Source organism: Gilliamella sp. B2923 (assembly GCF_026536565.1).
Lineage (GTDB): Bacteria > Pseudomonadota > Gammaproteobacteria > Enterobacterales > Orbaceae > Gilliamella.
This window is the reverse complement of record NZ_JAFNNZ010000001.1, coordinates 230687-288357: the sequence shown is the minus strand read 5'-3', so window position 1 is coordinate 288357 and position 57671 is coordinate 230687. Positions and strand designations below refer to the sequence as shown.

The following is a 57671-nucleotide window of genomic DNA, read 5'->3' as shown; positions in this document are numbered from 1 at the left end:
GATTGATGTTGCGCCGGATGCGGCAGATATTGCCACATCGGTCTATTCAGGGATCTATAATATTGGAATAGGAGGTGGCGCCTTTGTGGGTAGTCAAGTTTTAGTGGTATTATCAACTCACTATATTGGCTTTATTGGCGCAATCTTTGTTGTCATCGCCCTACTGCTGTTTTTCGTTTTGACCAGAAAATCCTGGATAAAGCCATTATAAGCGCTGCTTAGCAAGCGCTTATTTGCTTAACGATTCAAGTTGTTCCCAACGTTCGAATACCGCTTCTAATTCGGCTTCCTTGTCAGTTAACGCTTGTAAAATTGGTCCGGTTACTTCATGCGGTTGATTAAAAAAGTCACTTTGGCCAATTTGCGTTTGCAACTGATCAATCGCCGTTTCAAGCGCTTCGATCTTTTCCGGTAATTGCGCCAGCTCTCGTTGCTCATTATAACTAAGCTTCACTTTCTTTTTCGCAACCGATTCGCTGGCCGATGCCCCGCCGTTGGATGCCGTTTTTTTAGCAGCATCACTATTATTTGCCGGTGTTGGTGCTGGAGCATTAACCGGTTTTGCCTGTTGCTGTTGTTGCAAAGCATCGCTATAACCGCCAGCATAAATACCAATTTTGCCGTTATCTTCAAAAAACCAACATTGGGTAACGACGTTATCGACAAATTGCCGATCGTGACTAACCAGCAATACCGTACCTTGATAATCATTAACCAACTCTTCTAACAGTTCTAGCGTTTCAATATCAAGATCATTAGTTGGCTCATCGAGCACTAATAAATTACTTGGCTTTAAAAATAGTTTAGCTAATAAAAGACGATTTCGTTCACCACCGGAGAGCGCTCTTACCGGCGTTCTTGCCCGTTTAGGCGGAAATAGAAAGTCTTGCAAATAACCCAGTACATGCCGAGACCTGCCATTGACCATGACTTCTTGCTTACCTTCCGCTAAATTATCCATGACTGTTTTTTCCGGATCGAGCTCTAAACGGTACTGATCAAAATAGGCGACTTCCAATTTGGTACCACAGTGAACAGTGCCCGAAGTTGGCGTTAAATTGCCTAGCATCAATTTTAATAACGTGGTTTTACCAATTCCGTTCGGCCCAATTAAAGCGATTTTATCGCCACGTAACACTTGCACGGAAAATTGATTAACCAGTAATTTATCTTCAATTTGATAAGTCACATTATCGAGTTCAAAGACAATTTTTCCTGAACGTAGCGCCTCTTCAATTTGCATTTTAGCGCTTCCCATGACTTGACGACGCTGTGAATACTCTTGCCTCATCGCTTTTAGTGCTCGAACTCGCCCTTCATTTCGTGTTCGGCGGGCTTTAATGCCTTGACGGATCCAAACTTCTTCTTGTGCTAATTTTTTATCAAATTCAGCGTTTTGTAGCTCTTCGACCCGTAATGCTTCTTCTTTACCAAGCAAATAACTATCATAATCACCACCCCACGAAGCGACTTTGCCTCGATCGAGATCGATAATCCGTGTCGCCATTTGACGAATGAACGAACGGTCATGCGAAATAAATACAATACTGCCGTTAAAGCTTTTTAAAAACTCTTCTAACCATTTAATCGTCTGGATATCCAAATGGTTGGTCGGTTCATCAAGTAATAGCACTGTAGGTTGGCAAACGAGAGCTTTCGCTAAAGCCGCTTTACGTAACCAGCCGCCTGACAGCGATGATAATAAATCATCGCCGTTTAAAGAAAGGGATGAAATGACATTTCGCACTCGATTATCGAGTTGCCAACCATTTTGCTGATCAAGCTGTTCTTGCATTTTAGCCAATTTGGCTAAGTTACTCTCACTCGGATCACGCTCAACTTGATGTGATAGCTCATAATAATCTTTTAATAACTGAGCTTGCTGTTGTAAACCTTCTGCAACAAAATCAAACACAGTGCCTTTAATATCTCGAGGTGGATCTTGTTGCAGGCGAGAAACGACAACATTATTTTCATAAATAATTTGCCCTTCATCTAAAGGCACTTCTTTATTTAATACTTTCAATAAGGTCGATTTACCGGCACCATTACGCCCAACAAGACAGACACGCTCATTAGCTTCAATCGACATATCGATATGGTCAAGCAGTGGGGCATCACTAAATGATAGATAAGCGTTAGTAAGATTAATTAATGACATATTTGTGGTTTTTATTTGGATATTCAATCATAAGGCGTTATTCTATCACAAAGTTGTCGTAAGCAACTAAGATCAATTATCAAAGATACACTTTAAGTCCTCACAGGAGTGAGAATCCATTTTCTCTTCTTTTTAATAAAAAACATATACAGCTATATTGATTAATCTTTGAAAATATTAATAATATTTGGGTATGGAGGTTATTATGAGTCATATGTGGACATTTCAACGTGTCGGCGGATTAGATCAAGTTGTATTTAAAAATGCTGACGATATTATCAATTTACCTAATTTAGATCCCAAATTATGGGTAGCATTAAGTTGCCCAACAACCGGACTGGATTTTGATGAAAGAACGTTGGCACTATTGGATAGTGATAAGGACGGTCGGATCCGAATTCCCGATATATTAGATGCGATAAGTTGGACACAACAACGCATCGTCTCATTTAAAAGTATTTTAGCATCATCGCAAACCTTACCGATATCGCAAATCGATACATCGAGCGAACAAGGTAAAAAGCTATCGGTTACCGCACACAGTATTTTAGCCAGTTTAGGCAAAAGCCAATCTGACTATTTAACGCAAGAAGATGTGCAACAATCGATCAAGATCAATGCTGGTAAACTGTATAATGGTGATTTAATTTTCCCCCCTTCTGCCGAGTTGTCATCAGAGATGCAAACGTTTATCCAAACAGCGATAAACACCACCGGTGCCAAAAAAGATATGAGCGGGCAAGACGGCATTGATTTGGACATCGCTAAAACGTTTGTTGAAAATTTAGAAACATGGCAAAAGTGGCAAACCGATATTAGTCACACGCAAACGCCATTTGGGGAAAATCAAGCTGAAATATGGAAATTAGTCCAAACCTTAAAACCAAAAATCGATGACTATTTTCTTCGTGTAGCCTTGGCACAATACGCACCACAAGCACAAGGCGCTTTAAACGTGGATGAAAAATATATTGTCCCAACCGAAAACGGCTTATTATCTGATGAAGCCCTTGCTGAGTTACCTTTATCGAAGATTGATACCGTCAGCGCCCTCGATTTAGTGAACGGGCTTAATCCACTTTGGAAAGCAAAAATTAGCCGATTTAAAACGCTTGTTGCATCTGAGTTAGCAAATCCCGATCAGCTTACCCAACAAGAGTGGTTAAATATTCAAAACAGTCTTGAAGCTTACACCAGCTTAATTACCGCTAAACCGGAAATGGCGCAAGCAGATGTTACAACCAAACCAACTTCAAGTTTAGAAGATATCCCAAATCAGTTAATTAACTCTTTGGCATCAAGCGATTTATTAACTGCTTTTGAGCAAATGGTTGAACAAGATAATAAAACCCCTATTTCAGCATCCGATGTGCTTGTTTTAGAAAAGTTAGTGCTTTTTCACAAACACCTTTATCGCTTGCTGGTTAACTTTGCCTCTTTTGCTGATTTCTTTTCGTTAGAAAAAAGAGCGGCTTTCCAACTAGGAAAACTTTATATCGACGGACGCTGTGCAACGCTTTGCGTAGCAGTTGATAATATTGCTAAACATTCCAATATGGCAAATTATTCAGAACTTTGCTTACTCTATTGTGAATGTACCCGACACGATCAAAAACAGCTCATTGCAGCTGCGATGACTGCCGGTCAAGGCGATTTATTAATTGAAGGACGTAATGGCGTATTTATCGATAATAACGGCAATGACTGGGATGCCAATGTTGTGAAGATGATCACTAAACCTATTAGTATTCAACAAGCTATTTGGGCACCTTATCAGCGTATTGGTCGTTTAATTACCGAACAAATTAATAAATGGGCAACCAGTAAAGATGCGGATATCGAAAAATCCAGTGCACAGGTTCTACAATCGCCTGAAAATAAATTTGATATTGGTAAAAGCGTGGGTATTTTTGCGGCTATCGGCTTAGCCATTGGGGCAATTGGTACCGCCTTAGCAACACTGTTTCAAGCGATATTTTCCTTGTCATGGTGGCAATTCCCACTGGTCTTTATCGGGTTATTTCTGATTATTTCGGGGCCTTCGGTTATTTTGGCATGGTTGAAATTAAGACGAAGAACACTTGGTCCACTGCTTGAAGCTTCGGGCTGGGCGATTAACGGACAAGTTAAAATCAACTTCTTACTCGGTAAACTACTGACCAGTAAAGCTGAGCTACCGAAAAATGCTAAACGGAATTTACGTGATCCGTTAAAAAGCCAGAATAAAAAATCGATGATGATACTTTTATGTGCAATCGTATTTGGGATTGGCATTACTGCCGGTTGGTTATGGTATCAAGGTGATTTTCAGCGCTACTTTGAACAGCCACAAGCACAATCAACCCAAAATGGCCAGCAGGAAGAAAATAATCAATATCGATAATGGCTTATACCTCACTTTCGCCGACCTTGCCGGCGAAAGTGATTAACATCAATGTTGATAAACCGGAAAACGATGACAAATCGCTAACACCTTTTGTTTAACTGATTGAATCGCTTGTTCATCATCAATGTTATCTAATACATCACAAATCCAATTAGCCACTTCACGTGCCTGCTCTTCTTTAAATCCTCGGCGAGTGATAGCCGGTGTACCGATACGCACGCCGGATGTGACGAACGGGCTTTGTGGATCTTTAGGCACACTATTTTTATTAACCGTAATATTGGCACTGCCTAAAGCGGCGTCGGCCTCTTTACCGGTAATTTTTTTATCCACTAAATCAATTAAAAATAGATGATTATGTGTCTCGCCGGAAACCACTTTATAACCACGTTTTAAAATCACATCAACCATGGCTTGAGCATTTTTAACCACTTGCTGTTGATAAGCTTGATAAGCCGGCTCCATTGCTTCTTTTAATGCGACCGCTTTGGCTGCAATCACATGCATTAACGGCCCACCTTGAGCGCCCGGGAAGACCGCTGAATTTAATTTCTTATAAAGCTCATCACTGCCACCTTTCGCCAAAATCAGACCACCTCGTGGACCACCAAGCGTTTTATGCGTTGTGGTTGTTACCACATGTGCATGTGGAACAGGGTTAGGATAAACGCCCGCAGCCACTAAACCGGCAACATGCGCCATATCAACAAAAAAATAGGCGCCGACACTATCGGCAATTTCACGCATTCGTTTCCAATCGACGATGCCCGAATAAGCCGAAAATCCACCAATAATCATTTTGGGTTTTGACTCAGCCGCAATTTTCGCTAATTGGTCATAATCAATATGCCCTGTTTCATCCACGCCATAAGCGACAATATTATAAAACTTGCCGGAAAAACTAACCGGAGCACCATGAGTCAAATGCCCGCCTTCGGATAAATTCATTCCAAGTACGGTATCACCAATATTTAATAATGCACTATAGACAGCAAAATTAGCCTGCGATCCGGAATGGGGTTGCACATTCGCATAATCGGCGCCAAATAGCGCTTTGGCTCGTTCAATAGCAAGTTGCTCAACAATATCAACATATTCACAACCACCGTAATAGCGCTTACCTGGATAGCCTTCAGCATATTTGTTAGTTAATTGAGTACCCTGTGCCTGCATCACTCTTGGACTGGTATAGTTTTCGGAGGCAATTAATTCGAGATGATCTTCTTGACGTTGTTCTTCACCCTTAATGGCGTCCCATAATTCCTTATCATAATCGGCAATAGTCATTTCTTTACTAAACATATTGACTCCTTGTTTTTGGATTACATTGACTTTTTGACTTAATTATTGTTTTCAAGTATGGAAAACAGCATAACGAATATCCTTACTTAATCAGCCAACGATTTCAATCCTTTTTTTGAATTATAAAAAATATTTATAGTAAAGCATAAGATCGCAATTATTGTTTTTTAGCCAGTTAATAAAAAATCAAACGACTTGTGAAAGTATCAGGACTAGACAAAAAAACGCTTTTTTTTTAATTAAATTTATTGAATAATATTGGAAATTTGTCTTACCGAGTCTATTAACGCTATGAAAACGATTTGCCGCATAATAAGTTTTATTATTTGTATTTTATTCAGTCAGATAGCTACTGCCTCTTTCCAAAATCTCTGTTTGCTAACCGGGACATTATTAGAAGATCCACAACACGGTATTTTTTCTATTGGCAAAGGCGAACAGGAACATGAAATAAGTATATTTGATATCAAGGTGTTAATTACCAAATCGGAAAAGAGGGGGCGCGCAGATCATGGTTGTTTTTTACCCAATGATAAACCTTACGAGTTAGAAGTAAGATTAGAAAAAGCCTTTCAATTACAAAATTATAAAAAAGGTGATCAGGTCGAATTAATACAATATGAAAGAGATATCGAAGATTGGAAAGATGATAGTAAGGTAGAAACTGAAACATCTTATTTTCTAGCTACAGAAAAATAAAAAGATTAGATTACTCGTATAATTTTCTCAGTATTAAGCTTTGAAAATATTGCGATTCTAAAAATCATCAATAAAACTTATTACGGCATAATATGTTACACCACAGTGTTCGTTTCAAAACATCTTAAAGAAAAGCCGACTAAAGTTACGTCAATTGTATATAAAAATTTATCATCGGTTGAATTTAACTCATTCGCTTCGTAAAATAGGCAAAATTTTATTTTTGGCTGATTATGCAACTTCATTTAGTGGTCAATACGTTTGGTGCTGACCTGCAACGCCGTTATGGCGAAAAAATCTATAAACTCACCTTACATGGCGGTTTTAGCTGTCCTAATCGGGACGGCACTATCGGTGTAGGTGGTTGCACCTTTTGTAATGTCGCATCGATTATTGATGAGTCCATTCAAGTCAAAACCATTACACAGCAACTTGCCCAACAAGCCAACCAGATGAAAAAATCCAAACGCTATCTTGCTTATTTTCAAGCCTATACCAGCACTTATGCCGAGGTTGAAATACTTAAAAATATGTATGAAGAAGCGCTCAATAGCGCCGATATTGTCGGGCTTTGTGTGGGTACTCGTCCGGATTGTGTGCCGGATGAAGCGTTGGATTTACTTGCCAGTTATCATGCCAAAGGCTTCGAAGTTTGGCTTGAGCTTGGCTTACAAACCGCTCACGATAAAACCTTACACGATATTAATCGTGGACATACGTTTGCTGTCTATCATCAAACTGTGCAAAAAGCGCGTAGGCTAGGCATAAAAGTTTGTACTCACTTAATTCTAGGCCTGCCTAAAGAAACCAAACAGGATAATTTAATTACGCTTGATAGCGTATTAAACAGCGGAGTAGATGGTTTAAAACTGCACCCGTTACATATCGTAGAAGGCAGCATCATGGCGAAGGCATGGCGTGCAGGCCGACTTGATATACTTTCTTTAGAGCAGTATGTCGATATCGCTGGCGATATAATCAGACAAACACCCGCCAATATTTTATACCACCGCATCTCCGCCAATGCCCGCAAACCCACCCTACTTGCCCCTGATTGGTGCGAAAACCATTGGCAATCAATGAATGCGGTCGATCACAATTTAAGACAATTTGGTGCGCAAGGTAGTGCAATCAATGATACTTATCACTTCCAATTATAATAACGTATTGAAATAGCTAAACTTAGCTATCAATCATTTATTAACAACTCACTATCATCATTTAAAATAATGTAGATAATTAACAATCAAGATACTACCATTTTGCAGCATATAAGCATTGACGTTGATAATTGATAAAACAATGCAAAGTCAATCGAGTTGCTAAATCAAAAAATCAGTTACTACTAACCTTTTGTTGAAGTAACGATTTATTGATTATCTCTATTTTTGTCGCTCTTTATCCACTTTTTAAAAACATTGACAGGTAATTTTGTTACAGCAAAACCACACAACATAATGATTGTACAAACGATGAAATTAGTTGAAATGATTTTATGCTCATAAATCGATGAAATAAAAATAGCGACAACCGGGAAAATAATGAAAATAAATGACAATACTACCGGACTCATTCGTTTTAATAAAAAGAAATAAGCAATAAAGCCAAATACTGAGGCAAAAATACCGAGATAAATTAATGCTAACCAGCTATTTAACGAGATAGTTTGAAAATTATTCTCTTCAAAAGAAAAACTCAACAAACAAAGTGCGATACCCGCAACGCCTATTGGCAGTGTGTTGAAGGTAAAGACATTTATACCTTCGCCAGCTTTTTTGGCGTAAACATATAAAAAACCATGCATCAATGCCGCTAAAAGTATTGATATTACGCCCCAAAAATCGCTATAGGAAAGAATAAAACCTTCAGAGATTAAAATATACATCAAACACAAAAAACCCACTGTAATTCCAATCACCTGATTTAAATATATTTTATCTTTTAAGATTATCTTAGCGAAAATAATTGAAAAAATCGGCATTGTGCTAAATAACAATGACGTTAAACCTGACGATACATATTGTTCACCAAAACTAATCAAATAATAAGGAATGGTAAAATAAAATAACGTTAAAAGTAGAAAAAAATGGAATGATTTTCGAGGAAACAATATTGGTGATTTAGCAACAATTGTAATTAAAACTAAAAAAGGAAATGCAATAACAAAACGCAAACCAGCAGCTAAAAGTGGATTAACCGTTTCAACAGCAATTTTTATCCCAATCCATGTTGTTCCCCATGTAAAACACACAATCAGAAAGAGAAATAAAATAACATATTTGTTATTAAAAAAATGTCCTTATTCATACTAATCTTCACTTATCCATTAATAAACACCAAGCTCGATAATATAATATAAAATAGATGTTTATGTCAGCTTATAAACATATTGAATAGTTGAATTATATCCGTAATGATAATCTCAGCGATGAATTAAGTTTGTAGTAAAACGCTTTGTAAGGTACTGCGTGGGGGGGTATAGGAAGATTTCGCTCAATATACACCTATTCGGACTCTGACATCGTAATGAAAAAACAACCAAACCCACAGCGTCCGAAACCTGCTGACTAAAAACCTACAACTTTCAATTAAGGTATAAAACCTTGTCAAGAAGTTTCAGAAAATATAGGTGTTTAAGCAAAAAAATAAAGTTTTACCAAAAACTTTCAGAAAACACCTACGTTTTAGTATAAAAACAAAAGTTTTGGATATTTTAAAAATATCCTAAACCCTTATGTAGCCGTAAATATGCTAGATAAAGCTTTTGGTAAGGATGCTGATTTCTAAACGGCTTATGCAGCTTTAAAGACATCGGTATAGATATAACCGGCATTGGTTATTTTCTAAACAGCCTATGCGGCTGCAAAGCATTCGGTATTCGCATGACGGATCGATTAAATTTTCTAAACAGCCTATGCGGCTGCAAAGTATTAGCGGGATAATTGGTAAGTTTGGTCGGTTTTCTAAACAGCCTATGCGGCTGCAAAGTACCCAACTTACTCTTGCTAAAGAATATAGTGTTTCTAAACAGCCTATGCGGCTGCAAAGGAGATCACACTTATCCAGATTATTGGCACCATTTTCTAAACAGCCTATGCGGCTGCAAAGTATGAAAATATACGGAGCATCACCTGATGACTTTTCTAAACAGCCTATGCGGCTGCAAAGCCGCTTAAGCCGTTTATTTTCCAAAAACGACGTTTCTAAACAGCCTATGCGGCTGCAAAGTAGAATCTTACATACTATAAACATCGTTTATAAAAACATAAAGGGCAATTTTAGGTTTAAAAACCCTTTTTTTTAACGCTTTTGCAATATATTGATTTTTAATGGTTTTATTTTTAGCTTAAAAAAAGGGTTAAAAAGTTTGTATCTTAAACTCCATTACTATTTCTAAACGACTTACCATTAACTTTCTCAAAAACAAACAAGTGCACCAGATTGCACCTTCACAAAGCGCCGACAACTGAGAGAGGTTAGCACGCCAAACAGGGATGTTTGGCGAGGCGCTGCTTTGTCCGGAACAAATCAGCGCCGGTGCGTCAAGACCGAACGAAGGCGGAGGGCAGTCGAAGACCGCTTTGGGTGGTGCTGCGAGGGGGTTATTAGGGGGATTTCGCACAAAATCCCCCTAATTCGGACGCTAACACCGAAAAGAAAATATCAACCAATTAACAGCGTCCGAAACCTGCGGATAGGCTGCCCGCCGTCATCACGTAAAACAAATCCAATTAACAGCGTCCGAAACCTGCGGATTAAAAACCCGCAACTTACAAAGAAAGTAAAAACCTCGTCAAAAACCTTCAGAAAATATAGGTGTTTAAGCAAAAAACACAAACTATTGTCAAAAAGTTTCAGAAAACACCCATGTTTTAGTATAAAAACAATAGTTTTAGATATTTCAAAAATATCCTAAACCACTTATGTAGCCGTAAATATGCTAGATAAAGCTTTTGGTAAGGGTTCTGATTTCTAAACAGCTTATGCAGCTTTAAAAGGGTTAAGTATCAATTTCAAAGCGCTGAAGTTTTCTAAACAGCTTATGCAGCTTTAAAGTAATCTTGTTGAGAATTTCTTGCAAGTCGTAATTTCTAAACAGCTTATGCAGCTTTAAAGGGGTGTTCGTTACGCTAATGGTGTGCTGCAGTTTTCTAAACAGCTTATGCAGCTTTAAAGTTTTAGGGAAAAATGGGTGAGGGTGAATTATTTTTCTAAACAGCTTATGCAGCTTTAAAGTCTGCATAGAACCGCATCTACTACTGCGTGCATTTCTAAACAGCTTATGCAGCTTTAAAGCAAAAGAATTTGGGCAAGGTTTATATGATTTATTTCTAAACAGCTTATGCAGCTTTAAAGTAGAAACCTACATACTATAAACATCGTTTATAAAAACACAAAGGGCAATTTTAGGTTTAAAAACCCTTTTTTCTAACGATTTTGCAATATATTGATTTTTAATGTTTTTATTTTTAGCTAAAAAAAAGGGTTTAAAAAGTTTGTATTTTGAACTTCATTACTAATTCTAAACGATTAACCATTACCTCCCCACAAAAACAAACAAATGCACCAGACCGCACCTTCACAAAGCGCCGACAACTGAGTGAGGTTAGCACGCCAAACAGGGATGTTTGGCGAGGCGCTGCTTTGTCCGGAACAAATCAGCGCCGGTGCGTTAAGACCGAACGAAGGCGGAGGGCAGTCGAAGACCGCTTTGGGTGGTGCTGCGAGGGGGTTATTAGGGGGATTTCGCACAAAATCCCCCTAATTCGGACGCTGACATCGAAATGAAAATATCAACCAATTAACAGCGTCCGAAACCTGCGAACTAAAAACCCGCAACTTTCAATTAAAGTATAAAACCTTGTCAAGAACTTTCAGAAAACACCAACGTTTCAGTATGAAAACAAAAAGTTTTAGATATTTCAAAAATATCCAAAATCCCTTATGCAGTTGTAAGGGAGTTGCTCAAGCGTGAGAGAAGGTGTGGGCATTTCTAAACGGCTTATGCAGCCGTGAAGTTGAATTTATTTGGTGGGTTGTCGATGATTTTTTTCTAAACGGCTTATGCAGCCGTGAAGAACCCTTCAAACCCAGATGATTCAAAAGAAAATTTCTAAACGGCTTATGCAGCCGTGAAGCTAAGACCGTGCTCATCAATGAGCTCGTTAATTTTCTAAACGGCTTATGCAGCCGTGAAGTGATAATAGCCATTTACCTGTTTATACTTATTTTTCTAAACGGCTTATGCAGCCGTGAAGTAAAACATAGTTAGTTTGTCCTATCGAGCATATTTCTAAACGGCTTATGCAGCCGTGAAGTAATACCCAGCGGCCAAGTTGTAATTTTCGCCTTTCTAAACGGCTTATGCAGCCGTGAAGTAGAATCTCACATACTATAAACATCGTTTATAAAAACACAAAGGGCAATTTTAGGTTTAAAAACCCTTTTTTCTAACGCTTTCGCAATATATTGATTTTTAATGATTTTATTTTTAGCTAAAAAAAAGGGGTTAAAAAGTTTGTATTTTAAACTCCACGACTATTTCTAAACGACTTACCATTACCTTCCACAAAAACAAACAAATGCCCCAGACCGCACCTTCACAAAGCGCCGACAACTGAGTGAGGTTAGCACGCCAAACAGGGATGTTTGGCGAGGCGCTGCTTTGTCCGGAACAAATCAGCGCCGGTGCGTTAAGACCGAACGAAGGCGGAGGGCAGTCGAAGACCGCTTTGGGTGGTGCTGCGAGGGGGTTATTAGGGGGATTTCGCACCAAATCCCCCTAATTCGGACGCTGACATCAAAATGAAAATATCAACCAATTAACAGCGTCCGAAACCTGCGAACTAAAAACCCGCAACTTTCAATTAAAGTATAAAACCTTGTCAAGAACTTTCAGAAAATATAGGTGTTTAAGCAAAAAACACAAACCCTTGTCAAAAAGTTTCAGAAAACACCCATGTTTCAGTATAAAAACAAAAATTTAAGATATTTTTAAAATATCTAAATCCGCCTAATTCAGACGCAGACACCAAAATGAAAATATCAACCAACTAACAGCGTCCGAAACCTACAAACCAAAAAGCGACAACTTCCAATAAAAGATCAAATCTATTTTTTGTACCTTGCGCAGCAACAAGTATATAATACTCCTTTCACACTTGAGGCAATGTGCATGCAACTAGCTTTTTGTATCTATAAATATTTTCCTTACGGCGGTTTGCAACGTGATTTCTTGCAAATTGCCCGAGCTTGTCACGCTAAAGGGCATAAAGTTCGTGTTTATGTTATGCAGTGGCAAGGCGATAAACCGACAGAGTTTGACATTATTTTAGTCCCGAAAAAGGGGCTATCAAATCATAGCCGGAATCTAGCTTATTACCATTGGGTCGAAGATCATTTACAGACACATCCGGTTGATTGTGTCGTTGGCTTTAATAAAATGCCGGGGTTAGATGTCTATTTTGCCGGCGATACGTGTTTTGCTGAGAAAGTCTCCCACAAAGGCTTTTTTTATAGATTGTCTAAACGCTGTAAACACTATTTGGCATTTGAAGATGCGGTATTTAATCCGCAGCATGACACCAAAATTATGGTGCTAACAAAGCAACAAATTAGCGATTTTGAAAAATATTACCATACTCAAGCATCAAGATTTGTTTTACTGCCACCCGGTATTGCAAAAGATCGGCAATATCATATTGATTCACCCATTAAACGCCAGCAATTTAGGCAAGCCAATCACATTGCGCAAGATGCTTTTGTGATTGTACAAATTGGTTCTGACTTTAAACGAAAAGGCGTTGATCGCACGTTAATTGCGATTGCCGCTTTGCCCGAAGCGTTAAAAAAACAGGTGTGCTATTTGGTTGTCGGGCAAGATAAACCCGACAATTACCAAAAAATGGCGAAACAGCTGGGTATTTTTAATCAAGTCCGTTTTTTCTCAGGGCGGGATGATATCCCCGATTTTCTCTTTAGCGCTGATCTACTACTGCACCCAGCTCGACAAGAAGCCGCTGGTATGGTTTTAATCGAGGCTCTAGCTGCTGGTGTGCCGGTGATTGTAACCGGGATAGCCGGTTATGCTTATCATATTACAGATGCAAATGCAGGTGTGGTACTTAGTGAGCCTTTTGATCAATCAGAATTAAATAGCACACTGGAAAATGCTATCACTAATCAAGCACAGCGAGCTGCATGGCATCATAATGCGATTGAATATGGGCAAAACGCCGATTTATATCACCTTGCTGAGCGTGCTGCCGATATTATATTAGGTTGTCATCATTATGAATGAAATTATACTCAAATCGCCTTTTGAGAATTTATGGAAAGGCAAAGATCCGTTTAGCGAAGTTGAGCAGATTTCCGGTGAAGTTTATCGGGCGGTTAAACAGCGTAAAACGTTAAATTTTAAACTTGATGATGAATCTTACTTTATTAAAATTCACCGTGGCATAACGGTAAAAGAGATCGTCAAAAATTTATTGTCCTTGAGATTACCGGTGTTAGACGCCAAACAAGAATGGACAGCCATTCACCGTTTAGCGCAAGCGGGAGTAAATACCATGGACGGGCGTGCTTTTGGTCGTAAGGGGTTAAACCCACTAACACGGCACTCGTTTATTATTACCAAAGATCTTAACCCGACAGTGAGTTTAGAGGATTTTACTCGCTCTTGGTTAACCACGCCACCTAGCTATCATCTAAAACGTTCTTTAATCATCTATCTGGCAAAAATGACCGCCAAAATGCATGCCGCTGGGGTCAATCACCGTGATTGTTATTTATGCCATTTTTTATTGGATTTACCGTTATTTGAACATCATCAGCAAATTAAATTATCCGTCATTGATCTGCATCGGGCGCAAACCCGAAAACAAGTGCCAATCCGTTGGCGTGATAAAGATTTGATTGGGCTGTATTTTTCATCGACCAAAATCGGGTTAACTAAACGTGATATTTGGCTATTTTTAAAAACTTATTTCAATAAACCATTAAAAACGATTTTGCATGATGAACATAAACTGTTAACAACCGCGGAAAAAAAATCAGCGCGGATTGCAAAACGAACTGAAAAATATCAGCTTTAATAATAAGGAAATCCTATGTTTATTGAACAAATTGAGATTACCGGATTTAGAGGGATTAGTCAGTTATCTTTAACATTTAATCCGGAATCAAGTGTGCTTATTGGTGAAAACCGTTGGGGAAGATCGAGCTTAATTAGCGCTTTAAAGTTGTTATCACTCGATAACAAATTTTATCAATTTGTCGATAGCGATTTTTATCATGATAGAGATGAAAATTATGGCGATAAGATAAATATCGTCGTCACTTATTGCGAATCATATTCAACTGAGCTCGACAGTGAAGTGTATGCCCGCTTACGCCCAATGGCTTTGCCAAACGAATCGGATCATTTGTACCGTCTTTGTTACCAAATTAGCGCTGATAAACAAGATAATGGTATTTTCACTCAGCATCGATTAATCGACCCACACGGCAAGGCATTATCAACTGAACAATCGCAACCATTAATTGCGATTTTAATTAGCCTTAATCCGGTCATGGCGCTGAAAAACTCGATAAATACGGATAATTTACCGATCACCAATCAACCTTTGTCACAATACTATATCGAGCAACTGTCCAATCAGTTAAAAACCCATAGTGCGCAATTGAGTCAAGATGAATTAAGTCGTGGGCTTAATGCTGCTCGTGCGTTATTAGAGTACTATTTTGCCGATTATCAGCATCGTTATCATTACAAACAAGCCAATAAACAAGCCAGTCCACGTATTGAGGACTGGAACTCGCTTGAGCGGATCAACAATATTTTAGATGATCTTGATAACAGCTATTTGCGTAGTGCATTGTTAGGCATATTTGGCTCGATTATTGACGCCAAAGGCAATAATCCTTTGTCACAAAGTGCCGTGCCGATTTTGATACTGGAAGAGCCGGAAAGCCAACTTCATCCGATTATTTTAGCGGTCGGGTTTCGTTTACTTAAAAACTTACCGACGCAAAAGATAATTACCTCTAATTCAAGTGATTTAGTCGCATTATTCCCACTGGAAAATATTTATCGATTGATTCGTATGCCCGATCAAATCGTGACAAAATATATTCCACCTAAATCATTGAGTGTTGACGATAGCCGGCGAATTATGTTCCATATTTTTTACCGTCGAGCCAGTGCGATATTTGCCCGTAGTTGGTTATTAGTTGAAGGTGAAACCGAAGTTTGGTTGTTACGAGAATTAGCCGAGCAAAGTGGCTATCACTTAAGCTCTGAAGGGGTACAATTTATTGAGTTTGCTCAGTGTGGCTTAAAACCGCTGATTAAATATGCCAATAAAATGGGCATCCATTGGTATGTCATCACCGACGGCGATATGGCGGGTAAAAAGTATGCCGATATTGTTAAATCACTGGCACCGCCTGATAAAGATCCGAGTGAGTACCTCACGGTCTTACCGGCACGGGATATTGAGAATTTTCTATTTAAACATGGCTTTAGTCATGTTTATAAACTCGCCGCTTACAATACTGTGCAACATATTGATATGTCAGTACCAAAAATCATTCAAAAAGCAATTCATCGACGTTCAAAACCCGATTTAGCCATAGCGGTTTGTGATGATGCTAAGTCACGGGGAGTGGGTGCCATTCCTCGGTTATTGATTGATACTTTTGCTAAAATTGTAAAATCTTCAATGCAATTAGTGTCAAAATAAGGCAGGATTAATCGGAAATTTAACCTTAATCGGTTAGGTTTGAATTGAGTTTATAAGTTATCTTAACTCAATGTAAAATAGCTTGAACATGCAGGAGATCCCGCCGTCTGTCGCAGCGGGATTTATTATTATCAGTGCTATTTTGTGATTCTTTTGTATTTGGCACGCTTCGGCTCTACTGCTTCTGCGCCTAAAGTGCGTTTTTTCCACTCTTCATATTCGGTAAAATTACCTTCAAAGAACTCAACATGCCCTTCGTCTTGGTAATCGAGAATATGGGTCGCAATGCGGTCTAAGAACCAACGGTCATGCGAAATAACTAATGCACAGCCCGGAAACTCTAATAACGCATTTTCCAACGCTCGCAGTGTTTCGACGTCTAAGTCATTGGTTGGCTCATCGAGTAATAGTACATTACCACCAACTTGAAGTAATTTAGCTAAATGCACCCGACCACGTTCACCACCAGACAATTCACCAACTCTTTTTTGTTGATCGACGCCTTTAAAATTAAAGCGACCAACATAGGCACGGCTTGGGATTTCAAAATTACCAATACGCATAATATCTTGTCCGTTGGATATTTCGTCCCACACGGTCTTTTTATCATCCATACTGTCACGGAACTGATCGACCGATGCCAATTGCACGGTATCTCCTAACGTAATCGTACCGCTATCGGGTTGCTCTTTGCCTGATAACATTCTAAATAGTGTTGATTTACCGGCACCATTTGGACCAATAATCCCGACAATTGCGCCTTTAGGAATACTAAATGAGAGATTATCGATCAACACCCGATCACCATATGACTTCGTTAAGTTATTCACTTCGATCACTTTATCACCTAAACGTGGTCCAGGTGGAATAAATAGTTCATTGGTCTCATTACGTTTTTGGTAATCGTTGCTATTAAGCTCTTCAAAACGGGCTAAACGGGCTTTGCTTTTTGCTTGTCGCCCTTTCGGATTTTGACGTACCCATTCAAGCTCTTTTTCAATCGACTTACGGCGAGCCGATTCGGTTGCCGCTTCTTGCGCTAATCGCTGATCTTTCTGTTCAAGCCAAGAAGAGTAATTACCTTCCCATGGAATACCTTCACCACGGTCTAGCTCTAAAATCCAACCAGCAACATTGTCTAAGAAGTAACGGTCATGGGTTACAGCGACCACCGTGCCTTCATAGTCATGTAAAAAGCGTTCTAACCATGCGACAGATTCAGCATCTAAATGGTTAGTTGGTTCGTCAATTAATAACATGTCCGGTTTTTCCAGCAATAACTGACAAATAGCAACACGACGGCGTTCACCACCGGATAAATTTTCGATTTTTGCATCCCAATCCGGTAGACGCAAGGCGTCAGCTGCTCGCTCTAGTTGGTTATCTAAATTATGCGCATCTTGCGATTGTATGATTGCTTCAAGTTCAGCTTGTTCTTTGGCTAATTTGTCAAAATCAGCATCTGGATCAGCATAAGCCGCATACACTTCATCTAAACGAGCCAATGCTTTTTTGGCATCACCAACGGCTTGCTCAATAGCTTCACGTACAGTTTGCTTAGGATCAAGTTTAGGTTCTTGCGGTAAATAACCTATTTTTATGTCCGGCTGTGGACGAGCTTCACCTTCAATTTCGGTATCCACTCCAGCCATAATTCGTAGTAATGTCGATTTACCTGCCCCATTTAAGCCAAGAACACCAATTTTGGCACCGGGGAAAAAACTTAATGAGATATCTTTTAAAATATAACGTTTAGGAGGAACAATCTTCCCAACACGATTCATGGTATAAACATATTGCGCCATAAAACATCATCCGTTTGTTAAATTAATCATAGCTAAGTTAATTTTACTTGCTATAAAAGTCATGCCGTATATTGTAACGTTTCTGTCAATGGGGTCTAGGGTTATTTGTCGAATTGATTAGATTTATTCACTGTCGGTTTTGTTTTTTACATGCAATTTAATCGGTTTCATATATAATCAATAACCTATTAAATTGACAGTATGAGTGATAAAGACCATTTTAGGAGCAAGTATGAGTAACATCACCGTTCATTGCCATATTGATCGACAATATTTAGTCGATACTTATTACGCGCTGCAAGGTTGTATGGATGATAATTTTACACAAAAATTAGATGATTCAATTGCTGATAATATGCGTAATTTTACCTTCACCTTCGATAATGAAAAAATAGTACGGCTAAATAACGATAAGAACGAAGTCAGTACTTTCTATTACTCAGATCTGTATCAAATACATGAAGCTAAAACTGGGTTATTTTTTTTTAGTAATAAGATTATTTTTGAATTTGTTCGTTATGATCTGTTTCAACCGGATGAGTTAGAGCGCCTAAAAGATTATCTGGCGCCTTATTTGAGCAAAAACCAAGAATCCAAAATAGCAATGATTAATTATCAATTTGACTGTCAACGTGTATATGCGTTTATTTGTCATCAATTTCGAAATTCAAGAAAAAGGATGTTTATTTTATCTACTATCCTTTTATTTTTGAGTTTGTTGCTATTTCCAAAAAATCCTACTTTATCAGTACTAATTTTCATACTGCCTATTTTATTACTTACCTTATTTTTGGCTAATTTTAAAAAACAATCAAAAAAGCAGGTTTTAACATTGAATGAACGCTTTGGCAGTATGACCTGTATTTTTTATGATGATCATCTAACCTTCAGTTACATAAAAAAAGTGGGAGTTTCTAATATCAACTATGCTGAATTTTATAAAATAGAGAAAACATCAAAAGGTTATGTGTTTTTCATACAAGAGAGTTCGGGGTATTACTTTTTTTATAACGAGTTTAGTTTAGAACAACAACAAGCGCTGGAAGAGAAACTGAAACACTATAGCAATTATTCACAGAAGTAATACCATACCCTTATTACTCATCCCACCTAATACGAGGTGGGATGTTAATCAGATTATAAAAAGGTAAAGATTTGATCTTTCGGCAGACGTGATTTTGGACGATGCGCATTACCATCATCTTGAGCACGGTAACCTAATGTTGCAACCACAATGCTTTTCAATCCTTTGCTTTTAAGATCTAAGATTTCATCCATTTTAGCAGAATCGTAACCCTCTATTGCGGTAGAATCAACACCAATTGCCGCTGCAGCAAAAAGCAATTGCCCTAATGCAATATAGGCTTGTTTACCTTCCCAGCACTGTTGTGATTCAGGTGTTTTGCTGTTTAAATTTACAAAATAACGTCGTCCCTGATCTTGAGACGCCTTTAATTCCGCCGAAGGCAAACGACCGTCTTTCTCTTCTTGATTAAGGAGATTAACTAAATGGGCTTCATCCAATGGGGTTTTAATACAAAAAACAATAGTATGTGATGAGCCGGTGACACGTGGTTGATTAAAATCAGCTATTGCCGGCAAAATTTTATTTTTAGCCGCTTCATTATCAATGACATAAAAATGCCACGGTTGAGAGTTAACCGATGACGGACTGTTTCTTAGTACGGTTAACAGTTGTTCTATCACATCTGCCGGGATTTTTTTAGTTGGATCATAATGTTTAGTTGTATAGCGTTTTTGCGAAATATCAACAATATTCATCGTTATGCCCTCGTTAGCATTGATAAGTTATCGATTAATTATAGTAAGAATATACCTTAGCTCAACTTATTAATCTAATAGATTTACTATTACTCATAATAGTCAACTGAAAAAGCAGTTTTACACTAATGGCATCTCATTTTGATTATTCATGATTTTAACAAAATAGCGAAAACATGAGTAAATAATCGTTGACATAACAAACATCATTTGGTAAAAATATCAACAATTAAATCTGTAGTGTTAACTGGAATTAGAGTTTTTATGTTTACTAAATTTTTATCTCTCGACCTCAGCCTCCTCCTCGCATCAATTTGCGCGGATAGCTTGTGTGTGGAGTAAATAAGTAATTTAGTAAACAACTCGACAAAATAAACAAGAACCCGCGCAAAAGTGCGGGTTTTTTGTTTTCATAACTTGAAATACCGAGATAGCGCCAAAATATTAATAAGGAATAAACAATGAGCGATCAAGTCATTATTTTTGATACCACATTACGTGATGGTGAACAAGCTTTACAAGCAAGTTTAAGTGTCAAAGAAAAACTACAAATAGCGCTAGCTTTAGAAAGAATGCGTGTGGATGTGATGGAAGTTGGTTTTCCAATCTCATCACCGGGCGATTTCGAATCAGTCCAAACGATTGCTAAAACGATTAAAGATAGCCGTGTTTGTGCGTTATCTCGCTGTATAGATAAAGATATTGATGTTGCAGCCGAAGCGTTAAAGGTTGCTGACCAATTTCGTATTCATACTTTTATGGCAACATCAACCTTACATGTACAAGATAAATTAAAAATGACATTTGATGATGTCGTTGATAGGGCTGTGCACTGTATTAAACGTGCACGTAATTATACTAATGATGTGGAGTTTTCTTGTGAAGATGCAGGCCGTACCCCAATTGATAACCTATGTCGAATTGTTGAAGCAGCGATTAAAGCCGGGGCAAGTACGATCAATATCCCGGATACTGTCGGTTATACTGTTCCTTATCAATTTGGTGGCATTATTCATACCTTATTTGAACGTGTCCCGAACATTGATAAAGCGATTATCTCTGTTCATTGTCATGATGACTTGGGCATGTCGGTGGCTAACTCGATTAGCGCGATTCAAGAAGGTGCTCGTCAAATTGAAGGGGCGATGAATGGATTAGGTGAACGTGCAGGAAATACCGCTTTAGAAGAAGTGATTATGGCGATCAAAGTGCGCCAAAATATCTTAAATGTTCACACCAATATCAATCATCAGGAAATTTATCGTACCAGTCAAATTGTCAGCCAAATTACCAATATGCCAATACCGGCAAATAAAGCCGTTATTGGCAGTAACGCATTTGCCCACTCCTCTGGGATCCATCAAGACGGCATCTTAAAAAATCGTGAAACTTATGAAATTATGACGCCCGAGTCGATCGGTTTAAATCAGATCCAATTAAACCTAACTTCCCGCTCCGGTCGAGCAGCGGTAAAACATCGCTTAGAAGAGTTAGGTTATCAGGATAATGATTATAACTTAGATCAAGTCTATGAAGCGTTTTTAGCGCTGGCAGACAAAAAAGGACAAGTGTTTGATTACGATCTAGAAGCCTTAATTTTTATTAATCAAATAAAAGATGAAAAAGAGCATTATGTTTTAGACTATTTTAATGTTCAATCCGGCTCGACGGTCGTTTCAACCGCATCGGTCAGTTTAATCATCGGCGATCAAAAATTTTCAGATGCAGCTACCGGTAATGGTCCGGTTGATGCAGTGTATCAAGCCATTAACCGTATCACTGGCGAGCCAATTTCAATTATTAAATATCAATTAGCCTCAAAAGGTCAAGGCGAGAACGCTTTAGGTCAAGTTGATATTGTGGCTGATTATAAAGGCCGTAAATTTCATGGTGTAGGGCTGGCAACCGATATTGTTCATTCATCAGCTTTAGCATTAATCAATGTATTAAATAATGTCTATAGAGCAAATCAAGTTGCGCAAGAAAAACAAAAATTACATCATGATTAAAAACCGAATATTGTTTTGTTCATCGGGAACAAAATAGCAAAATTAAATTAGATTGTTAAGGAATAAGAATATGTCACAAAACTACCATATTGCAGTATTACCAGGTGATGGGATTGGACCAGAAGTGATGAAACAAGCCTATAAAGTGCTTGAAGTGATTCGCCAAAAATATCAGCTTGCTATCACCACCAGTGAGTATGATGTCGGCGGTGCAGCTATCGATATTCATGGTTGCCCGTTACCTAAAGAGACGCTCGAAGGTTGTGAAAAGGCTGATGCGATTCTATTTGGCTCTGTCGGTGGTCCGAAATGGAGCCACTTACCACCCGATGCGCAACCAGAACGAGGCGCATTATTACCACTTCGCAAACACTTTAAATTATTCGCCAACTTGCGTCCTGCTCGCTTATATCAAGGTTTAGAAGAGCTTTGCCCATTGCGTGCAGATATTGCCTCGCGTGGTTTTGATATCTTATGTATGCGTGAATTAACCGGCGGTATCTATTTTGGCTTGCCAAAAGGTCGAGAAGGTAGCGGTGCACAAGAGCGAGCATTTGACACTGAAGTGTATCACCGTTTTGAAATCGAACGTATTGCCAAAATGGGCTTTGAAGCCGCTCGTTTGCGTCGCAAAAAAGTGACCTCAGTTGATAAAGCTAATGTGTTGCAAACCTCAATTTTATGGCGTGAAGTAGTTAGTCAAGTCGCAAAAGATTATCCGGATGTAGCGCTTGAACATATGTATATTGATAATGCCACTATGCAACTGGTTAAAGATCCTTCCCAATTTGATGTCATTTTATGTTCAAATTTATTCGGCGATATTTTATCTGATGAATGCGCCATGATCACCGGTTCAATGGGAATGTTACCTTCGGCAAGTCTTAACGAACAAGGCTTTGGTCTTTATGAGCCGGCTGGCGGCAGTGCACCGGATATCGCCGGTAAAAATATCGCAAATCCAGCAGCGCAAATTTTATCTTTGGCGTTATTAGTTCGTTATAGTTTAAAACGAGACGATATTGCTAACGCTATTGAAATAGCAGTAAATCAGGCATTAGAAAAGGGTTATCGTACAGCAGATCTTGCCCGTAATGTGCAACCTATATCGACTGATGAAATGGGCGATATTATCTGTAAATTTATTTCGTAAACCGTTTTATGTGACCAAGTTGTGTAATTTTGATAGTTGGCAATCGGCCTTAAATACGCAATGTTGGTCACCTTAATCTAAGTAAATTAATACGATAAAACTATGTTTTAAGTACCGGTAGTGACAATAACAAGGAATATGCAATGTCGAAAACACTGTATCAAAAAATATATGATGCACACGTCGTTTATCAAGCGCCGAACGAAACACCGATTTTATATATCGATCGTCATTTAGTGCATGAAGTGACGTCCCCACAAGCTTTTGACGGTTTACGTGCCATGAATCGTAAAGTACGTCAGCCTCACAAAACGTTTGCCACCATGGATCATAATACTTCAACCAAAAGTAATGATTTAGATGCTTGTAGTGAAATGGCTCGCATTCAGTTAACCGAATTGGCAAAAAATGCCGAAGAGTTTGGCGTATCCCTATATGGATTACAAAGCCCATTACGTGGTATTGTGCACGTGGTAGGACCAGAACAAGGTATGACTCTACCCGGTATGACAATTGTTTGTGGCGATTCACATACTGCAACTCATGGCGCATTTGGCGCACTTGCATTTGGTATCGGCACATCGGAAGTGGAACATGTATTAGCTACCCAAACGTTAAAACAGGGGCGAGCTAAAACCATGAAAATTGAAGTTAAAGGTCAGGTTGCCGACGGCATTACCGCTAAGGATATTATTTTAGCAATTATTGGTAAAACAACCAGTGCTGGCGGTACCGGACATGTGGTTGAGTTTTGCGGTGAAGCCATTAAATCTTTATCAATGGAAGGCCGTATGACATTATGTAATATGGCAATTGAAATGGGCGCTAAGGCCGGTCTGGTAGCACCCGATGAAGTCACATTTGAATACCTAAAAGGTCGCCAATTCTCACCAAAAGGGGAGGATTTTGATAAAGCGGTGGCTTATTGGAAAACCTTAAAAACTGATGAAGGGGCGCATTTTGACAGTGTTGTTACCCTTGAGGGCAAAGACATTGCCCCACAAGTGACATGGGGAACAAATCCCGGTCAAGTTACATCGATTGATGCAACGGTACCAAATCCTAATGATTTTGCTGACCCAATTGAAAAACATTCGGCGCAGCGTGCTTTAACCTATATGGGATTATCTGCCGGTACTAAAATGAGTGATATTAAGATCAATAAAGTCTTTATTGGATCATGTACCAATTCACGTATAGAAGATTTGCGTGCAGCAGCCAAAATTGCTAAGGGGCGTAAAGTCGCCGAAGGCGTACAAGCACTAGTCGTTCCGGGTTCCGGCCCAGTAAAACAACAAGCGGAAGCGGAAGGGTTAGATAAAATTTTTATTGATGCCGGTTTTGAATGGCGATTACCGGGCTGCTCAATGTGTCTGGCGATGAATGATGACAAATTAGCACCGGGCGATCGCTGTGCCTCTACCAGTAATCGTAATTTTGAAGGACGACAAGGTCGTGATGCTCGCACCCATTTAGTCAGTCCGGCCATGGCTGCCGCTGCTGCCATTACCGGGCATTTTACTGATATTCGCAAACCATTTTAAGGAGACTGGTCATGGCTAAATTTACAAAACATACAGGACTGGTCGTTCCTTTAGATGCGGCTAATGTTGATACCGATGCCATTATCCCAAAACAATTTTTACAAAAAGTAACTCGCACCGGCTTTGGTAAACACGCTTTTCATGAATGGCGTTTTTTAGATGACCTAGGCGAACAACCTAACCCCGATTTCGTTTTAAATAAGCCCCGTTATAAAGGCGCCAGTATTTTATTAGCACGTGAAAATTTTGGTTGCGGTTCATCTCGTGAGCATGCACCATGGGCGTTAGCAGATTATGGGTTTAAAACGATTATAGGATCGAGTTTTGCCGATATTTTTTATAACAACTCGTTTAACAATCAATTATTGTTAGTCAATCTTTCAGAGGAAGACATTGATGAACTTTTCAAAATTGTTGAAGCCAATGAAGGAATCGAATTTACAATCGATCTGGTTAACGAAGTTGTGATTGCAGGCGATAAGCAATATTCATTTAAAATTGATGCATTTAAACGCCATTGTTTGTTAAATGGATTAGATAATATTGGTTTAACGCTACAGCATGAAGATGCCATTAGTGCATTTGAACATAACATCCCCTCTTTTTTAGCATAAGTGCTTAATTAAGATATCATCGCTTACTATTATTTAAGTGATGATATCTCACCTTTTTTCCACATCAGTTCTTCAGTTTAACTTCTATCTGATAACCACTTCAAGATATACTACCACCACTGGCTTTTAGATCAGAAAAATACAAATATTAACTGTTTATAAGGAATAAGGAACATGCTACAAACTTTACAATTTCTATGGAATGATATCCAATACATATCAATTCCTATTGTTCTTCTGTTTCTCATTATTTTCATTATCTATTTGATACAGCGAAAAGGAAAAGAGGAATACAAAACGCAACTTGTTGAAATTCCGTCGTTAAACCAAAAAGTCATTATTGCCCAATCAAAATTCTTTCAGAAACAAACGAATAAACAAGATTCAATTTTTAAAAAACATTTTTATATCGGTAAAACGCTTAATATTGAAGGCGAAATGCTGACAATCAGTAGAGTAAACAAGATTGCTCTGTTGCAAGAAAACAAGATAGTGTATAAATACATTGTCTACTTTAAAAAATATGAGAATATTGAGTGTCAAAATACAATTCACATTCAACGTCATCCAATCATTAGTAAAGTTGTTATTGACAATCAAACAATTCAACTAATGAAGCATGATCAGAGCATTGAAAATATTACTTTGTGTAATATTGAATATAATCATACTTATAACAGCATTTGCTTAATACAAAAAACAATCAATCAAGAATCAGATCGCTATAATTTAACTAAAGAGTGTTTTGATCATTTAGCTGATTATCAATATATTGAAGCAATGTTAGATAAGTATGCCAAACGGAATGAATCTGTTGATTTAGAACCAAAGAAAAAAGGGTGGGCAGATTTAGATGACAATGGCGGTCTTTATTTTATGAGGAATTGGCCAGCCTGGATAAGGTGGTTAAGTGTTTTACCTGGTTTTATAATTGGCTGTGTAATCGGTTTTTTGAGCGTTTCAATATTCTTTTATATCTTTGCTAACCTAACACATACGCAAAGTAACCCAATAACAATATCTTTAAAAGCCATTTTAGGCTTAATGTTATCCTGTGGATTAGCTGTTTCAGTAGCGTCTTGTGTCGCTCCTGGTTATCGTTATTTAACCAGTATCCTATTCTCTTATTTGATAATGATATTACTGCTAATCTCAATCTATATACTTATTAATTTATTTGAAGCGGAATATGATATAGGTTTGATAATAGTTGGGGTTATATCGGCGATATTTGCTCTACTAATAGTAATAAATAATTACAAAAAATATAACAATAAAATATCACGATGACTGAATTTGATTAAACAATCTAGCGATCATTTTAAATGGTTTATAGGTTGTACTTATCACTTGCAAGTATAGCTATCACTCAGAAAGTGATAGCTAAAAATAAATGATATCATTAAAGTTGTTTACGTTGACTGGACGGTGGAATGGATAATGCTTCACGATATTTGGCAACAGTTCGGCGTGCAATAATAATACCCTGCTCTTGAAGAATCGAGACCAGTTTACTATCGCTCAATGGTTTTTTACTATCTTCTGCCGAAATGTATTTTTTTATTAACGCCCGAATTGCCGTTGATGATGCTTCCCCACCTGATTGGGTATTAACATGGCTGGAAAAAAAGAATTTAAGTTCAAATATTCCGCTTGGACATTGCAAATATTTTTGTGTAGTAACACGGGAAATTGTCGATTCATGCATATCAATAGCCAACGCCACATCCGATAAAATCATCGGTTTCATATATTCCTGTCCATATTCAAAAAAAGCTTGTTGATGCTCAACAATAAATTGGCTGACTTTTAATAAAGTTTCATTACGATTTTCAATACTTTTTATAAACCAATTAGCATCTTGCAAATGTGACCGTATATATTGACTATCACTTTCACTGCTTACTTTTTCCATTGCGGCATATTGCTGGTTTATGCGTAAAGACGGTACGGTTTCGTTGTTTAAATCAACAACCCATTTACCTTCACTTTTTTTCACTATCACATCCGGTATAACATAATCTGGCGGCGTCGTGTTGACCGAATCACCGGGGTAAGGGTGTAAGTGTTGAATAAAATTCACCGCTTCTTTTAATTGCTCATCACTGGCATTTAACACCTTTTTAAGGGTTCGATAATCCCGTGTAGCCAACAAGTCCAAATAGTTATCAATGATTTGTTTTACTAATGGTGGGGTCGCTAAATGCTGAATTTGAATGGCTAAGCATTCTTGTAAAGTTCTGGCGCCAACGCCAATAGGATCGAAATTCCAAATCCGCTTTAGTACAGCCTCAACCTCATCAAGTTCAATCTCGTCGTTGCCTTGCTCTTCTAAAATTTCTTCAGCGGAAACCGTTAAATATCCTCGGTCATCAATCGCTTCAATAATCGAGGTTGCAATAGCTCTATCTGTGTCACTAAATGGGGTTAAATCAAGTTGCCAATTCAAATAGTCATGTAATGTTTCGTGAGTTTCACCTTGGTATATCGGTAATTCATCGCTACGATAATCAGAGTTAGTGCCGGAGGGCGTTCCGGCAGTATAAATATCCTCGTAGGAAGCATCAAGCGGAATATCTTCCGGGATTTGTTCACTATCTAAAGCTTCTCTGGTATCGATATTTTCATTTAACTCTGCTGACTCTACGTTAATTTCATCATATTGATCATCAACTTCAAGTAATGGATTATTTTCAAGTGCAGTTTGAATCTCTTGCCTTAATTCTAAAGTTGACAACTGTAACATCCGAATTGCTAATTGCAACTGTGGGGTCATCGATAATTGTTGAGAGACTTTCAGTTGTAAACCAGTTTTCATCATAATCTAAATTCATGCCCTAAGTATACGCGTTTGACATACTCGTTACTTAAAATACTATCTGGCGTACCTTCAGCAATCAAATGTCCTTTATTGACAATATAAGCTCGTTCACAAACATCAAGTGTTTCACGTACGTTATGATCAGTAATTAACACTCCTAAGCCGCGATCACGCAAATGCTTAATAATATTTTTAATATCGATAACTGAAATCGGATCAACGCCGGCAAAAGGCTCGTCAAGCAAGATAAATTTTGGGTTAGCTGCTAACGCTCGAGCAATTTCAACCCGGCGACGTTCACCACCGGATAAGGATTGTCCGATACTGTCTCGAATGTGGGTGATATGAAACTCTTCAAGTAACTCTTCTGCCCGATCGATTTTTTCATTTTTATCGATATCATTGCGGGTTTCCAAAATGGCCATGATATTGTCTATAACTGAGAGTTTTCTAAATATGGAGGCTTCTTGAGGCAAGTAGCCAATTCCTTTTTTAGCTCGTTCATGCAAAGGTAAAATACTAATATCATGGTCATCAAGATAAATTTTACCTGCATTTAACGTCACAATCCCCACTACCATGTAAAAAGTGGTGGTTTTACCGGCACCATTTGGCCCTAATAAGCCAACAATTTCACCTGAATTAACTGTCAGACTCACATCTTCGACAACACGTCGTTTTTTATAAACTTTTGCTAGATTAACTGCTCTTAATATTGACATATTATTTATTCATCCCTTTTACTTGGCTTGGGATTATAGTAGTTTTTACTCTATTATTTTTACCGGGCTCAGCTACTATCACTTGTTTGTTAACATCATAGGAAATAATAGAACTTTTTATGTGATTGTCTTGCTGAATAATTTCGGCATCACCTTGTAAAACAACACTATTTTCTTTTACATTATAGATAATTTGATTAGAATGCCCGGTAACAATTCGGTTATTTTTCGGTAATATTTGTTTAAAGTTAACCGGATTACCGTAACCGGTAATTTTTTGTTTTGAGGTATCTTGCATATCAGTAATGGTGACTCTGTCGGCATTTATGGTTAAACCGTCTTGAACAATGCGAACATTACCACTAAATGTCAGAATATTTTTTTCAATATCAATTTGCTGATTATCAGCATCAATCGTTATAGGTTTGTTGGCAACAAATACTTTTTGATCATCTTTATTAACAGACGTTTGATTTTCGGATTCAACAGCCATAGATCCAAAAGAAACAAATAAAATTAAAAATAGTGAAGAAATAATCTGTTTTTGCGATCTCATGTTTTATTCGGCCTCAGTATGGTAATAGGTTTTGACATTCTCAAGTATTTTAGCTGTTTTTGCCTGCAAATCACCAGCCAACCCTAGCCCGGTTGAATAATATCCAACCCCTTTGATCGTTATTGGGTCTTTTGAGGTGACAAGTTGAGTTGTTAAATCAATAACAGCATTATCAGTTAGTACTTTCTGTAATTGTGCATCAGGTGTTAAGTTAGTTAATTGAACATCACTATACAGATAGATTTTTTTATCATTAGTTAATGCTGCTCTTTGAGCAGTAATATGCCATGTAGCAGAATTTTCTTGATCATAAAGCGTAACATTGGGCAAATCAAATTCTGTCACTTCAGATGAGTCAAAGTGTTTAACCTTACCCGATTCTATTTTATAGACAATTTCACCCTCTAAATTGTAAACATTGGTTACCATGTTATCACTCTGATAAATTGGCGTGTCAGATAAATTTGCAGTAGATTGCAAAACTTTAGTTTCATCACCTTTCTGGTAATTATAATAAACTCCGATAACCACAATCAGAAGCAATAAACAGATTATATTTTTTTTATTCATGGCATAAGTTAATCACACAAAGAAGATAAATCAGTTTTCGAAACATCTACAATTGGCTTATTTTACTTTATTTTTCACTAAATTAATATCGGACATTAAAAGAAGTTAAATCATTGAGTGATATTAATTCATCTATATTTATATTCCCTATCCGTGCAGAACGTGGTCCGCCACAGTTAAGCCATTGTATTAACTTTGCTATCTGGGTGGTATCCCCTTGCGCAATAATTTCGACATCACCATTATCTAGATTTTTAACATAACCAACTAAACCAAGTTTTTTGGCTTGTTGATAGGTACAGAATCGAAATCCGACGCCTTGAACTCTACCGCTTACTTGTAATTTAATTTGTTTTATCATGATATCGCCACTGCATCTACGTTTAATAAAAAGTTAACCACTGTTAGGTAGATTGTAAAACTAAAATCAATTTCAATCTAATAAAATAGTGCTAGTGTTTGAAGGTGAGATTATTGAAAAGTTAGTTTCGCTAAATGGATAAAAAAGATCCTAGTTTATTGCATAATGGTTCATGCAAACAGACTAGGATCTTACGATTATTTAATTAAAATTACTAAATAAAAATTTATTAAAATTAATTAGTTGGATTAGATAAATAAACGATATTACCTTTTATTTCACCTTTATTTGTATACTTTTTCACGTTAGCTGTAACAGTCTCTGTATCAACTTTACCTGGCTCTCGGTTAAAAAAACTGCCACCAGATACCCTTAAATGTTTATCAGATTTTAACAAGCCATCATTAATAATATCATCAGCATCGATATCGATTGCATGACCGGTTTGAATTAAACCATCATTTTGGATGATACCACCTGAAAAATCAGCTTGCCAACCTGCCGTAATTATACCTCGCTTCGCATTTTTGAAATTTTCCGACTTAACAGTTATTAAATAGTCAGAATTAAGTTTACCAATATTTACTGCCTTTGTTTCGTCAATTAGTAGCTCATTTTTAGCATTAGCTGAGCCATAATTCATGAATTTATTACCTGAAAGTTTGATATCATAACCTTCTAGATTACCAAACCAGTTATTAATAAAGTAATCGCTCTTCACTATAATTCTATCAGAACCAGCCATTTTACCGTCATTACTTGCTCTATCAGTTTCAATATCAATCACTTTACTCTCCATAACACCATCAACTATCTTTTCTCGACCTCTGTTATAGAATTCTTTGCGAGCTTTGATTTTAATCAAATTAGGCGCCTCCATTACTCCAAAATTATCGACAAGATCTGCATCAATGTTAATTGTATTATCGCTTTCAATCTTCGAACCATATCCATTTTCAAAGTTGATGCCTTTTAGATTGAATGAGCCATTAGTGGAGACCAGAGACTTCCAATTTACAACCTGCTTAGTGTTAATTGTCAGATCATTTTTAACATTTATTGCTCCTTCATTATGCAAACTTTCTCCGGTGAAAGTGGCATATTTATCTATTACCATTCTCCCAGCTGCACCATTGTTAACATCAAATGCTTCAGATTCAAAATAGCCTTTAGATTTAATCAAACCGTAATTAATAAAGCTGATCCCTTTGATTATTTCACCTGTTAAGGAGTTATGTTTACCAACATTTTTTACCTGAGAAACATCAATGTTAATAAGATCACCCAGCACATTACCGTCTATTTCATTATTAAAAATATGACCTTCCAGATTCAATTTACCTTCGGTATATATCATTGCAATATTTGTCAGTTTTTCAAACTTCATATTTATACTGTCTGTTGCTTTGATGTTTCTATAATTTTCAATTGAATCAGCTAAAATGTCTAAATCCTTAGCAAATATTTGCCCATTTTCCCAACGATTGACAAATTTTTCTGAAGTGATTGACATCTTATTGCCACTTGTTAGCCCGCTAAGGTTTAACACATTCGTAATATTGATGTTTAAATTATTTTTCGCTATAACCTGACCTTGGTTATTAAACTCGTGGCCTTCTAAGTCAACATTCTCTCCTTCTATAATACCATGAGAGATAACAGCTAAATAATCAGAAAGAATATTTACTTTATCGGTTGCTTTAACTTTAAAATAGTTTTTAAATTCATTGGTCTTAATATCGATATCTTTTGCAAGTATATTACCGTTTTCCCAACGATTGATTAAACGATTTGCAACTATAGATACCTTATTGCCGGCAAATAATTCTCTATAATTTTCTGCATCATCGAACTTGATAGTTAATTGGTTTTTAGCATTAACACTGCCTTCATTTCGGAAAGTTACACCTTGTAAAAGAATATTTTCACTTTCGACTAAAGCAGGTTCGAAACTATTAAAAAACTCTTTGGCTAAGATAGAGACTTGTTTGCCGGCAATCATTTTACCTTGGTTTGATAATGTATCAACATCAAACTTAATCTCATTATCAGCATACATTTCACCGGTATTTCTTGAAGTTACTGTTTTAACTTGAATATTTTTGGCTTTAGTTGTGCCACCTTCACCGTTAGTAAAATTGTAACCTTGTGATGAAACTGTTTGCCCCGCTTCGATTAAACCATCGTTACCAGTCCATTCACCTGAGTTAAAATTAATATTCTCTCTTGTTTTAATAATTCCACTCTTATTATTTTTAATCTCATTTTTACTAGCAAAAGAAGCGCTGCCTTTTCGGCTACTGATATAATTTTGGTTTTCAACACCACTACTTACACTTTTTATAACTATATCGCCAGCTGCGTCAATTGAGCCTTGATTAAGTATTTGTCCTTCTGCAGAAATATTGACTTCACCAGCATTAGTCCAAATTTTTCCATTATTACGCACACCAACACCAAGCTCAGTACCTACCATTTTGATTTTATTGGCATACATTCCACCTAGCGCTGAGACATCAACGCCGAATTCTGGCTTACCGGAAACCGAATCAGCACCTTGTTTTTCGATTTTGCTTAAATCAGCACTGACTTTATTTTTACCAGTGACAACATTTAACTGATTATCAGTCCATAACTCAGCATTAATCGATACACTACGAGAGATAAGATCGGTATAATCTTGCCCAGATGCTCGGTAACCTTTACCATTGATTTCAATTTTACCACCTTGAACATCATAACCTTTCAGACTACCATTTTCGATTATTGGTTTACCAGTAGTTAACGTAGCACGGTCAGCGTTGATGAAACCACAACCATTACAGGTGATACCTGCTGTATTTGCGATAACAACTTGTGCTTTTTGACCGGCAACTTCAACATAACCTTGTAATTGAGACGGATTTTTAGAGTTAACTTCATTAAGAATAATTTTTGCACTATTGGTTAATGATTGGTTACCATTTATTGCTCCGCCTAATTGAGTATTTGAACCATTACGAGAGTTATTAAGGATTACCCCTTCTTTTGAAACATCAAATTGGTTAAATTTGTTATGCGATACACCACCACTAGTTGGTGAGGCAATATCAATTTGTGTAGCGCCATTACCTAATTGATGAACGTTTGGACGTTGATTTTGGCTTGCATTTTTATCCACCACAATATTTGACGCATAGCTTGTTCCGGCTACACTCACCAGACCTAAAGCAACATACGATAAGAATACTAATGGCTTTAATGCACTTGTTTTACTCTTACCAGCTAAGTCATTTTGTGAACTGATTGATTTTGTTTTTTTAGCACTTCCCGAAACCGCTTGGTGTGATTTGACAATTTCAGACACAACCACAAACAAGCCACGAGCTTGATTAAAAACAATTCGATATAAATTTTTATTCATAGTATTTTCACCTTTCATCTATTTTATATTGCTCAAATTATGAATTAAAAGAGCAATTTGTTTTAGTAAAACCATTTCCAAACACAAATGACTTAACTGAGTAACTAAAATCAGTTACATCATTTATTTAACGCAATAAAAAACACTATAACTAATTGATATAACAACTAATTATCGTATAAGTACAATTAATCAAATGAATTTTATTCTATTAACTGCCAACTCAATAACTGAATAAGTATCAATGCATTATTGTTGCCATTTAATCCAAATTTATTAGTGAAGTTAACAACGTTAACTATGAAGTAAATTAGAGCATAATTAATTGTTAACTATTCTCTTTAATTCGCTGCTTAAAAAAGGTATTAAAGCCCTACGGACTTATCATTAAAAACTGATTTGTTACTAATTTATGATGTTATAAATTGATATAAAACATATTCACTTTTTAATACTGTTTTACCAAAATCAAACTACTTGTATTTATTCTTATATTTTTAACCATACTGCACTAATAAATCATCAAACCTTTTACATCAATTTGATAGCCATTCTCATATAATAATCTTTATATGAATAACGGGTCAAAAGGTTTTATGTAAAGTTTCTTTTGCATGTTTTGCATGCTAATATCCATTGATTAAAAATAACAATCTTTGTCAAAGAAAATGATAACTCATTATTTTCTATAGTGTTATTTTTAAGTTTAATTATTTCCTTTTAAAAACACTTACTAACTAATTAATAAGTCCAATTCAAGTAAAACCCTAAAGTTAAATGGTTGGTTTTGAATTTATTCGGTTTGTAAAGTGGTACACCAACAAACAGATCATAATAGATATCAAACTGTCGTCCTCTTACACCAACCACTGAGCCAACCAATCGTTTTCCGACCAAATCTTCAGAATTCGCTCCGGACACTTGGCCAGCGTCGAGTCCAAAATAGAGTTGCTGATTGGTAGGCATTTGCCAGTCTAACTCATTACGGATATATATCCCATTATCCGCTGTTAACATACGCTCGCCGTCAAACCCACGAACAGTCCAACGACTACCAATTGAAAAACGGTCTGGCGGTGTGAGTTTATTGCGCCTAGTCATTTGCCCACGAGTTTCAAAAATATAAGCAAAATTTTGATTGCCTAAGCTAAAGGGCTTATATAAAGACAAATCGAATTTAAAAATATCGGTCAAAGCACTGGCAATACCCACTTCTTCTTCATGCGCTTTTTGCGCACCAAACCAGCGCACCCCTTTTTGGTACCAAAGCCCCAAATCCAATGTCATATTATCGATATAATGACGATGTTGTAGCCCGATTTTCCAATTGGTTGTTTTTCGGCGTTGAATCTCTAGCTCCAAATCTTCCATATAGTTATGTGACTCTCGTAAATTGATGCCATAACTTAATGTTGTTTTTTGGGTTGAGTTACGATGAATGATCCGGCTAATTTGGAAGTTATAGTTTTTACTTCTTCCTTTATATTGATAATCGACAATCCCGGGGATATTTTGATGATAGGTGTTGCCATATATAGTGGCATCAAACATCCAATAACCATATGGAACAGAATAAGAAAATAGATAATCACGTGTTCCATATTTGTGTTTATTTTCCAGATCATGATCACCAGACACATAAAAAGTGTCACTGAGTCCTAACGGATTATCCAGATAAAGAGTTAAACCACCCAAATAACGCCCGGTATCTTTAGTGCCGGAGTTATCTAAAGAAACACCTAATCGCCAATACTTATCTTGGGTACGTTTAATAACAATGTCGGTTTGCCCCTGCTCTTTACTAGGGATTAATTCAATATTGGCAATCGATGTAGGGACTCGTTGTAAATTTTCTAATCCTTGCTCTAATGCACGCAAATTGAGCAAATCCCCGGTTTTTAAAGGAATACTAGTATATAAGCTTGAATGGCTATCACTATCTGAAGTGTAGCTAATATTGCCAACCGTACCTTTTAAGATTAATAGAGTGAATGTACCACTGGTGATATCTTGTTGAGGGGCCACCACGCGAGTTGTTATATAACCATAACTTATAAGCTGATTTTGCAGTTCAGTCATCAATAAATTAAGACCATTGCTACCTAAACAACGTCCTTCGGCTTGCTGAGCTAAACGATTAAGAGGAATATAAAAAGGTAAGGCATCACGTTCTAATAACTTAACATGATCAATACGAAAACACACCTTTTCTTCTGGAAAGTCAATGCTTTGAACTTTCTTCATGGGAGATTGTAAATTGATATCCGGTGTTTTGGTGGATAAAGCTTCCTCCGTTGCTTTTTGCCTCTCTTGTTGGTAAATGAGTTGTTGATCGCTGACTTTTTGGTTTTGTGCCGTTGGTTGAGATACAGCTACCGCATTAAATGACACAAAAAAACCTGCTAAAATAAGTGATAACTTCCTGATATCTACCATTTTATTTACCATTATTAATATATTGTACTTTTGAGCGTGCCTATGTTAATTCGATTAAATCATTTAGTCTATAAAAAAAAAGTAAAGAATCGAAATCCTCATTAATAGTACGAAAAAGTATAACGTTAATATATGTATTAATAAAAATATGTTATATCGATAAGTTAGATGCTTATATTTATGATTTTATTTGTTATTTACATTAACTAATCCACAAACCATTCATTTTTTTGCTGTGAGATAATTTTAATTGTTTGTAATATTGCCGATAAATGTTCATGTTGGGCTTGTGCTGCAAGCTCCGGATCATGATTTTTTAACGCAACTAAAATTTTCTCATGCTGTTTAACCAGATCTTCCGGCTGGGAAATATCACCTAAAGTTAAAAATCTTGCTCTATCCATCATCGCTTTGATATTTTCAACCGTTTCCCATGCCATTTGGCAATCAATAACATTCATTAAAATTTGATGAAATTCATCATCTTTTTCCAAGAAAAAACGAATATCCTTACGTGCATTCGCCTCTTTTTGCTCATCAAGATTTTTCTGTAACAAAGCGATATCTAAATCGCTAATTTCCTGTGCCACTCGTTTAATAATGGCACATTCCACCGCTTCACGAATAAATTGCCCGTCAACCACTTTTTTAATCGATATCTTTGTTACATACGTGCCTCTTTGAGGCAAGATCTGCACTAAACCCGCTTCAGCCAATTTTATAAAAGCTTCACGAACTGGCTGCCGTGAAACATTAAATTGTCCCGAAATCTCTTTTTCTGATAATAAAACGCCGGGTAATACCTGACAAGTGATAATAGCTCTTCTTAACGTGCGATAAATTTGTTGATTAACAGGTTCAGAAATATTTAAGTCAATAGATTTAAACATATACCATTCTTATATAAGCGATTAGATAACCGAGAATAGTAGGGGATTTTTAAATATAAGAAAAGTTTTTTTAAACAATAGCGTTAAATATTGGAAGATAAATCATGATCCATTTACATCGAAATAAAAAGTGTAATGTCTTGCGAGCATTACACTGTCATTATTTGAAATGAAATTAGGCGCTAGGAGAAATTTTGTGCCAATTTTTCAACCGTTTGTTTAGCGCCAATATTACGTAAAGAAATGTAAGCGTCTGTCACTTGATCAATGAATTTTGAGTTATTAGTGAAATCCTCACCAAACACATGAGTTAATGAAAACAGTGCCTTAACCCGTTCTTGATTATCAGCGCTATTGGCAACTAATGCTTTTATTTTATCAACTGAAGGGTCACATACTTCAATTAAATGACCTGCATCGTCTATGCCACTGACGTAACGCATCCAAGCTGCCACACCCAAAGCTAAGCAATCAAAAGCGGTATTATGCGCCAGATGATAGCGGATCGAATCAAGCATACGTTGAGGTAACTTCAATGTACCATCCATTGCAATTTGCCAAGTACGATGTTTCAATCCGGTATTGCGATAACGGTCAAGCAAGGAATCAGCATATGCCTGTAAATCGACACCTTGAACTTTTAATGTCGGTGCTTGCTCTTGCAACATAAGATGACGAGCAGCTTTGACATAATTTGCATCTTGCATACATTCATCAATATGCCGATATCCACCCAAATAGCCAAGGTAAGCCAAAAAGGAGTGGCTACCATTTAACATACGTAGTTTCATCTCTTCATAAGGTAAAACGTCATTGACCAGCTCAGCCCCTGCTTTTTGCCATTGAGGACGACCGGCGACAAAATTATCTTCAATAACCCATTGTTTAAATGGTTCGCCCGCAATACCGGCAGGATCGTCAATGCCGCCAAGTTGCTGTTGGATTTTTTCCATAGTTTGATTGGTCGCAGCCGGCACAATGCGATCAACCATAGTGGATGGGAAACTGGCATTTTCTTCAATCCATTGTGCCAATTTTGCATCACGCATTTTGGCTAATGCTAACACCACATTTCGTGTGACATGCCCGTTTTCAGGCATATTGTCACAAGACATGACCGTAAAAGCAGGCAAGCCTTTTTCTTGACGTAAACGTAGCGCCTCGACAATCACGCCCGGCACGGTTTTCGGTTTGGTAGGATTGGCTATGTCATATTTGATAAGTTCGTTATGCGTATCGATTGATGCAGTAGTCGGTAAGTAACAATAGCCTTTCTCAGTAACGGTTATGGAGACAATGGCGATCTCTGGGCGCGTCATCACCTCTAAAACTTTACTGATACCGTCGACATCGGCATGTAGCGCTTGTTTAACCACGCCAACCACCCGTGTTGACCAATCATCATAGGACATCTCGCACACGCTAAATAGATAATCTTGCTGTTTTAGATCTTCAATCTGCTTTTCACCACCAATCAGATTGACTTCACAATACCCCCAGTCACTACCCTGCTCGCTTGCAAGGATATCAGCGTAAACAGCTTGATGAGCCCGATGAAAAGCGCCAAAGCCGAGATGAACAATTTTTGTTTTCAGCTTGTTTCTGTCATAGTTAGGTACCACAACTTGTTGTGGCAGTTGTGATAATGTTTGATTTGATAATCTCATTGTTCTTTTCCACCAAAATTGACTTTATTACGCTGCATCATTTAAGTCAGCTAGATTACGATCTTTTACTTCCGGCATACAGATAGCCGAGATAAGACCAATACACGAGTAAACAATAATCATGACAACAATTGGCCACCAGTCTTGAACTATATTGCAAAAAATACCGGCTAAAATTGGACCAAATCCCACCGCAATAAGGCCACCGGCTTCTTTGGAAATCGCCATTTGCGTAAATCGATTTCTAGCGCCAAAAATTTCAGCCATGGTAATGTTTTCTAAAGCAAATAACCCTAATACTGCAATATTATGAATAAGAATCAAACATAGCGTAATTGTATTAACTGAATTATCTTTATCAACAATTATCGATAACATCGGATAAGCAAGCAATATCGCTGACAGCGTCATAATAATATAGGGAATACGGCGACCAATTTTATCGGATAACCAACCTAATAAAGGAATGGTAAAAAAGCCAACAATCGAGCTTATCATCAACGCATCTGTTGGGATGCTTTTATTAAATAATAGTGCTTGCACTAAATAACCGGCTAAAAAAGTTTGAATCAATCCGGAATTGCCGGCTTGACCAAAACGCAGTCCGGTGGCCAACCAGAACGATTTGCTTTTAAACATTTCAAGCAAAGAAATAGGTTTAACTGGTTGTTTATCGACTTGTTGATGGCTCTGTTTATCATTTACTTCATCAAATACCGGGCTTTCTTTTAAATTCAAGCGTAACCAAATGGCAAAAATCATCACCACAACACTGGCAATAAACGGCACTCGCCAGCCCCAAGCCACTAACTGATCTTTGTCTAATAAAAAGAACATCAACGCCCATATTGCGGTTGCACTTAATGTACCGCAGTTAGTTCCCATTGCCACCAATGAAGAGACGATTCCTCTTTTCCCCTTTGGTGCATATTCAGCTAACATGGTGCCGGCGCCGGAAATTTCAGCCCCAGCCCCTAAGCCCTGAACAATACGTAAAATAACCAGCATCAACGGGGCAAAAATTCCGACTTGCGCATAGGTTGGTAAAACCCCAATTAACGTTGTGCATACGCCCATCATGGTAATAGTAATAAACAGAACTTTTTTTCGACCAATGGCATCCCCCATTCGACCAAACACAAAAGCCCCAATAATTCTAGCCACATAACCAGCACCATAAGTGCCCATTGCCAAAATCAACGCCATGATTGCTGAATGTTCAGGGAAGAATATTTCATGAAAAACCAGTGCTGCCCCTAAAGAGTACAACTGAAAGTCCATAAACTCTAATGCCGTACCAAGCCAACCAGAAACCGCTGCTTTAACCAGATCCGAAGTGTTTCTTTCACTTTTATTATTTCCTATATTACTCATATTCTACTCACTTATAATTTATCTATATAACAAAGTCACGCTTTAGACTTTGTTTAAAATCACTCAAAAGGTTAATAACACCTTGCAACACGATTTTTGATCTTTCTCGAAAGTCTCTATAGCTTCTGCCACGTTGGTATAATCAAATTGATGCGTGATTAATTTTTGCGGATCGATCAATTTCTTCTTCAACCAATCAATCACAATCGGGAATTTATTGGCATTTAAGCGAGAAGAAAAAACAGATAGCTCTTTACTGGTGATCCCTTGTTGAGTGATTTGGCAAGGATCACTTGAAAAGCCCATAATTAAAATTCTTGCAGCAGGCGAAGCAATGGTGATAGCTTCTTGTAAAATTGATGGATGACAAGCGGCATCAATAATCAGTGTTGGTTTGATATTGCATTTATCGAGTTCATCTTTTAATGCTAAATTGCTGTTATTGATTATGCGATCAGCGCCAGATAATTGCGCCATGTTTAAACGCTCATCGATGCGATCAACAACAATCACTTGTTTAACCTTGTATACGCCTTTAAGTGCTTGCAATGAAGTTAACCCCATTGGACCTGCACCATAAATTAATGCCACATCGTGTTCGGTGGGATGCAACTGTCCGGTTGCATTAGCCGCAATAGTAAACGGTTCAATCATGACCGCAAATTCATCACTTATTTCATCAGGAATTGTGTAGGCGTTAGCACTAGGTACCGTTGCATACTGACTAAATCCTCCGTCACGATGAACACCCAGTACTGTTAAGCTTGTGCAAACATTAGGACGACCGACCGAGCACGGATAACAATGTCCACAACTGATAACCGGATCGACCGAAACTCGCTCACCAATTCGGCTACTATCTACATCTTCACCGACCGCATCGATCACACCAAAAAATTCATGCCCAATCACTCTTGGATATTTAGCAAAAGGGTTATGACCACGATAGATATGGCTATCAGAACCGCATATCCCGGCTAATTTGATTTTTACTCTCACCTCACCTTTCGCCGGTTTTGGCAGCTCTCGCTCTTCAATCACCAACTCGTTAGGTTGTTTAATCACTACGCTTTTCATATTTGCTCCTGTTAAATTACCAATTCCATAAAGTGCCGTCTTCTAAACGAGCAATCGGTAAATAAGCGGGGTTATACGGATATTTAGCAGCAAGTTTTTCATCGAAATCGATACCCAATCCCGGTTTGTCACTTGGATGCATATAACCGTCGTTAAACGTCCAATTTGGCGAGAACACCTCGAGCATCTGCTCGGAATATCCCATAAATTCTTGTACGCCAAAGTTCGGTACCCACATATCAAAATGTAGCGCCGCAGCATGACAAATAGGCGATAAATCTGACGGTCCATGTGAGCCAGTTCTGACTTGATAAAGTGCAGCAAAATCAGCAATGCGTCGCATATGGGTGATACCGCCGGCATGAGTTATGGTGGTTCGGATATAGTCAATCAATTGCTCTTCAATCAACTGTTTGCAGTCCCAAATACTGTTGAATACTTCACCCACTGCAATTGGCGTGACAGTATGTTGACGAATCAAGCGAAAACATTCTTGATTTTCTGCCGGTGTGGGATCTTCCATCCAAAATAGTCGGTAATCTTCAACACTTTTACCGAAACGAGCGGCTTCAATCGGCGTTAAGCGGTGGTGCATGTCATGTAATAAATGCTCGTTAAAGCCAAATTTATTGCGAACGGCTTCAAACAATTTAGGGGTAAAATCAAGATATTTATCGGTTGCCCAGAACTGCTCTTCCGGATAATTGCCACGTGTTGCCGGTTCATAGGCCAAATTTTTACCTTTACTTTGACCATATGTTGTTTTCATACCCGGTATACCGCACTGCACCCGAATAGCTTTAAAGCCCATTTCTTTGTGTTTGGCATAATCGTCGAGCGCTTCATCAATACTGGCGCCAGTTGTGTGGCAATAAACCATAACGCCCGTGCGTGAAGCACCGCCCAATAATTGATAGAGTGGCATATTGGCAAGTTTGCCCTTAATATCCCACAGCGCCATATCAATGGCAGATATTGCCGACATCGTAACCGGTCCACGGCGCCAGTAAGCCCCTTTATAAAAGTACTGAAAAATATCCTCAATTTGCTGCGGGTCACGCCCTATGAGTTGCGGACATAGGTGGTCTTTAAGATAAGATGCAACCGATAGCTCACGCCCGTTAAGCGTAGCATCACCAACACCATACACACCTTCATCGGTGGTGATTTTTAGGGTGACAAAGTTCCTTCCCGGACTACATACAAAAACTTCTGCTTTAACTATTTTCATTTCAAACCTCTTTTTTTTGGATTTCTGTGCGATAAAAATAAACACATAAATACTACCATACAAGTAGAGTTGTATGTTTTTGTGAGAGGCATCACAAAAAACAAGTAAATCTTGTCAAGAAGTTTCAGAAAATATATATGTTTAAGTAAAAAAATAGAGGAATATGTCAATAATGGATCTTTTTAATAAAAAATTTCATCCACAAGCTAATTAAATTAGTCGTTATTTTTGGGTCTTCTGCAAGGAGCATACTCGAATAGCGCTATGTTTAAGCGAGATATATCGCAATAAATAGATTGCCGCTAAAGCAAGCTTGATTGTTTTGATTGCGTAAAACACTTTTCAAACAACAAGCGAAGCTTGTCAAGAAGTTTCAGAAAATATAGACGTTTAAGTAAAAAACAGAGGAATGTGCTGATAATAGATCTTTCTAATAAAAAATTTCATCAATAAGTTAATTAAATTGTTCGATAGTTTAGGTTTCCAGTAAATAGCGTATCGGTATAGCGCGTACGCTTAAGCAAGATATGTCGCAATTAATAGGTTGGGCGCTAGAGCAAGCTTGATTGTTTTGATTGCGTAAAACACTTTTCAAACAAAAAGCAAATCTTGTCAAGAAGTTTCAGAAAATATAGACGTTTAAGTAAAAAACAGAGGAATGCGCTGATAATGGATCTTTTTAATGAAAAAATTCATCAATAAGTTAATTAAATTGTTCGATAGTTTAGGTTTTCAGTAAATAGCGTATCGGTATAGCGATACGCTAAAGCAAGTTTAATAAGTTAATGGTTAAAACTTTCTTGCACTATTTAACAGCTCGCCAAACATTTTCATATTCGTGACCGGTCAGATCTTCAACCACTTTTCGGGTTTCTTCAGTCACTTCCTGCTTTGCACCACCGTTTTTTAGTCTGTCGATCTCATGCACTAATATGGTATGAGTCTGTTTATTGAGTCTGAAGGTAAGGGCAAAGATTAGGGCGATCAATAATAATCCGCCTGTTCCACCTAAAAACAGTAAACCAATGGTGGTGATGGCTTGATCACTTTGTACAGCACTACCTTGAACAAATCCGCCATGCTGTAAAATCAGCCCGACAATAAAGGTTGCAATCGCCACGGTGGTTTTTCGACCGAATGTCATCACAGCGGCATATAATCCTTCCCGTCGTTGTCGGGTTAATATTTCATCGACATCCGGAATAAATGGAAATACGTTCCAAGGGGTAAACTCAAGAACGGCTCGGCCTGCTTGATAACAAACCGCAAACACATAAAGCAGTAATATTTTTGAGTCCGGGTTAAAGATATAAACCCCATAAAAACCGATGAGACAAATAATCATTGTCGAGTAAGAGAATGTATATAATTTACCCGGCCCATATTTTACCATGGCAAAACCGGCAATTAAGGTAATGGGTAAGCCGATAATACTGAGCGAAAGTAGACTGGCGGCTAAAGATGAAGGGACAGCTAAACAATATACGCAAAAAAATACGAAGACGGTATTAAACACATCTTTTGCGGTAAATGAACAAAGATAAATCGCTAAATGACGACGAAATGCTTTGATATTTAACGTTGAAAAGTATTGGGAAAATAGTTTTTTTAACAAATCCAATCTTTCTGCCCAGCTTTTTTTGACAGGCGCTTTATTCAATTGTGCTAACATTTCGGCGGTTGGCTCTCTTTCCCATGTCACTTTATATGAGATAAAGACGCATACGGCAAAAATAACCGCAAATAATAATCCATTGATAAAATAGGCATAGGCATTATTTTCACCCAAATAGTGAATCAATACCCCCGGAACAAATGTAGCTAAAAACGTACCGCAGGCAGATAAAAACATTCTACCGGTAGATAATTTTGTTCGGTCATTATAATCTTTGGTCATCTCTGAAGGGAGTGTTTCCCACGGGATAAGTACAATTGCTGCTACAATTTCAAACACGAGATAGGCAGTAAGATAAAACCAAAAGTTCATGCCCACTATCCAAAGTAATGCATAAAGTAACATCAATGGCGAGCCAATTAATAAGAAAAACCGCCGACGTCCAAACTTTTGCCCCAATTTATATTGATAAAAGTGATCGGTAAAACTCCCCATAAATAAGCTAATTATTGCATCAACAATCCTTGCTATTGCCACAATCGATGCCGCTTGAAGTGGCGTTAATCCAACGAAGGTTGTGTAGAAAAACAGTAGCCATGCACCAATAATGGTAAATGCGCCCCCGCCCATGATATCTGTAAGACCATAACCAATTGCTATAGGAAGCGTTACTTTCCTATTTTTAATCATTTTAGTGTCCATTGTTAATTCCTTCCGTTTATCAAAAACATTGTGACTATTTATCTCTTCTCATCGCTTTGCTTGCTCTAGCCACTCAAAATGTAAAACCAGCTTGAGTATTTCCAGGCAATCGGTCAGGGTAAGCAATGCGGTAATCGCAAGCCAATTGACCAACAAAGTTATCTAAAAAAGTTATCTAAAATTGAGTGAGAATATTGAACAGCACCACCAACACTTAAACGTTCTAACACTGTTCGCATGCGAACATATGGCATCGATAGTTTAGGAACAGTAAGTAGGGTGAAATGCGTTTGCGCAGTTGTTTGAGTATCAATAAAGCTCCGCTGTGAACGGTTGAGTCTGTTCGATCTGGCTATTTTGATTTTTTGAAAATCAACCATGGGGGTTGTGTAACAATTAACGCTCCGATCAAAACCGCAATCTAACAGAAGTAAAGGTCGGTGGAACGGCAGACATGGCTTTTGATCTACTTGATTGTTTAATCGAAAAGTTTGATGAATAAAAGCCATAACCTACTCCTTTAATACCTTCACCATTTTCTTTAACTCAATATGAAATGAATAAACCGCCTCTATTTTTCAATCTGCGCTTTGGTTGATTCGTCAGAAAGATGAGTTGATTGTCAAATAATCCTGATTAATCAATTTAATATTTAGACAGCAGTTATTTGGGGATAAACGCAGGTAACTTAGCGATGCCAGAGTAGTCAAATCTTTCAGATGCGCTATTAGCGTAGATCCGTTTCATTTCAAACCGTTCGTGTCAATTTCAGCAATGACAAAATAACTACCTAGACACTACCATACAAGTAGAGTTGTATATTTTTGTGAAAGCAATCACAAAAAAGGCGCTAATCTTGTCAAAAACTTTCAGAAAATATAGGTGTTTAAGTAAAAAAACCATAAAACACATATTTATTATTGGTCGTCTCTCTTTTTTTAGTGGCGTTATTTGTATAATGAAAGCTATCTGGTTAATTTTGGAGTAAATAAAATTAATCATCGCTAACGCGTTAATTTGCTATTTTCAACGGATAAAACTTTGATACTACTTATTGATAACTACGATTCTTTTACCTTTAATATTTATGATTACCTATGCCGAGCGGGTGCCAATGTTGGGGTTATCAAAAATGATGAAAAAACCATTGCACAGTTAAAACAGCTCGCGTTTTCTAAAATTGTTATTTCACCGGGACCGGGCGAGCCAAATAGTGCTGGCATCTCGCTGGCTGTAGTTGATGAGTTTGCCGGAAAATGCCCAATACTTGGGATCTGTTTAGGTCATCAAATCATTGCGCAATATTATGGTTATTCAATTATCAAAGCGCCGATGCCAATGCATGGCAAGATTGATACCATTGTCCATGATGAGCAAGGACTATTTAAAGGGCTTAAAAATCCATTGTCTGTGGTGCGCTATCATTCACTGATAGCGGATAATCAGGCAACCCCTCATCAGTCACCTTTAATGGTCACTGCCCAAAATAAGCAAGGATTAATTATGGGATTGCGCCATAAAACACAGCCGATTGAATCGGTACAATTTCACCCCGAAGCGATCAAAACTGAGTTTGGTTTACAAATGATCCACAATTTTGTTAATGAGCAACCGTAATATGAAAATTTATATCGATTTTGAAGGCGAGCGTCGTTATTTTTGCGATCCGATCAAAATAGTTAAAACCGACAATCCCAACGCTATCAAACAACAGATTGATGAGATCGAAAAGTTTACCGATCAAGGTTATTATGCGGTTGGCTATCTGGCTTATGAAAGTGCGACAGGTTTTAATTTGGCAATGAAAACCAAATCCCCTTGTAAGCATGATGCCCCTCTTGTGCTATTTGGTATTTTTGACGGCTATAGTACCCAACAACCACCCTATTTTGATGACTATACCCCGCCTACGTTTGACTTAGTCAGTGATACCACGATTGATCAATATCAGCAAAAAATAGATTATATTCGACAGCAAATCGCCTCCGGCAATACTTATCAAACTAACTATACGATTAAATTAACTGCCCCGTTTAATGATAACCCTATTGATTATTATCATTTTTTGCAAAAAAATAACCATGCCGGTTATTGTGCTTATATCGAATTTGATAATTATTGTATTTTATCCATTTCGCCGGAGCTTTTTTTTAAGTTAGATAAGCAAACTATCACCACCAAACCGATGAAGGGAACAACCCCAAGAGGCATAAGTTATCAACACGATGAGCAACAATTAGCGCTGTTAATGTCAGATAAAAATCAAGCTGAAAATATGATGATAGTTGATTTACTGCGCAATGATTTAAGCCAAATTTCCAAGCCCGGTACCGTTCACGTACCTAAGCTGTTTACCGCCGAGAAATATCCAACGGTTTGGCAGCTAACCTCCACCGTTGAAGGCCAATTAAAGCCGCAGACCAATTTATATCAAATCTTTCAAGCGCTATTTCCTTGTGGCTCAATTACCGGCGCCCCCAAAACCAGCACCATGCAAATTATTGCTAATATTGAAAACTCAGCACGAGGTGTTTACTGTGGCACTATTGGGTATATTGAACCGTTAAAAAATAAAGCCATATTTAATATTCCTATTCGCACCTTAACCATACATGATGGGCAGTTACATTATGGCGTCGGCGGTGGGATCACCTGGGATTCAACATCACAAGATGAATATGACGAGGTTTTGGCTAAAAGCGCTATTTTAACTCGCACCGCCTTCACACCGGACGCGATTATTGAGTCATTATTGCTTGAAAACGGACAAATTTGGTTGCCCGATGAGCATTTAACCCGCTTAACTCAGTCTGCGCATTATTTCGACTTTAACTGTGATATTACCAATATCAACCAGCAACTGGCTCAGATTGCTAATAGTTATGCTCAAGGTCGCTATAAATTGCGCATCGAGCAACCTGCACAAGGCAATGCATTGATCACTATCGATGCTATATCGGCGCCAATGCAGATCAATAAGCTGGCTTTTGCACCACAGTGTGTCAATAGCAATAATGTTTATCTTTATCATAAAACCAGCAATCGCCACCATTTCCCGACGTTAACAACAGGAAAAGAGTACATTAATTTCAACCAAAACGACGAGATAACCGAATTTGTCAATGGCAATATTGTTGTACTAATCAATCAACAATGGTTTACCCCTAAAATCAGTAGCGGGCTGTTGCCGGGTACTATGCGGCAATACTATTTAGACAACCAAAAAATATTGGAAAAAACCATTAGTAAAAACGAACTATTGCAAGCCGAAAAAATCGCCTTTATTAATAGTGTCAGAAAGTGGGTCGAGATTGATAACAGCGTGTTTGAAGAGTTTAAAAAAGCGTACCGATAACAATTGAATGGATATTGATTAGGTAGCACATTCCGTCAATCACGTGACGGAATGTTTAGAGCTAGCTTATTGTCTAATCGAATTAGCAAAATCGAACTCGATATCTTGCCAACCTCTTGATAGGGCTTTAACTAATGCATCATAACCATTTCTCGTCAGTGGAACATGGCGCTCAAAAGCTTTAGTATAGAGTCTATCTCTGCTATCACCCACTACCCAGCGACCTTTTATCACTGCATCACCGGTATAACTACCGTAAAAAGCATCAATATAGAGTTTTACTCTAAGTGTTGGCGTTGCGATAGCTTGATTTGATACCAAATAATTTGGCAACAATCGCATTAAGTCTTGTTCTAAACGATCGCGTAATTGTTGCGAAAGTGTTGATACCCATAAATGGTTATTGGCAGTAACATAATTTATGTCTCTTGTTTGCAAAACAATGCCCGGTTTATTGAGAAAATCAGCAACTTCAACCGACTCAATCCACATAAAGTTTTTCTTGGTTTGCATAGTTTGGGTAAGCACATTACTAATGTTACTGGAAAGTTGATAATAACTTTTACCAATCGATTTCGATGAACAGCCGGCTAATAACCCGGTTGTCGTTAAACATGCCGTGACAACTAACGTCTTGATAAATTTATTCATTGTTTATTCCTCTTGCTTTAGGTTCTTCGTCTTTTTTATTTGGGGCTGAAAAAATCAACGCATTACTTTTACTGTTAAGCGTCTTAAGTAACGGTGTTAATTCATCCATAACCTGTTGAGCTTTTTGTAAACTCTCTTTCATCTGGTTATTCAGTTCTGAACCCGGTTGCAATCCTTTCATGGTTTCATTTAAAGACCGTATTGTCTTTTGTAACTCTTTTGGCATATTTTGCATCTCTTTACTCGCCATAATTTTATTTAATGAATCCATTAAACGCTGGCTTGACGCTAAGGATTGATTAAACTCAGTCATGGTGTTATTGAGTGGTAAATTATTAAAATTATCCAATAGATGCAATATTTTAGCTTGTATTTGAGCAAATCCGGTCGACGTTGCTTCAATGGTATCGTAACCATATTGATGCGCTAAATTTGGATCGTATTTATCTTTTAAGTCAGGATAAAAATCCAAATCAATATACAGCGCACCAGTGAACATGTTTGAGGTTTTCAATGAAGCTCTTAAACCATTTTTTTGCTCTTCAATAATCAAATTGGCAATGTCAATTTTATCATCGACTAATTCCGATAAACGATCCGGCTCTATTCTAATTAACACCGGCACTTTTTGATTTAAAATTGACGTGCTTTTCAACATATCCGGGGTATAAAACGGAACTTTGCTCACGGTACCAAGTCTTATACCATGATACTCAACGGATGTTCCTTCAGATAATCCCGATATTGAATCATTAAGCATGATAAGAAACTCTTTATAATTGGTATATTGAGAATCTTGAATTGATTTTTTACCTTCATACAATTTATACACATCGTACTGCTTAGCTGGGTTGCCTAATTTTGCGCCGTCAGGTAAGTCAAAACTAATACCACCGGACATAAGGACATCTAAAGAAGGTAAATCAAGGCTGGCACCTTGAGAAGATAACGAGAAATTAACGCCCCCTTCTTTCCAAAATCTGACATTTTCGGTTACTAACGAGTCATAAGGTGTAGTGATAAAAACTTGATATTTCATTCTTCGGTTTTCGACATCAAATTCAGAGGTTTCGACATTACCAACACGATAACCTTTAAACATCACCGAAGCACCACGAGGAACAACCCCATTTTGATCGCTCTCTAAATATAATCGAATACCTTTTATACTTGGGTCAGATAATGGCGGGTTATCAGATAGGGTAAAAGGATTATTTTTGAAACTATGTGTATCATTGCCGGCGGCTAATTCAATATAGACGCCCGATAAAATAGTACCTAAGCCGGTCACACCATCGCGACCAATTTCGGGTTTAACCACCCAAAAGATAGAATCATTTTTTAACAAAGGTTCCATATCATTATAGATACGACCTTTGATGACAACTTGTTTAAAATCGTCAGACAGGGTAACTTCATCGACAATACCCACATCGACACTCCGATTTTTTATCACCGTTTTACCGGCCACAATGCCACTTGCATCTTTTGCCAGTAAAGTAAAAGAGGTGCCTCGGTCAGCAAAATGAGAATAGATAATCCAAAGCCCAACAATGGCTGTAACAATAGGAATAATCCATATTGCTGAAATGGCTCTAATTTTAATAATTTTTGCTGATTTACTTGTTGTTACCATATTATTCCTATTATTTTATTTTTTTATCGGTGTGATCCCAAATTAAACGAGGATCAAACTTTTGCGATGCGATCATAGTAATAATGACCACCGTTGCAAAAAAAGTCACACCAATATCGGGATAAACGCCCATCATTTGTTGGCTTCTGACTAATGAGCAGACGACTGATACAACAAAAATGTCAATCATTGACCATTTACCAATAAATTCAACCGCATTATATAATTTCTTCATTTTTAGGCAATCGTGTTTATTTTTATGTTTCACTGCTAAAGCAAAATAACAAAGCCAGCTTAATGATATGATCTTTAAAATGGGAATCACCACACTGGCGGTAAAAATCACCAAAGCAACAGGGATATCGCCCGCTTGCCACATATATATCACCCCATCCATAATGGTCGATGAAGATGACGAGCCAAACACGACAGTTATCATAATCCCAAATACATTCGCCGGGATGTAAATAATTAAAGAGGTAACCAATAGCGCTATTGTCCACTGTATTTTGCTTCGCCCTCTTAGTTCACTCTTTTGTTTACATCTTGGGCATTTAGCATAATGTGCCGGCAAAATAGCCTGGCAACAGGTACAAAGTTTTAAATGTTGGCTAATACCGGTTTTGCCTGTCTTTAAGGTATTAGATGCAAAATTATTGGTAAGAATCTCATTCCAAATCGTTTCGGGCGTAAAAATAACCGTGGCTTTAATATAAAAAAAGACAAATAAACAAAACGCCCAAAAAGTCCCGGTTACACCGATATTGCCATAACTCATCAATTTAACAAAACTCACCAACACACCAGTCAGAAAAATTTCCGGCATACACCAGTGTTGAAATTTTTCATAAACAATTAGAAAATCCCGTTTACGATACTTTGTTAAAGTTAACTTCGAGCAGAGTAAAATAATAATTAATAAGTTTAATACAGGAAAAACTAATACGAAAAAAATAAACAACGCTGAAATATAACTATATTTATCTACATATAAGATCTGAGGAATGTCTAAAACACTCACGCCATTAAAATTACCGACTAATCGTATATCAATAAAGATAAAGCCGCAGGCGATAATAATCATAATTAAAGAACAAATTGCATACATGCTTGCTCGTAATTTCATCTGAATATTATTTTTAGCTAAGGTGGTATGACATCGCGGGCAAATGGCTTTGTGCCCCATACCAACATTTGTCAGTTCAATGACTAAATCACAATGCGAACATAAAGCATAATGTTGTTTATCAAAGACCATTATTTAATTTCATCTCTTAGATTGATATTTATATGTAAAGATATTTCAGAATAGTATAACGTTTATGTAGAAAACTGAATAATTAAATTTTATACAGCAATGAAGAGTGATCACCACTTTAATCGATTATAAATGATTAAAACTTATCCATTCATCATATCAAATGGTGTTTTTTAAAGAAAGTGTTAACGGTAAAAATCGTCAAAATTGATTATTTTAGCTTGGTGATTATCGACCTTTTAGCTCATCCAATCTCATTACCAATAAAAGGTGACGGTTAAATGGCGTGTTGATAAATATTGTTACAATGACGGTCGTTCAAATTGTGGTAAAATGGTTCGATTTTCTACACGTAATATCCGTTAGCTTGTCAGATCACATATAGCCTGTCTCTCTATTAATCCCCGACTTCACCAATAAGCATTAACTAAATGATTAATGTGTATAAAAAAAGCTTGATACTGTATAACAATACAGTATAATATGCCTCATATCCTTACTCATTGGAATTTTATAATATGAATGAAAACAAACAACGTGCACTTTCAGCTGCATTAAGTCAAATCGAAAAACAATTTGGTAAAGGTTCAATTATGCGTTTAGGTGATACCCAAACGCTAGATGTTGATGCGGTTTCTACTGGCTCCTTAGGACTCGATATAGCACTAGGTATCGGTGGTTTGCCAATGGGTAGAATCGTTGAAATCTTTGGGCCAGAATCTTCCGGTAAAACAACACTAACCTTATCGGTTATTGCGCAAGCCCAAAAAGAAGGGAAAACATGTGCATTTATTGATGCTGAACATGCATTAGATCCAATTTATGCTGCTAAATTAGGCGTGCAAGTTGATGATCTATTAGTTTCACAACCTGATACTGGCGAACAAGCACTAGAAATTTGTGATGCACTGGTTCGCTCTGGTGCTGTTGATGTCATTATTGTTGACTCCGTTGCTGCATTAACACCAAAAGCCGAAATCGAAGGCGAAATGGGTGACTCTCATATGGGCTTACAAGCAAGATTGATGTCTCAAGCATTACGAAAATTAACCGCCAATATTAAAAACGCCAACTGCTTAGTTGTTTTCATTAACCAAATTCGTATGAAAATCGGCGTTATGTTCGGTAATCCGGAAACAACAACGGGTGGTAATGCCCTAAAATTCTACGCCTCTGTGCGTTTAGATATCCGTCGTACCGGTGCTGTTAAAGAAGGCGAAGATGTGATTGGTAGTGATACCCGTGTCAAAGTCGTTAAAAATAAAGTGGCGGCGCCATTTAGACAAGCTGAATTCCAAATTCTTTATGGTTGTGGTATCTCCAAAGAAGGCGAATTAATTGATTTAGGTGTTAAACATAAATTAGTGGATAAAGCTGGTGCTTGGTACAGCTATAACGGTGAAAAAGTTGGTCAAGGTAAAGCTAATTCCATTAAGTTTTTACAAGAACACCCTGAAGTTGCTAACGAACTAGAAGCCAAACTTCGTGACTTATTACTCAACAGCCCAGCGGTATTTTCTGCTGACGACCAAGAGACAATAACCGAGGAAGAAAGCTTTTAATAATGGACCAAAAGCTCGATAAATCAATTTTAAATAAAGCTGTGCAATTACTTGCACAGCGTGATCACTCATCCTACGAATTAACCCAAAAACTCGTCTTGTTTTTTTCCCGAAAATTAAATCGTGATGATGAAGATTATCCGGAACTTAAACAGCAATTAAAACAAGAGATTAGCCACACAATTGAATATTGCATTTGTCAAAATTGGATAAATGATACACAATATATCGAAAAATACATTACCATGCGCGCTAACAAAGGTTATGGCAGACAAAAAATCGCAGTTGAGTTAAAACAACGTGGTTTACCAGAACAGGTAAGCCGTCAGCTTTTGAATGCATCGGATATTGATTGGGCAGCGCTGGCTTATCAACAATTACAGAAAAAGTTTAAACAAATCGATCTTAAAAATAATCTGCAAAAACAAAAAAGTATTCAGTTTTTAATTTACCGAGGTTATACACAAAGTGATGTAAAAACTATGTATACTTTATTGACTTAAATAAGTATAGTCCCTACAATACAACACATAAAACTAAGCCGTACCCATTACGAATAAAGCTCGCTAGATCATTTAATTTTATTCCTTATTTACTTATAAAAGTAACTAGATCAACCGCTGTAATAAGAATATTTACTTTTCAACTTAAGTTGTAACGGGTATATTACTATGTTTAAAAATTTATCGTTTAATATGGAAGCATAAATGAAAAGTACTGCAGAAATTCGTCAAAGTTTTCTTGACTTTTTCCATAGCAAAGGACACGAAATTGTCGCAAGTAGTTCCCTTGTTCCACACAATGATCCAACTCTTTTATTTACAAATGCGGGAATGAATCAATTTAAAGATGTTTTTCTCGGTATTGATAAACGCCCTTATACCAGAGCAACGACATCACAACGTTGTGTTCGTGCAGGCGGTAAACATAATGATTTAGATAACGTTGGTTATACAGCTCGTCACCATACATTTTTTGAAATGCTTGGAAATTTTAGTTTCGGTGACTATTTTAAACGTGACGCAATCCATTTTGCCTGGGAATTATTAACCAGCAAACAGTGGTTTAATTTACCGAAAGAAAAACTAACCGTCACTGTTTATGCTACCGATGATGAAGCTTACGATATCTGGCAAAATGAGATTGGTGTACCACAAGAGCGCATAATTCGCATCGGCGATAACAAAGGTGCGCCGTATGCATCAGATAACTTCTGGCAAATGGGTGATACCGGCCCTTGTGGTCCTTGTACTGAAATTTTCTATGACCATGGCGATCATATTTATGGTGGCCCACCGGGTAGTGCCGATGAAGACGGTGACAGATTTATCGAGATTTGGAATCTGGTGTTTATGCAATTCAATCGCTTACCAGATGGCACCATGGAGCCACTACCTAAACCGTCGGTTGATACCGGCATGGGCTTAGAACGTATAGCCGCCGTTTTACAGCATGTCAATTCTAATTACGATATTGACCTGTTTAAAAAGTTAATTAAAGATGCTGCTGAAATTATTCAGACCAACGACTTAGAAAGTAAATCATTACGTGTTATTGCCGACCATATTCGCTCTTGCGCGTTTTTAGTATCTGACGGTGTGGTGCCGTCTAATGAAGGTCGTGGTTACGTTTTACGTCGCATTATTCGCCGAGCAGTACGCCACGGGCATATGCTAGGTGCTAAAGATATATTCTTCTATAAATTAGTGAAATCACTAATTGAAGTTATGGGTAGTGCTGCGGTTGAGTTAGCCAAAAACCAAAAATTGGTTGAAGACACCCTTAAAATTGAAGAAGAACAGTTCTTAAAAACGCTTGAACGCGGTTTATTGATGTTAGATCAAGAACTAGGTAAAATCTCAGATTCTGTCTTACCTGGCGATGTGGCGTTTAAACTTTATGATACTTATGGATTCCCATTAGATTTAACGGCTGATGTTTGTCGAGAAAAAAATATCACTATCGATGAAGACGGATTTAATCGATGCATGGAAGAGCAACGTAAACGTGCTCGTGAATCAAGTTCTTTTAGTGTTGATTATAGTAACGTCATTAAGCTCGACGACCAAACAGAGTTTTTAGGTTACCAAGCCACAGAAGCATCCGGCAAAGTGATCGCAATTTTCCAAAATGGCCAAAAAGTTCAAAGTATTGATAGCGGCGAACAAGCCATTGTTGTTTTAGACAAAACGCCATTTTATGGCGAATCAGGCGGCCAAGTGGGTGATAAAGGCTTACTAACGGCTGCAAACCTTGAGTTTAAAGTTACCGACAGTCAAAAATATGGTAAAAGCATTGGCCATATAGGTAAGATCGTTAAAGGATCTTTAAAAGTTGGTGATATAGTGACTGCAGCTATTGATATTGAAATACGTGATCGTATTCGTCGTAATCATTCAGCAACACATTTACTGCAAGCAGCACTACAACAAATTTTAGGTAATCATGTTCATCAGAAAGGTTCATTAGTTAATGACAGCTATCTGCGTTTTGACTTTTCACATAATCAAGCCATTACGCCGGAGCAGATCACTGAAATTGAAAACCTTGTCAATCAACAAATACGTCGTAATTTGATAGTAGATATTGAATTAATGCCAATTCAAGATGCTAAAGATAGAGGTGCTATGGCGTTATTTGGTGAAAAGTATGAGGATATAGTTAGGGTTCTGACAATGGGTGATTTCTCAATTGAACTTTGTGGAGGAACACACGTAGATAGAACTGGAGATATAGGATTATTTAAAATAACTTCTGAATCAAGCATTGCATCAGGAGTACGTCGTATTGAGGCTACAACCGGTCAAAATGCGATGGATTATATTCACCATGAATCTCATTTGTTAACGCAAATTGGACAATTGGTAAAAAGTGATAAAGCAGCCTTATTATCACGAATTGAGCAAATGCTCGAACAAACAAAACTGTTAGAAAAAACCATTGAACAGTTAAAAGCACAAAAAGCTAGCCAACAAAGTGCGCAATTACTGGATCAATGCATAACAGTTAATAATAAAAATATACTAATTGCTAAACTTGATAACGTCGAAGCTAAATTATTACGCTCAATGATTGATGATCTTAAAAATCAATTAAAAACCGGTGTTATTATTTTAGCGGCTGTTAACGACGGTAAAATCAATTTAGCGGCTGGTGTTACCAATGACTTAATCGGTATTGTTAAAGCTGGCGAATTAGTTTCTCAATTAGCATTAAAAGTAGGTGGTAAGGGCGGTGGGCGGCCTGATTTCGCCCAAGCAGGTGGAATGGATCTTTCGGCGTTACCAGAAGCGTTATCTTCTGTAAAAAAGGAAATCAGTAATAAATTACAAGCAAGTTAGCCAGATATACTCAAGTGATTGTTAATTAAACATTGGGTATATTCTGTAAAATTCCGTCTTTCTGTCTTATTGATGGAAGGCTGACGAAGCTATATCTTAAAATTGTTTGGATATATACTTAACTGATATTAGGAGATCTAATGTTAATTTTAACTAGGAGAGTAGGTGAAACACTTATCATTGGTGACGATGTTGTTATTACCATTTTAGGCGTGAAGGGTAATCAGGTCAGAATTGGTATTAACGCACCTAAAGAAGTTTCTATTCATAGAGAAGAAATCTACAATAGAATTCATCAATCGCAAGACAAAAATGATGAATCTACTGAGCCCAAAGAGTAATATTGGGCAGGAAATAAACAACTAGCGCGCATAAGCGAAAAAATGTTTGACTTATTTTTTCTAGAACGTAATATGTGCGCCACACATTATGATTTTGTTCAAACATAATCGTAGTTGTTTTGGTGAGATGGCCGAGAGGCTGAAGGCGCTCCCCTGCTAAGGGAGTATGCGGTCAAAAGCTGCATCGAGGGTTCGAATCCCTCTCTCACCGCCATTTTTAAAAAATTAAAATATGCATCCGTAGCTCAGCTGGATAGAGTACCCGGCTACGAACCGGGCGGTCAGGGGTTCGAATCCCTTCGGATGCACCATTTTAAAAAATTCAAAACGCATCCGTAGCTCAGCTGGATAGAGTACCCGGCTACGAACCGGGCGGTCAGGGGTTCGAATCCCTTCGGATGCACCATTTTTTTTACGAACTTGCACGCATCCGTAGCTCAGCTGGATAGAGCACTCGGCTTCGAACCGAGCGGTCAGGGGTTCGAATCCCTTCGGGTGCGCCATTTAAGCATCCTAAAAACCTTCTTCAATTTATAATGCCAATTAAACGTTATATTGAATATCATAGGATATACTCATTAACAATGCTATTTACTTTTTACAGCTTATTAGGAATACAAACTATTTTAAAAACGTTGAATGCTATAAATCACTATACAAAGCTTTTTCTGTTTCCCCTTAAATATTACCCTACCCGCTCTTAAAAAGCTTCGTACAAGCTTAAATTTTAAATTGGCAATAATAAAATTAAAGTACATCGACTTAAAAAAATAAAGTTATAAAAAGAACATCAAGGACAAACGAAAATAATTACTTAAAAGCTTTGTTTATACTTTCAATGATGAAATTAAAGAATTAAATATTGAGAAGCCAATATATTGAATATTTGATATGACATGCA

43 protein-coding genes, 4 tRNA genes and 3 CRISPR repeat arrays (1 of these 50 cut by a window edge) are annotated in these 57671 nt (G+C 37.5%); of the genes, 25 read left to right on the top strand and 22 right to left on the bottom strand.

The features are described 5' to 3' along the window. On the top strand, positions 1 to 211 hold the end of the coding sequence (locus tag J3U42_RS01235; protein WP_220217940.1) for a sugar transporter. It extends 965 nt beyond the left edge of the window; only the last 211 of its 1176 coding nucleotides appear in the window; its start codon lies beyond the left edge, outside the window; the stop codon is at positions 209 to 211. A gap of 18 nt (positions 212 to 229) precedes the next feature. Here J3U42_RS01235 and J3U42_RS01230 read toward each other — a convergent pair whose 3' ends face one another. Beyond that, on the bottom strand, positions 230 to 2161 hold the full coding sequence (locus J3U42_RS01230; RefSeq protein WP_220217941.1) for an ABC transporter ATP-binding protein: 1932 nt from the start codon (positions 2159 to 2161) through the stop codon (positions 230 to 232). 205 nt (positions 2162 to 2366) lie between these two features. Between J3U42_RS01230 and J3U42_RS01225 the strand changes: the two genes are divergently transcribed. Continuing rightward, entirely contained in the window at positions 2367 to 4544 is a 2178-nt protein-coding gene (locus tag J3U42_RS01225; RefSeq protein WP_267335093.1) for a phage holin family protein, read from the top strand. A 48-nt stretch (positions 4545 to 4592) separates the two neighbouring features. On the opposite strand, the gene glyA is transcribed toward J3U42_RS01225, so the two are convergent. Continuing rightward, on the bottom strand, positions 4593 to 5849 hold the full coding sequence (gene glyA, locus J3U42_RS01220; RefSeq protein WP_267335091.1) for a serine hydroxymethyltransferase: 1257 nt from the start codon (positions 5847 to 5849) through the stop codon (positions 4593 to 4595). A gap of 291 nt (positions 5850 to 6140) precedes the next feature. Between glyA and J3U42_RS01215 the strand changes: the two genes are divergently transcribed. Together J3U42_RS01215 and J3U42_RS01210 are read left to right on the top strand one after the other, a co-directional pair. Then, the gene (locus J3U42_RS01215) at positions 6141 to 6548 is read left to right on the top strand and encodes a hypothetical protein (RefSeq protein ID WP_267335089.1); all 408 of its coding nucleotides are present in this window, start codon (positions 6141 to 6143) and stop codon (positions 6546 to 6548) included. Positions 6549 to 6781: 233 nt separating this feature from the next. Further along, positions 6782 to 7708, top strand: a complete 927-nt coding sequence (locus tag J3U42_RS01210) for a TIGR01212 family radical SAM protein (protein WP_267335087.1) — start codon at positions 6782 to 6784, stop codon at positions 7706 to 7708. A 209-nt stretch (positions 7709 to 7917) separates the two neighbouring features. Here J3U42_RS01210 and J3U42_RS01205 read toward each other — a convergent pair whose 3' ends face one another. After that, a complete protein-coding gene (locus tag J3U42_RS01205) occupies positions 7918 to 8820 on the bottom strand; it encodes a DMT family transporter (protein WP_416380429.1) in 903 nt (300 codons plus the stop codon). Positions 8821 to 9328: 508 nt separating this feature from the next. Beyond that, positions 9329 to 9776: direct repeats of the CRISPR family, unit length 28 nt. Between the two features lie 740 nt (positions 9777 to 10516). Then, positions 10517 to 10904: a CRISPR direct-repeat array (repeat unit 28 nt; unit sequence TTTCTAAACAGCTTATGCAGCTTTAAAG). Between the two features lie 244 nt (positions 10905 to 11148). Between J3U42_RS01205 and J3U42_RS01200 the strand changes: the two genes are divergently transcribed. The 5 genes from J3U42_RS01200 (at position 11149) to J3U42_RS01180 (ending at position 16294) form a co-directional block, all read left to right on the top strand. After that, positions 11149 to 11313: a hypothetical protein gene (locus J3U42_RS01200; RefSeq protein ID WP_267335085.1), complete on the top strand. Its 165-nt coding sequence runs from the start codon at positions 11149 to 11151 to the stop codon at positions 11311 to 11313. A gap of 224 nt (positions 11314 to 11537) precedes the next feature. Then, positions 11538 to 11926: a CRISPR direct-repeat array (repeat unit 28 nt). Positions 11927 to 12169: 243 nt separating this feature from the next. Continuing rightward, the gene (locus J3U42_RS01195) at positions 12170 to 12334 is read left to right on the top strand and encodes a hypothetical protein (protein ID WP_267335085.1); all 165 of its coding nucleotides are present in this window, start codon (positions 12170 to 12172) and stop codon (positions 12332 to 12334) included. Between the two features lie 389 nt (positions 12335 to 12723). After that, positions 12724 to 13848 carry a glycosyltransferase family 4 protein gene (locus J3U42_RS01190; RefSeq protein ID WP_267335083.1) on the top strand — a complete coding sequence of 375 codons (1125 nt, stop codon included), beginning with the start codon at positions 12724 to 12726 and terminating at the stop codon, positions 13846 to 13848. Further along, entirely contained in the window at positions 13841 to 14644 is an 804-nt protein-coding gene (gene rfaP / locus J3U42_RS01185; protein ID WP_267335082.1) for a lipopolysaccharide core heptose(I) kinase RfaP, read from the top strand. Before J3U42_RS01190 ends, rfaP begins: the two co-directional genes overlap by 8 nt. A 15-nt stretch (positions 14645 to 14659) precedes the next feature. Further along, entirely contained in the window at positions 14660 to 16294 is a 1635-nt protein-coding gene (locus J3U42_RS01180; protein WP_267335081.1) for a DUF2813 domain-containing protein, read from the top strand. 137 nt (positions 16295 to 16431) lie between these two features. On the opposite strand, the gene ettA is transcribed toward J3U42_RS01180, so the two are convergent. Next, complete coding sequence (gene ettA, locus J3U42_RS01175; protein WP_267329972.1) at positions 16432 to 18099, bottom strand: energy-dependent translational throttle protein EttA; 1668 nt, start codon at positions 18097 to 18099, stop codon at positions 16432 to 16434. A 232-nt stretch (positions 18100 to 18331) separates the two neighbouring features. Here ettA and J3U42_RS01170 point away from each other — a divergent pair, with 232 nt between their 5' ends. Continuing rightward, on the top strand, positions 18332 to 19183 hold the full coding sequence (locus J3U42_RS01170; RefSeq protein WP_267335080.1) for a YcxB family protein: 852 nt from the start codon (positions 18332 to 18334) through the stop codon (positions 19181 to 19183). 53 nt (positions 19184 to 19236) lie between these two features. On the opposite strand, the gene nfsB is transcribed toward J3U42_RS01170, so the two are convergent. Then, the gene (nfsB, locus tag J3U42_RS01165) at positions 19237 to 19881 is read right to left on the bottom strand and encodes an oxygen-insensitive NAD(P)H nitroreductase (protein WP_220217952.1); all 645 of its coding nucleotides are present in this window, start codon (positions 19879 to 19881) and stop codon (positions 19237 to 19239) included. A gap of 461 nt (positions 19882 to 20342) precedes the next feature. On the opposite strand from nfsB, the gene leuA reads away from it, so the two are divergent. From leuA to J3U42_RS01140, 5 genes are all read left to right on the top strand, one after another. After that, entirely contained in the window at positions 20343 to 21890 is a 1548-nt protein-coding gene (leuA, locus tag J3U42_RS01160; RefSeq protein ID WP_220217953.1) for a 2-isopropylmalate synthase, read from the top strand. A 70-nt stretch (positions 21891 to 21960) separates the two neighbouring features. Continuing rightward, positions 21961 to 23043 (top strand): 3-isopropylmalate dehydrogenase, encoded by a 1083-nt coding sequence (leuB, locus tag J3U42_RS01155; RefSeq protein WP_267335079.1) that lies wholly within the window; start codon positions 21961 to 21963, stop codon positions 23041 to 23043. Positions 23044 to 23186: 143 nt separating this feature from the next. Further along, positions 23187 to 24587 (top strand): 3-isopropylmalate dehydratase large subunit, encoded by a 1401-nt coding sequence (leuC, locus tag J3U42_RS01150; protein ID WP_267335077.1) that lies wholly within the window; start codon positions 23187 to 23189, stop codon positions 24585 to 24587. A gap of 11 nt (positions 24588 to 24598) precedes the next feature. Further along, positions 24599 to 25201, top strand: a complete 603-nt coding sequence (gene leuD / locus J3U42_RS01145; protein ID WP_267335075.1) for a 3-isopropylmalate dehydratase small subunit — start codon at positions 24599 to 24601, stop codon at positions 25199 to 25201. A gap of 174 nt (positions 25202 to 25375) precedes the next feature. Then, entirely contained in the window at positions 25376 to 26491 is a 1116-nt protein-coding gene (locus tag J3U42_RS01140) for a hypothetical protein (RefSeq protein WP_267335073.1), read from the top strand. Positions 26492 to 26603: 112 nt separating this feature from the next. Here J3U42_RS01140 and J3U42_RS01135 read toward each other — a convergent pair whose 3' ends face one another. The 14 genes from J3U42_RS01135 to J3U42_RS01070 form a co-directional block, all read right to left on the bottom strand. Next, complete coding sequence (locus J3U42_RS01135) at positions 26604 to 28019, bottom strand: RNA polymerase factor sigma-54 (protein ID WP_416379795.1); 1416 nt, start codon at positions 28017 to 28019, stop codon at positions 26604 to 26606. After that, entirely contained in the window at positions 28019 to 28744 is a 726-nt protein-coding gene (gene lptB / locus J3U42_RS01130) for an LPS export ABC transporter ATP-binding protein (RefSeq protein WP_220217959.1), read from the bottom strand. Before lptB ends, J3U42_RS01135 begins: the two co-directional genes overlap by 1 nt. A gap of 1 nt (position 28745) precedes the next feature. Next, entirely contained in the window at positions 28746 to 29300 is a 555-nt protein-coding gene (gene lptA, locus J3U42_RS01125; RefSeq protein ID WP_267329965.1) for a lipopolysaccharide transport periplasmic protein LptA, read from the bottom strand. A 3-nt stretch (positions 29301 to 29303) separates the two neighbouring features. Further along, positions 29304 to 29870 (bottom strand): LPS export ABC transporter periplasmic protein LptC, encoded by a 567-nt coding sequence (gene lptC, locus J3U42_RS01120; RefSeq protein WP_267335071.1) that lies wholly within the window; start codon positions 29868 to 29870, stop codon positions 29304 to 29306. Between the two features lie 82 nt (positions 29871 to 29952). Beyond that, entirely contained in the window at positions 29953 to 30231 is a 279-nt protein-coding gene (gene yccX, locus J3U42_RS01115) for an acylphosphatase (RefSeq protein WP_220217962.1), read from the bottom strand. Between the two features lie 235 nt (positions 30232 to 30466). Continuing rightward, the gene (locus J3U42_RS01110; RefSeq protein WP_267335069.1) at positions 30467 to 33634 is read right to left on the bottom strand and encodes a filamentous hemagglutinin N-terminal domain-containing protein; all 3168 of its coding nucleotides are present in this window, start codon (positions 33632 to 33634) and stop codon (positions 30467 to 30469) included. A 741-nt stretch (positions 33635 to 34375) separates the two neighbouring features. After that, on the bottom strand, positions 34376 to 36070 hold the full coding sequence (locus tag J3U42_RS01105) for a ShlB/FhaC/HecB family hemolysin secretion/activation protein (RefSeq protein WP_267335067.1): 1695 nt from the start codon (positions 36068 to 36070) through the stop codon (positions 34376 to 34378). A 206-nt stretch (positions 36071 to 36276) separates the two neighbouring features. Beyond that, positions 36277 to 36960, bottom strand: a complete 684-nt coding sequence (locus J3U42_RS01100) for a GntR family transcriptional regulator (protein WP_267329962.1) — start codon at positions 36958 to 36960, stop codon at positions 36277 to 36279. A gap of 182 nt (positions 36961 to 37142) precedes the next feature. After that, on the bottom strand, positions 37143 to 38627 hold the full coding sequence (locus J3U42_RS01095; RefSeq protein ID WP_267335065.1) for a mannitol dehydrogenase family protein: 1485 nt from the start codon (positions 38625 to 38627) through the stop codon (positions 37143 to 37145). A 27-nt stretch (positions 38628 to 38654) separates the two neighbouring features. After that, positions 38655 to 40001, bottom strand: coding sequence for an MFS transporter (locus tag J3U42_RS01090; protein WP_220217967.1), 1347 nt, complete (start codon positions 39999 to 40001; stop codon positions 38655 to 38657). Between the two features lie 63 nt (positions 40002 to 40064). Beyond that, a complete protein-coding gene (locus J3U42_RS01085; protein ID WP_267335063.1) occupies positions 40065 to 41078 on the bottom strand; it encodes a Zn-dependent oxidoreductase in 1014 nt (337 codons plus the stop codon). 16 nt (positions 41079 to 41094) lie between these two features. Next, positions 41095 to 42309 carry a D-mannonate dehydratase ManD gene (manD, locus tag J3U42_RS01080; protein WP_220217969.1) on the bottom strand — a complete coding sequence of 405 codons (1215 nt, stop codon included), beginning with the start codon at positions 42307 to 42309 and terminating at the stop codon, positions 41095 to 41097. Positions 42310 to 43114: 805 nt separating this feature from the next. Beyond that, on the bottom strand, positions 43115 to 44626 hold the full coding sequence (locus tag J3U42_RS01075) for an MFS transporter (RefSeq protein WP_220217970.1): 1512 nt from the start codon (positions 44624 to 44626) through the stop codon (positions 43115 to 43117). Between the two features lie 158 nt (positions 44627 to 44784). Continuing rightward, the gene (locus J3U42_RS01070) at positions 44785 to 45135 is read right to left on the bottom strand and encodes a hypothetical protein (protein WP_267335061.1); all 351 of its coding nucleotides are present in this window, start codon (positions 45133 to 45135) and stop codon (positions 44785 to 44787) included. Positions 45136 to 45667: 532 nt separating this feature from the next. Here J3U42_RS01070 and J3U42_RS01065 point away from each other — a divergent pair. After that, a complete protein-coding gene (locus J3U42_RS01065; protein ID WP_267335059.1) occupies positions 45668 to 46243 on the top strand; it encodes an anthranilate synthase component II in 576 nt (191 codons plus the stop codon). 1 nt (position 46244) lies between these two features. Then, on the top strand, positions 46245 to 47981 hold the full coding sequence (pabB, locus tag J3U42_RS01060) for an aminodeoxychorismate synthase component I (protein WP_267335057.1): 1737 nt from the start codon (positions 46245 to 46247) through the stop codon (positions 47979 to 47981). Positions 47982 to 48047: 66 nt separating this feature from the next. Here the strand turns inward: pabB and J3U42_RS01055 are convergent, their stop codons facing one another. From J3U42_RS01055 to J3U42_RS01045, 3 genes are read right to left on the bottom strand one after another with little or no spacing between them, the layout of a single operon-like run. Further along, positions 48048 to 48632, bottom strand: a complete 585-nt coding sequence (locus tag J3U42_RS01055; RefSeq protein WP_220217974.1) for a PqiC family protein — start codon at positions 48630 to 48632, stop codon at positions 48048 to 48050. Then, positions 48625 to 50268 (bottom strand): intermembrane transport protein PqiB, encoded by a 1644-nt coding sequence (gene pqiB / locus J3U42_RS01050; protein WP_267335055.1) that lies wholly within the window; start codon positions 50266 to 50268, stop codon positions 48625 to 48627. Before pqiB ends, J3U42_RS01055 begins: the two co-directional genes overlap by 8 nt. A gap of 10 nt (positions 50269 to 50278) precedes the next feature. Further along, complete coding sequence (locus tag J3U42_RS01045; RefSeq protein WP_267335053.1) at positions 50279 to 51526, bottom strand: PqiA/YebS family transporter subunit; 1248 nt, start codon at positions 51524 to 51526, stop codon at positions 50279 to 50281. 518 nt (positions 51527 to 52044) lie between these two features. Between J3U42_RS01045 and recA the strand changes: the two genes are divergently transcribed. From recA to J3U42_RS01005, 8 genes are all read left to right on the top strand, one after another. After that, complete coding sequence (gene recA, locus J3U42_RS01040) at positions 52045 to 53088, top strand: recombinase RecA (RefSeq protein ID WP_220217977.1); 1044 nt, start codon at positions 52045 to 52047, stop codon at positions 53086 to 53088. Positions 53089 to 53090: 2 nt separating this feature from the next. Then, positions 53091 to 53591: a regulatory protein RecX gene (locus tag J3U42_RS01035; protein WP_220217978.1), complete on the top strand. Its 501-nt coding sequence runs from the start codon at positions 53091 to 53093 to the stop codon at positions 53589 to 53591. 204 nt (positions 53592 to 53795) lie between these two features. Next, positions 53796 to 56429, top strand: a complete 2634-nt coding sequence (gene alaS, locus J3U42_RS01030; protein ID WP_220217979.1) for an alanine--tRNA ligase — start codon at positions 53796 to 53798, stop codon at positions 56427 to 56429. Positions 56430 to 56569: 140 nt separating this feature from the next. After that, positions 56570 to 56770, top strand: a complete 201-nt coding sequence (csrA, locus tag J3U42_RS01025) for a carbon storage regulator CsrA (RefSeq protein WP_220217980.1) — start codon at positions 56570 to 56572, stop codon at positions 56768 to 56770. 121 nt (positions 56771 to 56891) lie between these two features. Beyond that, positions 56892 to 56984: transfer RNA gene (locus tag J3U42_RS01020), tRNA-Ser, on the top strand. 20 nt (positions 56985 to 57004) lie between these two features. Further along, positions 57005 to 57081, top strand: a tRNA-Arg gene (locus tag J3U42_RS01015). Positions 57082 to 57099: 18 nt separating this feature from the next. Next, positions 57100 to 57176 (top strand) — tRNA-Arg (locus J3U42_RS01010). 20 nt (positions 57177 to 57196) lie between these two features. Next, positions 57197 to 57273 (top strand) — tRNA-Arg (locus J3U42_RS01005). Positions 57274 to 57671 lie beyond the last annotated feature (398 nt).

Coding starts and splice junctions, on each gene's coding strand:
- yccX (WP_220217962.1), bottom strand. CDS start 30,231: ATGATAAAACAAATTAAATTACAAGTAAGCGGTAGAGTTCAAGGCGTC.
- lptC (WP_267335071.1), bottom strand. CDS start 29,870: ATGAATAAAAAAAATATAATCTGTTTATTGCTTCTGATTGTGGTTATC.
- J3U42_RS01225 (WP_267335093.1), top strand. CDS start 2,367: ATGAGTCATATGTGGACATTTCAACGTGTCGGCGGATTAGATCAAGTT.
- J3U42_RS01100 (WP_267329962.1), bottom strand. CDS start 36,960: ATGTTTAAATCTATTGACTTAAATATTTCTGAACCTGTTAATCAACAA.
- J3U42_RS01180 (WP_267335081.1), top strand. CDS start 14,660: ATGTTTATTGAACAAATTGAGATTACCGGATTTAGAGGGATTAGTCAG.
- leuA (WP_220217953.1), top strand. CDS start 20,343: ATGAGCGATCAAGTCATTATTTTTGATACCACATTACGTGATGGTGAA.
- csrA (WP_220217980.1), top strand. CDS start 56,570: ATGTTAATTTTAACTAGGAGAGTAGGTGAAACACTTATCATTGGTGAC.
- J3U42_RS01140 (WP_267335073.1), top strand. CDS start 25,376: ATGCTACAAACTTTACAATTTCTATGGAATGATATCCAATACATATCA.
- J3U42_RS01215 (WP_267335089.1), top strand. CDS start 6,141: ATGAAAACGATTTGCCGCATAATAAGTTTTATTATTTGTATTTTATTC.
- J3U42_RS01105 (WP_267335067.1), bottom strand. CDS start 36,070: ATGGTAGATATCAGGAAGTTATCACTTATTTTAGCAGGTTTTTTTGTG.
- J3U42_RS01035 (WP_220217978.1), top strand. CDS start 53,091: ATGGACCAAAAGCTCGATAAATCAATTTTAAATAAAGCTGTGCAATTA.
- J3U42_RS01090 (WP_220217967.1), bottom strand. CDS start 40,001: ATGAGTAATATAGGAAATAATAAAAGTGAAAGAAACACTTCGGATCTG.
- ettA (WP_267329972.1), bottom strand. CDS start 18,099: ATGGCGCAATATGTTTATACCATGAATCGTGTTGGGAAGATTGTTCCT.
- J3U42_RS01085 (WP_267335063.1), bottom strand. CDS start 41,078: ATGAAAAGCGTAGTGATTAAACAACCTAACGAGTTGGTGATTGAAGAG.
- J3U42_RS01095 (WP_267335065.1), bottom strand. CDS start 38,627: ATGAGATTATCAAATCAAACATTATCACAACTGCCACAACAAGTTGTG.
- J3U42_RS01110 (WP_267335069.1), bottom strand. CDS start 33,634: ATGAATAAAAATTTATATCGAATTGTTTTTAATCAAGCTCGTGGCTTG.
- J3U42_RS01055 (WP_220217974.1), bottom strand. CDS start 48,632: ATGAATAAATTTATCAAGACGTTAGTTGTCACGGCATGTTTAACGACA.
- leuB (WP_267335079.1), top strand. CDS start 21,961: ATGTCACAAAACTACCATATTGCAGTATTACCAGGTGATGGGATTGGA.
- lptB (WP_220217959.1), bottom strand. CDS start 28,744: ATGTCAATATTAAGAGCAGTTAATCTAGCAAAAGTTTATAAAAAACGA.
- J3U42_RS01230 (WP_220217941.1), bottom strand. CDS start 2,161: ATGTCATTAATTAATCTTACTAACGCTTATCTATCATTTAGTGATGCC.
- J3U42_RS01070 (WP_267335061.1), bottom strand. CDS start 45,135: ATGGCTTTTATTCATCAAACTTTTCGATTAAACAATCAAGTAGATCAA.
- nfsB (WP_220217952.1), bottom strand. CDS start 19,881: ATGAATATTGTTGATATTTCGCAAAAACGCTATACAACTAAACATTAT.
- glyA (WP_267335091.1), bottom strand. CDS start 5,849: ATGTTTAGTAAAGAAATGACTATTGCCGATTATGATAAGGAATTATGG.
- leuD (WP_267335075.1), top strand. CDS start 24,599: ATGGCTAAATTTACAAAACATACAGGACTGGTCGTTCCTTTAGATGCG.
- alaS (WP_220217979.1), top strand. CDS start 53,796: ATGAAAAGTACTGCAGAAATTCGTCAAAGTTTTCTTGACTTTTTCCAT.
- J3U42_RS01170 (WP_267335080.1), top strand. CDS start 18,332: ATGAGTAACATCACCGTTCATTGCCATATTGATCGACAATATTTAGTC.
- pqiB (WP_267335055.1), bottom strand. CDS start 50,268: ATGGTAACAACAAGTAAATCAGCAAAAATTATTAAAATTAGAGCCATT.
- pabB (WP_267335057.1), top strand. CDS start 46,245: ATGAAAATTTATATCGATTTTGAAGGCGAGCGTCGTTATTTTTGCGAT.
- J3U42_RS01135 (WP_416379795.1), bottom strand. CDS start 28,019: ATGAAAACTGGTTTACAACTGAAAGTCTCTCAACAATTATCGATGACC.
- J3U42_RS01045 (WP_267335053.1), bottom strand. CDS start 51,526: ATGGTCTTTGATAAACAACATTATGCTTTATGTTCGCATTGTGATTTA.
- recA (WP_220217977.1), top strand. CDS start 52,045: ATGAATGAAAACAAACAACGTGCACTTTCAGCTGCATTAAGTCAAATC.
- J3U42_RS01075 (WP_220217970.1), bottom strand. CDS start 44,626: ATGGACACTAAAATGATTAAAAATAGGAAAGTAACGCTTCCTATAGCA.
- J3U42_RS01210 (WP_267335087.1), top strand. CDS start 6,782: ATGCAACTTCATTTAGTGGTCAATACGTTTGGTGCTGACCTGCAACGC.
- lptA (WP_267329965.1), bottom strand. CDS start 29,300: ATGAGATCGCAAAAACAGATTATTTCTTCACTATTTTTAATTTTATTT.
- leuC (WP_267335077.1), top strand. CDS start 23,187: ATGTCGAAAACACTGTATCAAAAAATATATGATGCACACGTCGTTTAT.
- rfaP (WP_267335082.1), top strand. CDS start 13,841: ATGAATGAAATTATACTCAAATCGCCTTTTGAGAATTTATGGAAAGGC.
- manD (WP_220217969.1), bottom strand. CDS start 42,309: ATGAAAATAGTTAAAGCAGAAGTTTTTGTATGTAGTCCGGGAAGGAAC.
- J3U42_RS01190 (WP_267335083.1), top strand. CDS start 12,724: ATGCAACTAGCTTTTTGTATCTATAAATATTTTCCTTACGGCGGTTTG.